The organism is Acinetobacter halobius (genome assembly GCF_044130335.1).
Taxonomy (GTDB): Bacteria; Pseudomonadota; Gammaproteobacteria; order Pseudomonadales; family Moraxellaceae; genus Acinetobacter.
This window is the reverse complement of sequence record NZ_JBIQOD010000002.1, coordinates 56,972-114,396: the sequence shown is the minus strand read 5'-3', so window position 1 is coordinate 114,396 and position 57,425 is coordinate 56,972. Positions and strand designations below refer to the sequence as shown.

At 40.4% G+C, this 57,425-nt stretch carries 59 protein-coding genes (2 of these 59 running past the window's edge); 32 read left to right on the top strand and 27 right to left on the bottom strand.

The features are described from left to right. Positions 1–1,055: the 3' portion of a UDP-galactopyranose mutase gene (gene glf, locus ACE01U_RS02855; protein WP_395578657.1), read on the top strand. 37 nt of this gene lie to the left of the window's left edge; the window shows 1,055 of its 1,092 coding nt (coding positions 38–1,092); its start codon lies off the left edge, out of view; its stop codon occupies positions 1,053–1,055. Between the two features lie 33 nt (positions 1,056–1,088). Further along, complete coding sequence (locus ACE01U_RS02850) at positions 1,089–2,165, top strand: glycosyltransferase family 4 protein (protein WP_395578656.1); 1,077 nt, start codon at positions 1,089–1,091, stop codon at positions 2,163–2,165. On the opposite strand, the gene ACE01U_RS02845 is transcribed toward ACE01U_RS02850, so the two are convergent. The 7 genes from ACE01U_RS02845 to gmk all read right to left on the bottom strand — a co-directional run bounded on the left by ACE01U_RS02845 (position 2,162) and on the right by gmk (position 8,427). Further along, on the bottom strand, positions 2,162–3,379 hold the full coding sequence (locus ACE01U_RS02845; protein WP_395578655.1) for a glycosyltransferase: 1,218 nt from the start codon (positions 3,377–3,379) through the stop codon (positions 2,162–2,164). The two genes, ACE01U_RS02850 and ACE01U_RS02845, sit on opposite strands and share 4 nt — an antisense overlap. A gap of 215 nt (positions 3,380–3,594) precedes the next feature. Beyond that, complete coding sequence (gene bfr / locus ACE01U_RS02840) at positions 3,595–4,059, bottom strand: heteropolymeric bacterioferritin subunit Bfr (RefSeq protein WP_110974031.1); 465 nt, start codon at positions 4,057–4,059, stop codon at positions 3,595–3,597. A 260-nt stretch (positions 4,060–4,319) separates the two neighbouring features. Then, positions 4,320–4,514 carry a bacterioferritin-associated ferredoxin gene (locus ACE01U_RS02835; RefSeq protein WP_010327639.1) on the bottom strand — a complete coding sequence of 65 codons (195 nt, stop codon included), beginning with the start codon at positions 4,512–4,514 and terminating at the stop codon, positions 4,320–4,322. 153 nt (positions 4,515–4,667) lie between these two features. Beyond that, positions 4,668–5,051, bottom strand: coding sequence for a RidA family protein (locus ACE01U_RS02830; RefSeq protein WP_004691470.1), 384 nt, complete (start codon positions 5,049–5,051; stop codon positions 4,668–4,670). Positions 5,052–5,121: 70 nt separating this feature from the next. Next, positions 5,122–7,221, bottom strand: a complete 2,100-nt coding sequence (locus ACE01U_RS02825) for a RelA/SpoT family protein (RefSeq protein ID WP_086209030.1) — start codon at positions 7,219–7,221, stop codon at positions 5,122–5,124. Between the two features lie 223 nt (positions 7,222–7,444). Beyond that, a complete protein-coding gene (rpoZ, locus tag ACE01U_RS02820) occupies positions 7,445–7,726 on the bottom strand; it encodes a DNA-directed RNA polymerase subunit omega (RefSeq protein ID WP_086209029.1) in 282 nt (93 codons plus the stop codon). A 77-nt stretch (positions 7,727–7,803) separates the two neighbouring features. Beyond that, on the bottom strand, positions 7,804–8,427 hold the full coding sequence (gene gmk, locus ACE01U_RS02815) for a guanylate kinase (protein WP_395578654.1): 624 nt from the start codon (positions 8,425–8,427) through the stop codon (positions 7,804–7,806). A gap of 134 nt (positions 8,428–8,561) precedes the next feature. Here gmk and ispH point away from each other — a divergent pair, with 134 nt between their 5' ends. From ispH to rplS, 12 genes are all read left to right on the top strand, one after another. Then, positions 8,562–9,512 carry a 4-hydroxy-3-methylbut-2-enyl diphosphate reductase gene (ispH, locus tag ACE01U_RS02810; RefSeq protein WP_395578653.1) on the top strand — a complete coding sequence of 317 codons (951 nt, stop codon included), beginning with the start codon at positions 8,562–8,564 and terminating at the stop codon, positions 9,510–9,512. Positions 9,513–9,677: 165 nt separating this feature from the next. Continuing rightward, entirely contained in the window at positions 9,678–10,157 is a 480-nt protein-coding gene (locus tag ACE01U_RS02805) for a pilus assembly FimT family protein (RefSeq protein ID WP_395578652.1), read from the top strand. Continuing rightward, positions 10,144–10,680 carry a type IV pilus modification protein PilV gene (pilV, locus tag ACE01U_RS02800; RefSeq protein ID WP_395578651.1) on the top strand — a complete coding sequence of 179 codons (537 nt, stop codon included), beginning with the start codon at positions 10,144–10,146 and terminating at the stop codon, positions 10,678–10,680. Before ACE01U_RS02805 ends, pilV begins: the two co-directional genes overlap by 14 nt. Next, positions 10,680–11,549 carry a prepilin-type N-terminal cleavage/methylation domain-containing protein gene (locus ACE01U_RS02795; RefSeq protein WP_395578650.1) on the top strand — a complete coding sequence of 290 codons (870 nt, stop codon included), beginning with the start codon at positions 10,680–10,682 and terminating at the stop codon, positions 11,547–11,549. Before pilV ends, ACE01U_RS02795 begins: the two co-directional genes overlap by 1 nt. After that, a complete protein-coding gene (locus tag ACE01U_RS02790) occupies positions 11,549–12,253 on the top strand; it encodes a PilX N-terminal domain-containing pilus assembly protein (RefSeq protein ID WP_395578649.1) in 705 nt (234 codons plus the stop codon). The genes ACE01U_RS02795 and ACE01U_RS02790 overlap by 1 nt, the downstream gene beginning before the upstream one ends. Before the next feature lie 18 nt (positions 12,254–12,271). Next, complete coding sequence (locus tag ACE01U_RS02785; RefSeq protein WP_395578648.1) at positions 12,272–16,240, top strand: pilus assembly protein; 3,969 nt, start codon at positions 12,272–12,274, stop codon at positions 16,238–16,240. 13 nt (positions 16,241–16,253) lie between these two features. Then, the gene (locus ACE01U_RS02780) at positions 16,254–16,727 is read left to right on the top strand and encodes a type IV pilin protein (protein ID WP_395578647.1); all 474 of its coding nucleotides are present in this window, start codon (positions 16,254–16,256) and stop codon (positions 16,725–16,727) included. After that, positions 16,727–17,164 (top strand): type IV pilin protein, encoded by a 438-nt coding sequence (locus ACE01U_RS02775; protein WP_395578646.1) that lies wholly within the window; start codon positions 16,727–16,729, stop codon positions 17,162–17,164. Before ACE01U_RS02780 ends, ACE01U_RS02775 begins: the two co-directional genes overlap by 1 nt. A 145-nt stretch (positions 17,165–17,309) precedes the next feature. After that, entirely contained in the window at positions 17,310–17,567 is a 258-nt protein-coding gene (rpsP, locus tag ACE01U_RS02770; RefSeq protein WP_004718284.1) for a 30S ribosomal protein S16, read from the top strand. 25 nt (positions 17,568–17,592) lie between these two features. Continuing rightward, the gene (rimM, locus tag ACE01U_RS02765) at positions 17,593–18,141 is read left to right on the top strand and encodes a ribosome maturation factor RimM (protein WP_086209020.1); all 549 of its coding nucleotides are present in this window, start codon (positions 17,593–17,595) and stop codon (positions 18,139–18,141) included. A gap of 27 nt (positions 18,142–18,168) precedes the next feature. Next, positions 18,169–18,912, top strand: a complete 744-nt coding sequence (gene trmD, locus ACE01U_RS02760) for a tRNA (guanosine(37)-N1)-methyltransferase TrmD (RefSeq protein WP_086209019.1) — start codon at positions 18,169–18,171, stop codon at positions 18,910–18,912. Between the two features lie 136 nt (positions 18,913–19,048). Beyond that, positions 19,049–19,420: a 50S ribosomal protein L19 gene (gene rplS, locus ACE01U_RS02755; RefSeq protein ID WP_004974529.1), complete on the top strand. Its 372-nt coding sequence runs from the start codon at positions 19,049–19,051 to the stop codon at positions 19,418–19,420. A 60-nt stretch (positions 19,421–19,480) separates the two neighbouring features. On the opposite strand, the gene ACE01U_RS02750 is transcribed toward rplS, so the two are convergent. From ACE01U_RS02750 to ACE01U_RS02740, 3 genes are all read right to left on the bottom strand, one after another. Then, on the bottom strand, positions 19,481–20,452 hold the full coding sequence (locus tag ACE01U_RS02750; RefSeq protein WP_395578645.1) for an esterase/lipase family protein: 972 nt from the start codon (positions 20,450–20,452) through the stop codon (positions 19,481–19,483). Positions 20,453–20,624: 172 nt separating this feature from the next. Further along, positions 20,625–21,608 carry an esterase/lipase family protein gene (locus ACE01U_RS02745; protein ID WP_395578644.1) on the bottom strand — a complete coding sequence of 328 codons (984 nt, stop codon included), beginning with the start codon at positions 21,606–21,608 and terminating at the stop codon, positions 20,625–20,627. Between the two features lie 36 nt (positions 21,609–21,644). Further along, positions 21,645–22,679, bottom strand: coding sequence for a lipase secretion chaperone (locus tag ACE01U_RS02740; RefSeq protein ID WP_395578643.1), 1,035 nt, complete (start codon positions 22,677–22,679; stop codon positions 21,645–21,647). A gap of 155 nt (positions 22,680–22,834) precedes the next feature. Between ACE01U_RS02740 and truB the strand changes: the two genes are divergently transcribed. The 3 genes from truB (at position 22,835) to ACE01U_RS02725 (ending at position 25,162) form a co-directional block, all read left to right on the top strand. Further along, the gene (gene truB, locus ACE01U_RS02735; protein WP_395578642.1) at positions 22,835–23,740 is read left to right on the top strand and encodes a tRNA pseudouridine(55) synthase TruB; all 906 of its coding nucleotides are present in this window, start codon (positions 22,835–22,837) and stop codon (positions 23,738–23,740) included. A 33-nt stretch (positions 23,741–23,773) separates the two neighbouring features. Beyond that, positions 23,774–24,541: a sulfite exporter TauE/SafE family protein gene (locus tag ACE01U_RS02730; protein ID WP_291374203.1), complete on the top strand. Its 768-nt coding sequence runs from the start codon at positions 23,774–23,776 to the stop codon at positions 24,539–24,541. 162 nt (positions 24,542–24,703) lie between these two features. Next, positions 24,704–25,162, top strand: a complete 459-nt coding sequence (locus tag ACE01U_RS02725; protein ID WP_395578641.1) for a hemerythrin domain-containing protein — start codon at positions 24,704–24,706, stop codon at positions 25,160–25,162. Between the two features lie 40 nt (positions 25,163–25,202). On the opposite strand, the gene ACE01U_RS02720 is transcribed toward ACE01U_RS02725, so the two are convergent. The 3 genes from ACE01U_RS02720 to serA form a co-directional block, all read right to left on the bottom strand. Continuing rightward, complete coding sequence (locus tag ACE01U_RS02720; RefSeq protein ID WP_086209013.1) at positions 25,203–26,075, bottom strand: EamA family transporter; 873 nt, start codon at positions 26,073–26,075, stop codon at positions 25,203–25,205. Positions 26,076–26,254: 179 nt separating this feature from the next. Beyond that, the gene (locus ACE01U_RS02715; RefSeq protein ID WP_110974041.1) at positions 26,255–27,130 is read right to left on the bottom strand and encodes an EamA family transporter; all 876 of its coding nucleotides are present in this window, start codon (positions 27,128–27,130) and stop codon (positions 26,255–26,257) included. 138 nt (positions 27,131–27,268) lie between these two features. Beyond that, the gene (serA, locus tag ACE01U_RS02710; RefSeq protein ID WP_395553395.1) at positions 27,269–28,501 is read right to left on the bottom strand and encodes a phosphoglycerate dehydrogenase; all 1,233 of its coding nucleotides are present in this window, start codon (positions 28,499–28,501) and stop codon (positions 27,269–27,271) included. A 364-nt stretch (positions 28,502–28,865) separates the two neighbouring features. On the opposite strand from serA, the gene ACE01U_RS02705 reads away from it, so the two are divergent. From ACE01U_RS02705 to craA, 5 genes are all read left to right on the top strand, one after another. After that, positions 28,866–30,275, top strand: a complete 1,410-nt coding sequence (locus ACE01U_RS02705) for an FAD-binding oxidoreductase (protein WP_086209010.1) — start codon at positions 28,866–28,868, stop codon at positions 30,273–30,275. A 141-nt stretch (positions 30,276–30,416) separates the two neighbouring features. After that, positions 30,417–30,788, top strand: coding sequence for a hypothetical protein (locus tag ACE01U_RS02700; protein WP_078389157.1), 372 nt, complete (start codon positions 30,417–30,419; stop codon positions 30,786–30,788). 94 nt (positions 30,789–30,882) lie between these two features. After that, complete coding sequence (locus ACE01U_RS02695) at positions 30,883–32,364, top strand: AbiH family protein (protein WP_395553387.1); 1,482 nt, start codon at positions 30,883–30,885, stop codon at positions 32,362–32,364. 87 nt (positions 32,365–32,451) lie between these two features. Next, positions 32,452–33,342, top strand: coding sequence for a pirin family protein (locus ACE01U_RS02690; RefSeq protein ID WP_395553380.1), 891 nt, complete (start codon positions 32,452–32,454; stop codon positions 33,340–33,342). A gap of 249 nt (positions 33,343–33,591) precedes the next feature. Next, the gene (craA, locus tag ACE01U_RS02685; RefSeq protein WP_086209007.1) at positions 33,592–34,821 is read left to right on the top strand and encodes a chloramphenicol efflux MFS transporter CraA; all 1,230 of its coding nucleotides are present in this window, start codon (positions 33,592–33,594) and stop codon (positions 34,819–34,821) included. Positions 34,822–34,945: 124 nt separating this feature from the next. On the opposite strand, the gene ACE01U_RS02680 is transcribed toward craA, so the two are convergent. The 5 genes from ACE01U_RS02680 to ACE01U_RS02660 form a co-directional block, all read right to left on the bottom strand. Then, positions 34,946–35,245: a DUF3817 domain-containing protein gene (locus tag ACE01U_RS02680; RefSeq protein WP_004977999.1), complete on the bottom strand. Its 300-nt coding sequence runs from the start codon at positions 35,243–35,245 to the stop codon at positions 34,946–34,948. 114 nt (positions 35,246–35,359) lie between these two features. After that, positions 35,360–37,510, bottom strand: coding sequence for a YccS family putative transporter (gene yccS, locus ACE01U_RS02675; RefSeq protein ID WP_395553374.1), 2,151 nt, complete (start codon positions 37,508–37,510; stop codon positions 35,360–35,362). Positions 37,511–37,728: 218 nt separating this feature from the next. Further along, positions 37,729–38,280 (bottom strand): superoxide dismutase family protein, encoded by a 552-nt coding sequence (gene sodC / locus ACE01U_RS02670; protein ID WP_086209006.1) that lies wholly within the window; start codon positions 38,278–38,280, stop codon positions 37,729–37,731. A gap of 144 nt (positions 38,281–38,424) precedes the next feature. After that, positions 38,425–39,546, bottom strand: a complete 1,122-nt coding sequence (locus ACE01U_RS02665; RefSeq protein ID WP_395553360.1) for an AI-2E family transporter — start codon at positions 39,544–39,546, stop codon at positions 38,425–38,427. Positions 39,547–39,683: 137 nt separating this feature from the next. Beyond that, on the bottom strand, positions 39,684–40,328 hold the full coding sequence (locus tag ACE01U_RS02660; RefSeq protein ID WP_395553355.1) for a ParA family protein: 645 nt from the start codon (positions 40,326–40,328) through the stop codon (positions 39,684–39,686). Between the two features lie 123 nt (positions 40,329–40,451). Here ACE01U_RS02660 and ACE01U_RS02655 point away from each other — a divergent pair, with 123 nt between their 5' ends. Further along, the gene (locus ACE01U_RS02655; protein ID WP_110974044.1) at positions 40,452–40,925 is read left to right on the top strand and encodes a Holliday junction resolvase-like protein; all 474 of its coding nucleotides are present in this window, start codon (positions 40,452–40,454) and stop codon (positions 40,923–40,925) included. A gap of 73 nt (positions 40,926–40,998) precedes the next feature. Here the strand turns inward: ACE01U_RS02655 and ACE01U_RS02650 are convergent, their stop codons facing one another. Beyond that, the gene (locus tag ACE01U_RS02650; RefSeq protein WP_395553331.1) at positions 40,999–41,625 is read right to left on the bottom strand and encodes a class I SAM-dependent methyltransferase; all 627 of its coding nucleotides are present in this window, start codon (positions 41,623–41,625) and stop codon (positions 40,999–41,001) included. 174 nt (positions 41,626–41,799) lie between these two features. Between ACE01U_RS02650 and ACE01U_RS02645 the strand changes: the two genes are divergently transcribed. After that, positions 41,800–42,360, top strand: coding sequence for a hypothetical protein (locus ACE01U_RS02645; RefSeq protein WP_086209001.1), 561 nt, complete (start codon positions 41,800–41,802; stop codon positions 42,358–42,360). Positions 42,361–42,548: 188 nt separating this feature from the next. Here ACE01U_RS02645 and ACE01U_RS02640 read toward each other — a convergent pair whose 3' ends face one another. Then, positions 42,549–42,881, bottom strand: a complete 333-nt coding sequence (locus tag ACE01U_RS02640; protein ID WP_086209000.1) for a HopJ type III effector protein — start codon at positions 42,879–42,881, stop codon at positions 42,549–42,551. A 221-nt stretch (positions 42,882–43,102) separates the two neighbouring features. On the opposite strand from ACE01U_RS02640, the gene crcB reads away from it, so the two are divergent. Then, the gene (gene crcB / locus ACE01U_RS02635) at positions 43,103–43,480 is read left to right on the top strand and encodes a fluoride efflux transporter CrcB (protein ID WP_291374280.1); all 378 of its coding nucleotides are present in this window, start codon (positions 43,103–43,105) and stop codon (positions 43,478–43,480) included. Positions 43,481–43,597: 117 nt separating this feature from the next. Here the strand turns inward: crcB and ACE01U_RS02630 are convergent, their stop codons facing one another. Continuing rightward, on the bottom strand, positions 43,598–43,852 hold the full coding sequence (locus ACE01U_RS02630) for a type B 50S ribosomal protein L31 (RefSeq protein WP_086208998.1): 255 nt from the start codon (positions 43,850–43,852) through the stop codon (positions 43,598–43,600). 133 nt (positions 43,853–43,985) lie between these two features. Continuing rightward, positions 43,986–45,284, bottom strand: coding sequence for an ABC1 kinase family protein (locus tag ACE01U_RS02625; RefSeq protein ID WP_395553309.1), 1,299 nt, complete (start codon positions 45,282–45,284; stop codon positions 43,986–43,988). Between the two features lie 193 nt (positions 45,285–45,477). On the opposite strand from ACE01U_RS02625, the gene ACE01U_RS02620 reads away from it, so the two are divergent. After that, a complete protein-coding gene (locus tag ACE01U_RS02620; RefSeq protein ID WP_086208996.1) occupies positions 45,478–45,687 on the top strand; it encodes a DUF1737 domain-containing protein in 210 nt (69 codons plus the stop codon). A gap of 45 nt (positions 45,688–45,732) precedes the next feature. On the opposite strand, the gene ACE01U_RS02615 is transcribed toward ACE01U_RS02620, so the two are convergent. Next, positions 45,733–47,034: an MATE family efflux transporter gene (locus ACE01U_RS02615; RefSeq protein ID WP_086209188.1), complete on the bottom strand. Its 1,302-nt coding sequence runs from the start codon at positions 47,032–47,034 to the stop codon at positions 45,733–45,735. Between the two features lie 101 nt (positions 47,035–47,135). Continuing rightward, positions 47,136–47,597 carry a DMT family transporter gene (locus ACE01U_RS02610; RefSeq protein ID WP_086208995.1) on the bottom strand — a complete coding sequence of 154 codons (462 nt, stop codon included), beginning with the start codon at positions 47,595–47,597 and terminating at the stop codon, positions 47,136–47,138. A 124-nt stretch (positions 47,598–47,721) separates the two neighbouring features. On the opposite strand from ACE01U_RS02610, the gene hemW reads away from it, so the two are divergent. After that, a complete protein-coding gene (gene hemW, locus ACE01U_RS02605) occupies positions 47,722–48,876 on the top strand; it encodes a radical SAM family heme chaperone HemW (protein WP_395553293.1) in 1,155 nt (384 codons plus the stop codon). A gap of 107 nt (positions 48,877–48,983) precedes the next feature. On the opposite strand, the gene ACE01U_RS02600 is transcribed toward hemW, so the two are convergent. After that, positions 48,984–49,739 (bottom strand): SDR family oxidoreductase, encoded by a 756-nt coding sequence (locus tag ACE01U_RS02600; RefSeq protein ID WP_291374275.1) that lies wholly within the window; start codon positions 49,737–49,739, stop codon positions 48,984–48,986. Positions 49,740–49,849: 110 nt separating this feature from the next. On the opposite strand from ACE01U_RS02600, the gene ACE01U_RS02595 reads away from it, so the two are divergent. Beyond that, positions 49,850–50,740, top strand: a complete 891-nt coding sequence (locus ACE01U_RS02595; protein ID WP_086208992.1) for a LysR family transcriptional regulator — start codon at positions 49,850–49,852, stop codon at positions 50,738–50,740. 60 nt (positions 50,741–50,800) lie between these two features. Here ACE01U_RS02595 and ACE01U_RS02590 read toward each other — a convergent pair whose 3' ends face one another. Beyond that, positions 50,801–51,433 (bottom strand): LysE family translocator, encoded by a 633-nt coding sequence (locus tag ACE01U_RS02590; protein WP_395578745.1) that lies wholly within the window; start codon positions 51,431–51,433, stop codon positions 50,801–50,803. 501 nt (positions 51,434–51,934) lie between these two features. Here ACE01U_RS02590 and hchA point away from each other — a divergent pair. From hchA to ACE01U_RS02570, 4 genes are all read left to right on the top strand, one after another. Next, positions 51,935–52,804, top strand: a complete 870-nt coding sequence (hchA, locus tag ACE01U_RS02585; protein ID WP_110974050.1) for a glyoxalase III HchA — start codon at positions 51,935–51,937, stop codon at positions 52,802–52,804. A gap of 1,202 nt (positions 52,805–54,006) precedes the next feature. Then, the gene (locus tag ACE01U_RS02580; protein WP_086208990.1) at positions 54,007–54,384 is read left to right on the top strand and encodes a hypothetical protein; all 378 of its coding nucleotides are present in this window, start codon (positions 54,007–54,009) and stop codon (positions 54,382–54,384) included. Further along, positions 54,378–55,559, top strand: coding sequence for a CsgG/HfaB family protein (locus tag ACE01U_RS02575; protein ID WP_395553292.1), 1,182 nt, complete (start codon positions 54,378–54,380; stop codon positions 55,557–55,559). Before ACE01U_RS02580 ends, ACE01U_RS02575 begins: the two co-directional genes overlap by 7 nt. A gap of 85 nt (positions 55,560–55,644) precedes the next feature. Then, on the top strand, positions 55,645–56,247 hold the full coding sequence (locus ACE01U_RS02570) for a hypothetical protein (RefSeq protein WP_395553291.1): 603 nt from the start codon (positions 55,645–55,647) through the stop codon (positions 56,245–56,247). 122 nt (positions 56,248–56,369) lie between these two features. On the opposite strand, the gene ACE01U_RS02565 is transcribed toward ACE01U_RS02570, so the two are convergent. Then, positions 56,370–57,425, bottom strand: partial view of an acyl-CoA dehydrogenase C-terminal domain-containing protein gene (locus tag ACE01U_RS02565; protein ID WP_086208987.1) — the 3' portion only. The gene runs 768 nt beyond the window's last position; the window shows 1,056 of its 1,824 coding nt (coding positions 769–1,824); the start codon falls outside the window, past its right edge — the gene reads right to left on this strand; the stop codon is at positions 56,370–56,372.

Below are 57,425 nucleotides of genomic sequence, written 5' to 3'. Positions count from 1 at the left end.
CAGTTTCTGCGCGAGAGTTAGCAGAAGCAGGGCATCAAGTATTCGTTGTTGACCGCCGAAACCATATCGGTGGCAATGCTTATGATGTTAAAGATGTGCATGATATTTTGATTCATCAATACGGGCCACATATTTTTCATACGAACAGTGAACGTATTTTTAACTACCTATCGCAATTTACAGAGTGGCGCCACTACGAACATCGTGTTCGTGGTGTGGTTGAGGGCAAAGAATATCCGTTTCCAATCAATCGAGATACTTTAAATCAGCTTTATAGTCTGGATTTAACCGAGCAACAAGCTACTGAATATTTTGAAAAAGTACGTGAACCGTGTGATTCGATAAAGACCAGTGAAGATGTTGTACTTAACTCGGTTGGGCGTGATTTATATGAAAAATTTTTTCTGAACTATACAAAAAAACAATGGGGATTAGATCCGTCCCAGTTAAAGGCAGGTGTGGCAGCACGTATACCAACACGAACCAATACAGATGACCGTTACTTTACTGACACATATCAGGCCATGCCACTGCATGGCTATACGGCTATGTTTGAAAATATGCTGAAACATCCAAACATTACAGTCCAATTAAGCACAGATTATAAAGACTTACTGGCACAAAATATTAAGTATGATCATCTGGTCTATACAGGGCCAATAGATGCATTTTATGATTATCAATTTGGACATTTGCCATATCGTTCACTGCGCTTTGAACATGAGCATTTAAGCATTGAACACTATCAAAGTGTTGGAACGGTCAACTATCCAAATGACTATGACTTTACTCGAATTACAGAATTTAAGTATCTAACTGGGCAAAAGGCAGAGTCAACATCTATCGTTCGGGAATATCCTACGGATAAGGGTGATCCATACTATCCAATTCCACGTGATGAGAATGAAGAGCTATTTAAAAAATATCAGTTCCTTGCAAATGCGGAAGAGAAAATAACATTTGTAGGACGTTTGGCTGAGTATCGTTATTATAATATGGATCAAGTTGTAGGTGCTGCGTTAAATGCGGTAGGCAAAATTTTGGAGAAAAAGTAATTGAAAATCGCATTCTTATGTAAACGACAATATATGTCTAAAGATGTCATTTTGGATAAATATGCTCGTTTATATGAGATTCCGAATCAACTTGCATTATTGGGTCATCAGGTAGAATGTTTTTGTCTGAGTTACCAATCACATAACGAAGGTATTTGGGATGAATCGGATGAGCAAAAGAAGCTGATCTGGCATTCAAAAAGTTATAAAAAGCTGACAAAGATGGGTTTATTAACGTATCCATTTTTATTGTTAAAAATGTTAAGTCAATATCGACCAGATGTGATTATTTCAGCTTCTGATATTCCACATATTGTTCTGGGGGCTTGGTGTGCTAAAAAATTAAAAGTTCCTTTTGTGGCAGACCTCTATGATAATTTTGAGGGGTTTGGACAGGCTCGAATCCCTGGTTTTAAGTATCTTTTACGTGAAGCTGTGCGACAAGCAAGCTTGGTGACTACAACTAGTCAACCTTTAGCTGAGTTAGTGTCAAATGATTATGATGCTAAAGGATTAGTTGTTTCGATGCCAAGTACGGTCGATACTCAGATATTTTGTCGAAAAAATAAGAGTGAAGCTCAAAAGCAGCTGGGATTAAATCTTGGTAAGCGATATATTGGCACGGCAGGTGGATTATATAAAGACAAAGGTGTTGAAGTTCTTTATCAAGCTTGGAAAAGTATAGAAGAAGAGATGCCAGATGTTCATTTGGTATTGGCAGGTCCTTTTCAACAAGATTGCCCCCCTCCTAGAGGAGATCGGGTTCACTATTTGGGAGCTTTACCACATCACGAAATTGCTATAGTTTTTCAGGCGTTAGATGTTGGTGTAATTTCTATATTGGATACTCCATTTGGACGTTATTGTTTTCCACAAAAAGCATATGAGATGTTGGCTTGTGGTTTGCCTGTAGTTGTATCAAATATTGGTGAGATGAATAATTTATTTGCTGATCTACCTCATGCATTATTTGAAGCTGGCAATACACAGGATCTTGTTTTCAAATTAAAACAACAGATCAATGTTCCTGATAAAGTAGATTTCACTATTGATGATTGGAAGACAATCATCAACCGATTAGAACCTTTGATAACATCTCTAAAATCTTAATTTTTAGTGAGATAATGGTTAATACTTGTATCTAGGAGTTTAGCATAAGATTGTGCAATGCTATTCCAGTCTATTAATTCGATGGCATTTTGCCGAATACGCATAGCTCGTTCATGTGCCAGAATTGGATTATTCAGTGCATTTGAAATAGCTGTTATTAATTCAGCGATATTATGTGGATTAACTGCAATTTGTGTAATATCTTCACCTAATAAATCCTCAATGCCCACGACATGCCCAACTACTGCAGGACAGCCACAACCAATTGCCTCCATCAATGCAACAGGTAATCCTTCTTGGTCTCCATTATCGGCTCGTACAAATGGCGCAACAAACAGAGTGGCTTGATGGTACATTTGAGGGAGTTTATCTTGTGTCAAGGCGCCTATAAAACTAACATTTTCCTCAAGTTTAAGTTGTTTTACTTGCTTTTTTAAATTGTTCTCTTCTGGTCCAAACCCTACAATTTTAAGCTGTAATTCTGGGCGTTCTTTTACCAAAACTGATAAAGCATCTAATAAGTAATTTAACCCTTTTTTTGGAACGAGTCTGCCAACAAAAAGTAATTCATTTTTTTGACGATTTCTTAATGGATTTGGTGTAAATCTATTTTGTAAGTCTACCCCCATGGGAATAACTGTAAGTGCTTGGGGTTTTATCTGCAATTGATTTAAATATTCATGCATTGCTTGGCTAACTACAGTCATTGCCTCAGAATTTTCTGCGACTTTCTTTTTAATTTTGGTTAAAATATTGCCTTGTAAACCAAATAAATCGCCTCCATGAGATGTAACTATAAATGGTATATTAAAGTGTTTAGCGAGCGAATATGCAATCCAACCTTGCGGTAAAAGCCAATGGGCGTGAATAATATCAACTTTTTGTTTGAGTAGAATATTTTTCACGGCAATATATTGACCAATAAGAAAACCTGGAACAAGAAGCCATTTCCACCAAAAGGTTTTTAAATTATTAACAATTCCGCCATTATTAACTAAAGATTGTAGTTTTTTGGGTGCGTATTGATAGCGGATTACATTAACCTCATCAAGTAGCCCATTGGGCTCCGCATCTACAGAATCTGGTACAAGTGCAATAACGTTAAATTGTAAAGTTAACCTTTTACATAATTCATGTATAAAGCCTGGTTCAGGATCTCCCGACCAGCGTGGATAAGTTGATGCTAAAACTAGGATTGTTTTTCTTTGATTCATGAAAAGGGTCTAAGTGCTCAAATTAAAAAATATTTTCTGACTAGGGTCATCTCATCTTAGTGTTTAACATAAAAAACATTTTTGCAATGATGAATTATGCTGGTAATGGCTCTGCACATTGGGAGTGTACATCTACGGAAATTAGGCAATTATATTTACCTACAGCGTGTAAAGGTATTTAATTTAGAGCCCGTTATTACGGGCTCTAAAATAACTTACATCTGGCTCTGAATATAATTCTCAATACCCACAGTTTCAACCAAATCAAGCTGTGTGGTTGTCCAGTCTAACCACTCTTCTTCTTTCTCTAAAATTTCTTGCACGAGATCACGAGTGACATAATCTAGCTGCTCTTCAGCGAGCTTTACAGCGGCTTGAATAGCTTCAATGTTCTCATTGACCTTACGTACATCACAGTTTAGTACTTCAACCGTGTGTTGCCCGATATAAAGTTTGCCTAAGTGTTGTAGGTTTGGTAAGCCTTCTAAAAAAAGAATACGCTCAATGATTTTATCGGCATGTTTCATTTGACGAATGGATTCTTTATATTCGGCAGAGCCAAGTTGCTCAATACCCCAGTCATTAAACATACGCGAGTGAAGAAAATACTGGTTAATTGCAGTTAAATGATGATAAAGCACCTGATTTAACTGATTAATTACATCACGATTGCCTTTCATGAGGAAGCTCCATTCAAACTGCTGCTAAAAAATAATATCAATAACTTATGAGAAATATCTTAAACAACAATGCGATCTTTGGCGAGTAATTTATAGAACAGCAAATGAAAATCGCAATCAAAAGCATGCGGAATGAGAGTTGAATTTTTGGGTTATTTTAAGAAAAGAAAACCCGCCTAGAGTCATAAGCGGGGGAGGAGTTACTCATAAAGAGTAATTTTATAATTATGATTATTCTAAAATATGAAACAAATACTTATTTATGCCGCAATCGCCAAACGTGAGGCAATCGCAGATACTTCAGCGCTAATGATCGAACGTGCTTCTGGTGCACAGCGCCCACAGCATGTGCCGAGGTCTAGCATCTCGCGGACTTCACGATAGCTTCCCGCACCATTTTCAACGGCATCTTTAATATCTTGATCTGTAATACCACGGCATAAGCACACGTACATTTCAGCAAGCCACATGAAATAAATAAGATAAGTGATATTATTGATAATTGTTATCGTTTGTCAATAAAAATCATTTGGAATTCCATTCGTTTTTATTGAGATTTTGGATAAAAAAAAGCCACTTGATCGGTGGCTTTTTTTTGAAATCATAACTTATTGATTAATAATTACAATGCCATCCATTTCAACCAGCGCATTTTTAGGTAAGCTCGCCACGCCGAGTGCAGCACGTGCAGGATAGGGCTGTGCAAAATATTCGCCCATAATTTGGTTAACGAGTTGGAAGTTAGAGAGATCGGTTAAAAAAATATTTAATTTAGCGATATCAGCCAGAGTTCCACCTGCTGCTTCACATACGGCTTTTAGGTTGTCAAAAACACGACGAATTTGCGCTTCAATGCCTTCAACCAATTCCATACTATACGGATCTAAACCAATCTGACCAGAAAGATAAAGTGTATTGCCGACTAGAATCGCTTGTGAGTAAGTGCCGATTGCAGCAGGGGCATTTTCAGTATGAATTACTTGGCGGGACATCGTGTTCTCCTATTATCATTCACCATCAATCATAGCTTAGATTGGCATTAAAATGTGCAGATTTAAATAATTAACTCGCAACTGAAGTTTCAGAAAGACTGACAGGTTGAGCCAGTCGACTGATACGTGGGAAGCCAAAATGCATACGTAAATCGCGGATAATTTTGGCAATTTGCTTGCGGTTATGCACGACCACATTGACATAGGTTTTATCATCTTGGTTGCGAACCATCTCTACCCCGATTTTTTCTTTACGACATTGGTAGATTAGGTCGGAAATTTGCTCATCATCCATTGCCATATTAATGAGTAAATATGCAGTGAAACTAATTTCTTCTTCGTTTTCATTCGTCCATTGTAATGGCATGATGTTTTCAGGGTGCAGATGTTGTTCATGTAAGAGGTTGTGGCAACGTGCTCGATGGACAATCAGACCACGACGGGATAAGTGTCCTTGAATTGGGTCACCGAGTACAGGGTTACAGCAATGTGCATATTTAACATCGACTCCCTCAGTACCTTGGATCAGTCGATCAGACTCTTGTTGCCCTTGATCATGTGCAAATAAATGATTCGCAACCAGTTGTGGTAATAAATCACCTACGGCAATTTGCTCAAACAGTTGGTCTTTAGTTTCGATATGACGCCATTGTAGAAGCTCTAACCAGTCGGCTTCAGTTAAGTCTTTGATGGAGACATTAAATAGCTTTAAGGCACGATTTAAAGCTTGTTGACCCACTAAGCGTTGTTCTTCGATATCTTGATCGCGCAAAATATTTTGCAAAGCACGGCGGGCTTTTTGTGTGTTGACGAAGCTGAGCCAATCCGGATTGGGGGTGGCTAAGACATCGGTGATCACTTCAATCACCTGCCCACTGTGCAATGGTGTAGAAAGGGGTTTGGTTTCCCCATTAATTTTTGCACCTACTGCATGGTTACCTAAAAATAAGCTGGCAGAGTAGGCAAAATCGACTACTGTTGCTCCTTGCGGTAATTCATGTAAATGACCTTGTGGAGTGTAGACCCATATTTTCTCTTGATGTAGATAGTCGAGTAATTCACTAAAGGTGGTCTTGGCACAGGCACCATCAATTAAGACATTTAAGTTCTGCATTGAGGCTTGAATTGCAGAGCGGCAAGCTTGTGGTGCACTGTCACCAAGCACCACGCCAAAACGCGCAGCTTTACGCATCAGTTCTGTTTGAATGGTTACTGATAGTGTCGTATTTTCACCTTTCAAACGTAGTAGTAACGATTGGTTACCACCAGGGAGCGGTTTGCGAATATGGTCTGCAAAATGCAAAACTTGAAAACTCTCACGCAACACCTCGGCTAAGCGGTCGCAGTCTGCAATGCTATTTAAAATGATTTCAAAGGCATGGCTGTGGGTGAGTTCATGTAGATCAATGTCATTTTTGACAAAGTGGCGCAGTAGTTCAATATTGTTATTTTTCTTTTTAATGCGACCTGAAATTTGATGGGTTTTCAGTAATTCGGTTAGATTATGTTCCCATTTACTTTGATATTCACAGCGTTTGGGTTTGGTTTGTAATAAAGCCTCTTGGACATTGTTATACATATCGAGATCGAGGTTTTGATAACACAAATGTTCAAGGTTATCGCCCATCTCATTCATACCAACAATACGTGCCATTGGAACAAAAATATCAAAGGTTTCTTGGGCAATACGTGCGCGTTTGTCGGGGCGCAGTGCATCCAAGGTGGTCATGTTATGATAGCGGTCAGCCAGTTTAATAATAATGACACGAGGATCTTGTAGTGTTGCTTGCAGAATTTTACGGAATGAAGCCGCTTTATTATATTCTTTATCGCTCGACTGGCTGAGCTTAGTGACACCATCGACAAGCTCTGAGACAGTTTTGCCGAATTTCTCAGCAATATCTTCTTTGCTAAAGTCAGTGTCTTCAATGACATCATGCAAAAGTGCGGCCATGAGTGTTTCTGCGTCTAGACGCATATGCGCTAAAATACAACTTACGGCTATCGGATGTAAAATATACGGTTCGCCACTTTTACGGGTAATACCATCATGGGCAATATCCGCATAATCACAGGCCGCAAGCACACGCTCGACATCGCTTTCAGTTAAGTAAGCATCGATAATAGTTTTGAGCTGTTGTTTAGCTTGGCTGACCATTGGGCCTGGCATAAAACACCTTTAAGACGTAGCAATTACAAGAAAATTTTACTGATCATCTAATGAAAAACATATTGCATGAGTTGTCAATTTTTTCATTGGAATAAAAGCAAAAAAGATACACCTAAACCACGATGAATCTTATCTTCTAGTTATAACGTGTATTGCAGAAATATAAAAGTTATCCAATAAAAAAGCCTAGTTAAAAACTAGGCTTTTAAACGATAAATTTTTCTTATTGGAAAGAAAAACCATCTAAATTCAAATTGTTTGCAGAAAGGGCAAGATCAAGACTCGAAGTTTGGTAGTCTTGCTCACGTTGTTTCAAAATATCTTTAGAAACATGACCTACTGCGATTTCACGTAATGCAACAACAGTCGGTTTGTCATTGTCCCACTCAACAGTAGGTTCAATGCCTTGACGTGCCAATTGACGCGCGCGTTTGCTTGCCACTAGTACAAGCTCAAAGCGGTTGTCTACATGGTCTAAACAATCTTCAACGGTTACGCGTGCCATAAGAGTTCTCGTTATGAATGGGAAAATAAAACAGACTGTGCAGTATAAGGCGCTTTGTCTGTAGACTCAAGTTTTAATCACTTCTCTACAGGGGTGATCAGTTCAGAAATCATTTTTTGATGGCGATTGGCTTGCTGAGAAAGAACAAGACGATTGGCAATAATCACAGACTCAAGATCGTGAAGGGCTTTATTAAAGTCATCATTAATAATCACATAGTCAAAGTTGACATATTGTTGCATATCTTCAACCGCACAGCCTAAACGACGCTCAATCACTTCAACCGAGTCTGTGCCACGGTTCGATAGGCGTTGACGTAAGTCAAATTGGCTTGGTGGTAAAATGAAAATTTGTTTAGAGTCAGGAAAAAGTTTACGAACTTGCTGTGCACCTTGCCAGTCAATTTCCAGTAGGACGTCATGACCTTTGGCCAATTGTTCTTTCACAGTGGCTTGTGCTGTGCCGTAGTAATTACCAAAGACTTCAGCGTATTCAATAAATCCACCTTGTTCAACCAATGCTAAAAAGTTGTCTTTTTCGGTAAAGTGGTAGTGAACACCATCAAGTTCGCCGGGACGTTGCCCACGTGTAGTATGAGAAACAGAAACGTGAAGATTCGTTACACGGTCAAGGAGGGCTTTTACGAGGGATGTTTTGCCTGTTCCTGAAGCTGCAGAAACGACAAACAAGAGACCCGACATGATATTTTTCCTGATATGATAAAATATCTTCTCTATTTTAGAGCAGACAAGGTTTAAACGAAATAGCTAGGCGTCACTTTGTTTGCATTTATTTTATTAGTTTCCGCTGATTGAAAAGTGGTATCGAGGAACATATGGAAATTGTATTGGCCAATCCACGTGGTTTTTGTGCAGGTGTTGACCGTGCGATTGCCATCGTCAATCGTGCGCTTGAGTGCTTTAATCCGCCCATTTATGTCCGCCATGAAGTGGTTCACAACAAATTCGTTGTGGATGATTTACGTCAACGTGGTGCAATTTTTGTCGATGAATTGGATGAAGTACCTGATGACAATATTGTAATTTTTAGTGCACATGGGGTCTCTAAAGCGGTACAGATCGAAGCCGAACGTCGTGGTTTAAAGGTTTTTGATGCAACCTGTCCATTGGTGACCAAGGTTCATATTGAAGTTACTAAATATGCCCGTGAGGGAGTGGAGGCTATTTTAATTGGTCATGAAGGTCACCCCGAAGTTGAGGGAACCATGGGTCAATACGACCTAAAAAATGGTGGTGCAATTTATTTGGTGGAAGATGAAGAGGATGTCGCTGAGCTTGAAGTTAAACACCCTGAGCATGTGGCTTTTGTGACACAAACCACGCTGTCGATTGATGATACTGCTAAAGTGATTGATGCTTTGCGTAAAAAATTTCCTGAGATTCAAGGACCACGTAAAGATGATATTTGTTATGCGACTCAAAATCGCCAAGATGCGGTGCGTGATTTAGCGACCCAATGTGATGTGGTGCTCGTGGTTGGCTCACCAAATTCGTCAAACTCGAACCGCCTGCGTGAGCTTGCAGAGCGTATGGGTAAATCGGCTTATTTGGTTGATAATGCAGACGAACTCCAACAAGCATGGTTTGAAAATATTGCTAAAGTTGGGGTTACAGCGGGCGCATCCGCACCTGAGATTTTAATTAAACAAGTCATCCAACGGTTACAGGATTGGGGTGCAACCCCACCGCAAGAGTTGGCTGGACGTGAAGAAAATATTACTTTTAGTTTGCCAAAAGAGTTACGTATTGCGGTAACTCAAGCTTAAAAGGTGTATTAGTTAACATTCTAATTTTATTGATAAATTGACAGATGATTGTAAATTGGCAATCATCTGTTTTTTTATGCCTTTTATCCTGTATTGTGTTGGTTGTGTAAAGAATTAGAATATGATTTTAAATAGGGTAAAGTTTTGTTGCCTTGGGGAGGGAGTATGCAAAAGAGATATAAAGGGTTCACCTTAATTGAATTGATGGTGACAATTGCGATTATGGTAATTATTGCTACGATGGCAGCTCCTTCTTTTAATAACATAATTTTAAAGCAAAATTTAAATAAGAGTACACGAGACTTGGTCATCGTTTTGCAGAAAGCGCGTTCTAAAGCAGCGTTGGAAAGAAGAGTAGTAACTGTTGCACTGAATTCTTCTTCAAGTGATACAGAAAGTACATTAAATTGGATGGCTTCTGGAAAATCTACTTTAGTTTCTAATACAACATCTATTGTATTTCGTACGGATGGTTTGGTTCGAGATCCGACGACTCCAGCAAATCCATTGAGTTCTGCCATAACATTAGTTTTGTGTGATCAAGCTCAAATGCAAGCCCAATATTCAAAACAAATTGTCATTTCTCGTATGGGGGTTGTTCAGCAAGGTGGGCTTGTAAATGGAGGGTGTAATGCAGGAAGTTAAGTATCAGAAAGGTGTTGGTTTGCTCGATATTTTAGTGGCTTTGCTTCTGTTGGCAATTGCTGTGTTGGGCTTTGTTGCATTGCAGTTGAGGGCTGTTGAAGCTACAGCAGAAGGTGCAAATCGAATACAGGCCATGAATATTGCACGAGATTTAGCTGAAAAAATGCGTATCAATAGTTCAGCAGCAGCAATTTTGGCCTATCAAACAAACTTGGCAAGTGCAACAAGTCAAGCATCTACACCTGCAACAAATTGTTATACTGCATTTTGTGCTCCTACCGCGAAAGCTGCTTTCGATGTTCATGAAGCATATGAGCAAGCGAATAGCATAGGAATGGTTTTAAATATGCTGACTTGTCCAGGTACTGCAAATAGTCGGCAGTGTGTTTATGTGGCATGGGGGAAAACAGATCCTACTAATAGCACTGCTACAACATCAGGTCATATAGCCTGTACCAATAGTACAACATCTAGTTTTTCTTACAATGATGGCTCAACCTGTGTCGTGATGGAGGCATACTAATGCGATATTCACAACAAGGTTTTACGCTTATTGAATTAATGGTTTCTTTAGTACTAGGGATGATTATTGTTGCAGCAGCGACTCTGCTTTTTATTTCAGGTCAAAAGAGTTTTGCTTTGCAACAAGGTGCTGCTGATATTCAAGATAATGCTAATTTTGCCCTTAATTATATGACTAAAGATATTCGTATGGCGAATCTAAACGGTTCTACGGCAAGTATGACATCAAGTTTAGCAAATGGCGGAATTGTATTTAGTACTGCAAATTTGGCAGGAATAGCTGATACTGCTGTTAGTCAAAGCGCACTTAGTGATACTTCAAATGTCGCTGTAGGTAGTGACCAACTTACAATTCAGTATTTACCTCAGCAAACGGGTGGGTTTGATTGTGAGGGAACACAAATTACGAGTACTTCAGTTTATGTGGTTCAGCGTTATTTTGTACGCCAAGATACGAATGTAAATACAAATGAAACAGCAGCTACAGCTTTGGCTTTAGTTTGTGCTGCTGGTCGTTCAAATAATATGACTGCTTTTAATGATAAAACGGGTCAAATTATTATGAAGAGAGTGGATTATTTTCATATCCTACTCTCTGTGCAAAACAGTGCTGGCAATATTCGAGATATGACGATTGCACAATATGTAGCATCTGCTCCAGATGCTCGTATCTTGGGGGTGAAATTAGGTCTTTTAACTCGATCAAATCAATCTGTTGGCAATGATCCAAATATAAATTTATCTAAAACATTTAAGGTTTTAAATCAGTCCGTCACCTTAAATAGCACGATTCAAGCTGCGCAAATAAAAAATTTACGTCAAGTAATCACTCAAACTGTAGCTGTACGTAATGCTTTGGGGGCGAGATAATGACAAAACATATAAAATCCCAGCAAGGCAATACGATCATTGTTGTGTTGATTCTACTTTTATTGGTGACAATTATTGGCACGTTGGCAATTCGGCAAAGCTTGGTGTCGCTAAATATCGCAACCAATGGACAAGTGCAACAATTATTATTTGAGAATTCAGACACGGCATTATTTAGGGTTGAGGATCCAACCCAAGTTGAAACTCAACTGGCTGCAAACGGAATGTTTGCGTATTTTGACTCTGATGACAATAAAAATGACGAGTTAGTGTTTTGTTATAAAGGTGAAAATACGAAATTCTTTAATTTACATCAAGCCAGTGTAATTTCACCTGATGGAACCTTAACAAAGAATGGTTCAACTGGGTATTGTAAGTCAACCTGGTTTGCTACAGGTCGTTCAGCGATTTTATCGCAGGTTTATTTAAGTTTAATCACAACCACATCTCAGCCTTTGGCTAATTTAACGATAGGGACGAGTGCGGGATCAAGTAATAATGTACCAAATACAACTAAGCGTATTGCAGTTACAGTAATTTCTGTATTACCAAGTTTTTCAGCTGCTTCTTCTACGAATATAGAGAATTGCTTTAAAAAGAATAAAGATGATATTGGGGCATGCTTTAGTGCACTTAATATTCCTTACAATATACAACGTGCAGATTATACAGTTGGCACTTCGCAAACCTTAAAAACATCGTGATAGATTGAGGATTTAACAATGAATAAAATTTATCAGAAAAAATTACTATCTTTTACGGTGTCCGCGTTAATGGTTGGCGTGGTTTGTCAAAGTTTGCATGTAAACGCTAGTGATATTGATATTTATAAAACAGGCTTTAGTCCTAAACCTGTTGTTATGTTTGCTCTAGATAATTCAGGTTCTATGTCTGTAACGAATACACGTAGTGCTTTTGATTTGAAAGACTCGATGCAGGCAGTGTTGCTAGGAGAAGGAACTATTCAGCCTGTGAGAAACATTCGAGCGGGTTTATCAACCTTTGAAAGTCCAGCTTGGTATCCGATTAAAAACGGCACAGATACGCTTTATTATACTGCTGTACATCCGGATGCGCCAAATCCCCCGCGTCGTCGAGCTGGTTATATTGCCTCCCCGGCACAACTATTAGATAGTCAAATCGTATATCCATCTAGTCGTAAAGACTTATTCCCAACCAATGGAGATGTAATTACTTTAAATGGAAACTTAAACACATCGACTCAACCAACTGTGACAAGTGGTTCAACTAAAATAGATGCAACCAAAAAAGCGTATATTCGTTTCCAAGTGGACATTCCAAGAGGTGCAACGATTAATGCGGCATACTTAGAGCTACGTTCAAAGGTGAATAATGGAAGTAAAAAATTAAAAATAAGAGTTGCTCGGCACGCAGATCTGTATGCTGCAAATCCAACAATTACGAAATTACAGTCTTTTACTGGTGCAGCTACAACTAGAACTCTCCAGGCTGGTGTAAATAATAGTTATCTTACCAACATATTTTCAGGAGCAACGACGCAACGTGCAGTAGATGCTTATCAGAATTATTATACTGGAGATAATATTGATCAGGGTTCTCCATATAATAATACCACTATGTACGTGTATGCAATGAATGTACAAAGTGAGATGCAGTCCTTAATTCAAAATAATTCTTCTTGGTGTGGTATGGGGGATGTTGTTTTTGAAGTGGCGAGAGATAGCGCGGATTATACTTTCTATGATATTAAAGAAGACCGTGTAAACCCACATTTATATATTGATTGGACACTCGATAATAATACATCACGTACAAGTAACTGTATGTTTGCAGATACTAAACGTTCTTCTAGTCAGTTGGTCACTAATTTGGGTAATGTTGGTGTTGCGGGGGGGATGACTGCTAGACAATCTATGAATTTACAGGTTCAGCGTATTATTACCGATACAGCGACTCCATCGGCGCAATTGTATGCTGAAACTGTAGCGTATATGTTGGGCAATAGCACAAAGCCCTTAACCAATACAAACCCAGCAAATACTTCTATTGACGTCGCTTTGAGTGGTTTAACTACAGGAAGTGGCGATACGGTTAAATATGTTAGTCCGATAGACAATGTAAGAAATTATGTTGCTAGCCCGACGAACACAACTTATGCAAATGAATTTACCAAAGAGCAACAATGTGGCCAGCATGGAATTTATTTTCTAACCGATGGTGATGCAAATGCCCCGACATCAAATGATAACCTTTTTGCATCGGCAATGGGATGGTCTTCGATTTCTTGTAATAGTTTTGACAGTTGCGCGCAAGCTATGGCGAGGGGGTTATTGAAAACAACTGGTTATACCCAAAGTAACCGACAAATTAAAATTAAAACTTCGACTGTGGGTTTTAACTATACGGGTAGTTCGTTATCAAATTGGGCGACCGCAGGTGGCGGGCAATATACTGCAGTTAGCGCAAATGACTCTGGTGGTGCAAAAACAGGTATTGTTAGTAGTATCAATACATTTTTAAACGATATATTTAATACGAGTATTCCTGAAACGGTAGCAGGGTCCCCAACCTTGCCACAGGATGCTCTAAATCCTTTACGTGTATTGCCCTATGGTTATTATGCTTCTTTTACGCCAAAACCTCAGGATAGTACCCAACTTTGGGTTGGTAATTTAAATAAATATCACCTAATAGGTGGTGAATTATATAATTCGGCTAAAACGATAAAACTGTTTAATACAGATGGCACTTTAAATTCAAGTGCAACTGGTATTTGGACAGGGGGGGTTAAAGGGCAGTTATCTCTAGGTATCGTTACTGGCCCAACTCTAAATCGAACTATTTACACTAATCGGCAAATCGCAAGTGGTACGGCATCAGAAAGTCGTAGTTTAAACAAAATTACGTTTACTAGTGATTATCTCACTACGGATCCCCAACGTAATTATTGGTTAAATCTATTGGGTTATAATGTTTCACTATCCGATACTACGACATTAAATGATTATATTGGTAAAACGGCAGATTTACGTCAACTTGGTTCGGCTATGCATTCTACGCCTATACTGTTGACACAAAGTGGCACAATCACCAATAGCTTGGATACCAGTACACGTCAAGATTATTTAATGTTTGGAACGACTCAAGGTTTACTTCATGTGGTCGATAAAGATGGTGCAGAGGTTTTCGCTTTTGCTCCTCATGAAATGATGCAACGTCAGCCTACAGCATTCTTAGATGAAAGCTTAACTACAAGTAGTAGTGGTAATTTGTTTTATGGGATTGATGCTCCATGGGTTGCAAATACGCAATACGTTGCTAATAGTGATGGTTCTTTAACTGTTGGAACTTCCGATCGCAGTACTACAGGTAATGTGATTAAAGGAAGACAATGGGTGTATGGTGGTTTGAGAATGGGAGGCTCTAGCTACTATTCTTTAGATTTAACTACAATTACAACCCCTAGTCTCAAGTTTCACATTAATCCCAAAGATACCAATTCAGAGATTATTAATGCGAGTACTACAACATCGGTTGCTGCATTGAATCACATGGGACAAAGTTGGTCTAAACCAACTATTGCGCGTGTCAAATTTGGTGGAGTATCAAAATTAGTCATGATTGTCGGGGGGGGGTATGATTCGGGGTATGAATCTCCTAGTTACGATCAGACTAATCAAAAAGGTGCTGGGGTATATATGTTTGATGCTGATAATGGTGATTTACTATGGTGGGCAAGTGCGAATCCAGCAAGCGCAACTGATTTGCAGGGGGCCCAAGCTGTTACATTAAATACGAACCTGAAATATAGTGTGGTAAGCCAGATTAATGCCATAGATCGGGATGGTGATGGATATGTCGATAACTTGTATTTTGGAGATTTAGGCGGGCAGGCTTTCCGGATTGACTTGAACAATCAGACGTCAACTGCCACACAAAAAATTGATGCTAGAGTTGTACGTTTAACGAATCAGCATGCTTCAAACGGAGCGAGTCCACGTTTTTATGAGATGCCAAGTGTTTCAGCACAAACAAATACCAGTTTAGGACTGTTTTTGACTGTGGCCTTAAGTTCGGGTAATCGTAGCTCGCCTCTTTCGGGTGCGGTAGGGAGCAATAATGCGACAGCATCTACAAGTGCAGATGATGGAATGTTTGTGATTTATGATAAGGATGTGGGTGATGTTAATTTATATAGCACAAGCTATACACTAAAGAGCGAAGATGTAAGTTTAGTTTCATTGAATACAAATTATACTAATGGTGTGGCATTAACCAATGGAGGCTGGGTATATCGTTATGGCAATGGGGCTGGTGTTGGTATATGGAAAGGGCTAAATAGTGTCTATTCTGTAGATAGTATTTTGTACACTAATGTATATTATCGAGATAGTAGCACGGGAGCTACGACTTGTAATGGTGGGGTTGCTGGACAGACCTATTTATATCGTTTTTGTTTACCAACAGGGAATTGTAGTCGATTTACTTCATCCGTTAATACCAATGGCACTCCAGATAGAGCTTTACTTGGTGCAGGTATTATAGGTGCTGGTTTAGGTGCCGCGAATACAGCAGGATCTGAAGTGAAAAGTACGATTACTACAGATACAGATTGTACTCAGGCTACGAATAAAACAAAAATTGAGTGCCAAAGCTTTTCAAATGGGGGCACAATTAGAACATTACGTTGGTATGAGTCTAATTACTAATGGGGATTGAAGTATGCAATCTGCTTTTTTAGGGAAGGAAAGTCGTGGCTTTACTTTGATTGAGTTGATGATTGTTGTTGTGATTGTGGCGATTTTTGCTGCAATTGCAATTCCAGCATATCAAGAGTATGCAAGACGCGCACATGCATCTGAGACACAGCAGGAAATGCAGCGCCTTGCTGTTTTACTGGATCGTTATAAAGCTCGTAACTTTAGTTATAAGGGCTTTTCAACAACAACGGCAACAGCTGCAACAAGTTCTGCTTATCCATATACGATTACAATAGTTGACCCTGATGCAAGTAATGCTACATTAACGAATAGTAGTGCAATCGGTCGTAATTGGGTTATGAAAGCCACCACGGCAGATGAACAAAACTATAATTTTTTATTAACAAATAAAAATATTCGATGTAAGAATAAGACTCAGTCAAATGTTTCTTATTCAGATTGTGGCGCTATAGCAGCAGGATCAGAGAGTTGGTAATGATAAAAATAAATCAAGGTCTTACTTTAATCGAACTCATGATTGTGGTTGCTGTTATAGGGATATTAGCTGCGATTGCTTACCCTTCTTATACGCAATATAAAATTAGAGTTAACCGATCAGATGTTCAAAGTGAGTTGATGCGGATAGCGGGTAGTCTACAAAGTTATAAATTAGCAAATGGTAGTTTTACAAGTGCTACTTTAACTGGAGTCGGTGGTGCAGGAAATTATCCAAGTACTGGAACCGCATATTATACGTTGGCTTTAGACGTTGATGCTGATAATCAAGGGTATACTCTAACGGCAACCCCTATTAGTTCAAGTATGCAAAATGCTAATGGCGTCGTTTGCTTAAACCAAGAAACTCAGAAATACTGGGAGAAAGGTGCGACGGCTTGTGTATTATCCTCAACGTCAAGTTGGGACGGCAGATAAAATCCAAATTCAAAATTGTGGATAAACAAATTTTGATCTTTCTTTCGCTCTAAAGATAACGTAAAATACTGCCCTCTATGAAAGGGGTTTGAAATGTATCGGTGGTCGATACAGGGATAATCCGTAAAAACTATAAGGTTGTATCATGGTAGTTATTCGCCTAGCACGCGGTGGTGCTAAAAAACGTCCGTTCTATCAAGTTATTGTAACTGATAGCCGTAATGCACGCGACGGTCGTTTCATCGAACGTATTGGTTTCTTCAACCCAACAGCTCAAGGTAAAGCAGAAAAACTTCGTTTAGATGCTGACCGTTTTGCGCATTGGGTTGCTCAAGGTGCTCAACCATCTGAACGTGTTGCTTCTTTAGCTGCTCAAGCTAAGAAAGCTGCAGCTACTGCATAATTTTTGATTAAGTAGTAGGTAGCCCATGACACCAACACAGAATGTTCCTGAAGATCGTATTCAGATTGGACAGTTGCGTTCAGCATATGGATTAAATGGGTGGCTCTGGATCTATTCCAATACAGAACCTATGAGCAACATTTTTGACTATCTTCCTTGGTATATTGAGACCAAAGAAGGTTGGCAAACAGTTGATGTAAAACGTTGGAAACCACATGGCAAAGGCTTGGTTGTTGCGTTGAAAGGTGTGATTGATCGCACTGCAGCAGATAACCTAGTTGGTGCAAATGTATGGATTTCAAAAGCGCAATTACCTCAAGCGGGTGTGGATGAGTTTTACTGGTCTGATTTGAAAGGCCTAACAGTGTTAGGTTTGGATGATGAGGAACAAGAAGTAAATCTCGGTAAAATCCATGAGCTGTTTGAGACTGGAGCGAATGATGTCATGGTGGTTCACGCAACACCAGACAGCATTGATCGCGAAGAGCGCATGATCCCATGGCATAAAGATGTGGTACAACGCGTTGATCTCGAAGCTGGTCGTATCTACGTTAATTGGGGCGTGGATTACTAACTATTTTTGGAAATACGGGGGTCTGCGATGTTTTTTGCAGTCATTACGCTTTTTCCTGAAATGTTTGAAGCGATTACAGCCTACGGTATTAGCGGGCGTGCAGCAAAAAGTGATTTAGTACAAGTGACTTGTATTAATCCTCGTGATTATGCTGAGGGCAACTACAAACGAGTGGATGAACGTCCCTTTGGTGGTGGTCCAGGTATGGTGATGATGGCTGAGCCTTTGGCGAAAGCGATTCAACATGCCAAAGAGCTTGCAGTGCAAGCAGGTGCAGTTCATGTTCCTGTGGTGTATATGTCACCGCAAGGAAACACCTTAAATGAGCATGCGGTACAACAGTTCGTCGACTATGATGGATTGATTGTGTTGTGTGGTCGTTACGAAGGGGTTGATGAGCGTCTGATCCAAAAATATGTAGATCAGGAATGGTCCATAGGGGATTACGTTTTGTCAGGTGGAGAGCTTCCTGCGATGGTTTTATTGGACAGTATTATTCGGAGACTTCCGGGTGCAATGTCTGATGAACAGTCTCATGTGCAAGACTCATTTGTGGATGGTCTTTTGGATTGCCCACAATATACCAAGCCAGACCATTTTGAAGGTTTGGATGTCCCTGAAGTCTTAAAGTCGGGACATCATGCCAATATTGAGAAATGGCGGTTTTTGCAGCGTTATCAACGAACCAAAGCACGCCGACCTGAGTTGGTGGAGAATGTTGAGTTGAGCAAGCAGCAAAAGAAATGGCTAAAAGATTTGGATACTCAATAAAAGTATCCTTTTAATAGGCTCTTTATGCATTGAAGTGGTCAGGCATAAAGAGAAAGCTAATCGGGTCTATGCGTTTTAGCCTCTATACCCAGTGGATCTCAGACCTCTTCTGACCCACACATATTGGAGATACCCCATGAGCGGTAAGCATCCTTTAGTACAAGCTGTAGAAAATGCACAGCTTAAACAAGACATCCCAGCTTTTGCACCAGGCGATACAGTAATCGTTCAGGTTAAAGTAAAAGAGGGTGACCGTGAGCGTCTTCAGGCATTTGAAGGTGTTGTAATTGCGAAGAAAAATCGTGGTTTGAACTCTGCGTTCACAGTACGTAAAATTTCAAGCGGTGTTGGTGTTGAGCGTGTATTCCAAACTCACTCTCCAATCGTTGCTAAAATCGAAGTGAAACGTCGTGGTGACGTTCGCCGTGCTAAACTTTACTACCTACGTGAGTTGTCTGGTAAAGCTGCACGTATTCGTGAAAAGTTACCAGCACGTAAACAAGGTTAATTTTAACTTTGCTTATTTGCTAAAAAATGCGCCATTAGGCGCATTTTTTATGTTTAAGTTTTACAGCCCTTGAAGTTTTAAGCGATTAGCATGTTGACGATAGACATCAACAGGGTCTGGAGCAAAAATAGAACGTAAACCAAAGAACTGGTTAATGACATCTAAATGGTTCCAGTTATAGTTATCGCGAACTGTTTTGCCATACTTTGCACTACAGCGTGAGACCAAGCCATCGTTATCATTTGGTGCTTGCATGAGTAAACCTGTTGCACCTAATAATGAGTCTGGATCAAGAATGTTGGTTAATGTTGAGTTCCCGGAGAAAGAATAGAAGTAAATTCCTTTCTCCATGGCCGTACCTTCGCCACAGCTTGTTTTTGGCATACCTAAAGCATATTTTTGTGAAAATGCTTTTGATCCTGCTTGACTTAAACTTTTTCCTGCACCAAGTGCGTCATGTGGTAGAGAGTTAGGGTCTTGCTGCTGTGCCCATACAATCGCCTTAGATCCAAAATTAATCAGCGCCACCAATGGCTGTTCCAATGGGGTTCCTTGTGCAGAAATAATCAGATCTGCAACAGGAGAGCCTTTTAAAGGGCTGGAAATAGCCGTTGCTGAAGCAATTTTATTGGAAGCAACATTGGAGACATAGGCAATGCTATGCCCACCATGGCTATGACCAAGCAAATTAACTTTAGCGGCGCCTGTAATGGCTAAAACTTCATCAACTTGTTGTAGTAGTTGCTCGCCACGAACCTCAGACGTGTTAAATGGAGAAACCCGTGTTGCCCATACATTTGCACCGTTACGGGCTAGGTCAGGCAAGATTTGATACCAATAATCCACACCCAGCTCATCCGTACCTGCACGAATCCAACCTCCCATGCCATGTGCAAAGACTAAAGGATATTTGGTCTTTGCGTAGCTAGAGGCAACATAGTTTGATTTAATTTGCGAAGCAGCCGCCTGAGTTTGTGTTGCGGTCAGTGCGCAGGTCGATAGCAGTCCAGCTATCAATAGTCCATATTTCATTGATCATCCTCATTTTTTATTTTTTTGGCGACAATTTAAGTTGTCAAGATGAGTATAAAATGTGCGCTGTCACAGCGGGAAGAAATCCGATTAAATTAAGTACAATTTGTAACTGGATAATTCATAAAGCGCTTCTCTTCAAAACGCATGGGGTTTGAAGAGAAGCATATAATTAAAGCCCTTGAAGTTTTAAACGATTGGCATGTTGACGGTAAACATCGACAGGGTCGGAGCTAAATAGACCGCGTAAACCCATCACTTGGTTGACTTCATCTAAATGATTCCAATCATAATCATCACGAATGACTTTACCAAAGTGTGTATTACAACGGGATACCAGCCCATCATTGTCTAAATTACCATATGCTAAAGGTCCTAATAGTGAGATTGCACTATCTGCGACATCTAAAATATTGGTGACTTGTGAAGTACCAGTCCAAGAGTAGTAATACACGCCATTACTTGAAGTTGCACCACTCTTATTACAGTCTGAGGCAAGCGCTGTGGTTGGGTATGTTTGATTAAAAGTACTAGACCCTTGTTCACTAATAGATGTCAGTGATGCGGTTAAGTTGCTTTTTAATGATGGATTGTTTTGACCATAGGCAATTAATGGACCAATAATATAATCCGCAGCAAGACTGAGCAGTTGTGTTCCACCTTCATTGGCGAGAAGTTTATCCGCTACTTTCGAACCACGGAAAGTTGCTCCAACACCTGTAAGAGATGCTACATATTGCGGTTTGACTGCCTCAATATAGCGGATGGTAGGCCCACCATGACTATGCCCAATCAAATTAACCTTGTCTTTTCCAGTAATAGCAATCACTTCTTCAACTTGTTGTAGCAGTTGTTCACCACGTACTTCAGTCGATTCAAGCGGTGAAATTTGTGCAGCAAAAGTCGTTGCGCCATTTCGAGCTAAATCGGGTAAAATTTGATACCAATAATCAAGCCCAAATTCTGCAACGCCCACACGACTAAAACCAAACATCCCGTGAGTAAAGAGGAGGGGATATTTTGTTTGTGCATAGGTACTTTTTACGGTTGCCGTTACCGTTTGTAGACCTGCGTTTGCTGTTGTTGAGCCGAGTCCAATACCTGCAACCAAGCTGAGTAGTGTCATTGTTTGTTTCATTATTTTCGTTTTAAACATTTTTTTTCATCCTGAAAAAAGTCGTGCCGTACAGATTTATTCTGCGTAAGGGAGTTTTCCCCCTGAATCATGAGTGGTTTCAAATGCTCCTAGTCGAAGTTGTTCTTGGGAATTGCTAAATTGTTGATCTCGAAGTTGTTGGATGGCTTGCTGTTGAGCACTTTGGCTCATGTTACTTTTTAAAATACCATCACGTTTTTCTAAGTAACTATTGACCCGAGATTTCCAGTTACCGCGATCTTGGTCAAGTTGCTCGAGCCGTCCTGTAGCTTCTACACCGACCAGATTGATGCGCATTTGACGTAGCTCTTCTACAGACCCGCCACGGGCTTTAATCTCTGAAGTGAGTTTGCGCAAATCTTCGAGTTTAGAAAGTTGTTCTAAATTCTCTTTCCAATCTTCTGGCAGCTGAGCAAATAATTCCTTCAGTTTTTGTGCTTTTTGTACTTCGTTTAATGATTTATCTGCCATGATGCTCATGCGATTTAAGGTATACTCATGGTAGATATTTTCAGCACCAAATAAGCCTTCAATTTCATAGTCTGAAAAAAACTGGCTACGCAAGTTTTTCATGAGACCAAAAATCTTACGGTAATATTCAGGGTCTTCTTTACTTAGACTTGGTTCTTTTAAGCTACCCAGTTGCACACGGTAGTTTAGATAGCGGTTCCAGAGGTCTAAGATCTGTTTTAAAGCAGGTTCCTTATAGCCTTGCTCTATATAGGCTTTAAAATCTTGTTTAATTTGGTCAATATTTTTTTCACCGTACTGGGTAATAAAATATTCAAAGCAATTTCGTGTTTGCTCATTCACAATCAAATGATTACTTGGATCGAGTGCAAGTTGGCAATTCACTTCAGTGTCTTGCTGGCTATTGCTTACAAAAGGGAGTGCTGTGGAGGATTGTAATCCTGATTTGGTCAATGCTGCACTCATATCATGTCCTGATGAGCGCATGGTGCTTTGCTCGTTGCTTGAGCCATCTGTAGCATTTGGCGCAAGCCAAATTAAAAAGCCAAGCACGACAATAACGATGACTGCGAAGAGCAACCATAATTTCTTTTTTTGCATATCCTATGCCTAAACGTCCATATTGTATTTTTTATGATGTTCATATGACTGAACATGTTTTATTTTGCAATGAGAATGCAAATAAACAACAGAAAAGTTGTAAAAACTGATGAACGGTTGATAGTATGACGACAGCTTTAAGACATGTGTATGTTATGAAATCATCTACTTCAAAAATCCAGCGCCGTGCAGTCAATGGGGTATTTTTATTGAATAAACCTCTGGGGCTGAGTTCAAATGCGGCACTGCAAAAAGTACGTTGGTTGTACCGTGCGCAAAAGGCAGGGCATACAGGAGCACTTGATCCATTAGCGTCGGGACTGTTGCCGATTTGTTTGGGTGAGGCAACCAAGTTTTCGCACTTTTTGTTGGACTCTGTGAAGCGCTATCAAACTACAATCCAACTAGGTCACAGTACCACCACAGGTGATGTGGAGGGCGAACGGCTGTTAGAGCAGGTTGTACCTGAGTTAAGCGAAGAGCTGATTGAAGCCATTTTGGCTCAATTTGTGGGCGATATTCAGCAAGTACCACCGATGTATTCCGCTTTGAAGAAAGATGGGCGTCCTTTATATGAGTTAGCTCGTAAAGGAATTGAGATTGAGCGTGAGTCACGCCCGATTACGATTTATGCGATTGAGTTGCTTTCATTCACAGCAGAAAGCTTAACCCTTGATATTACTTGTTCCAAAGGCACATATATTCGTGTTTTAGGCGAAGATATTGCGAAAGCATTGGGTACTTATGGTCATTTGACTTATTTACACCGCATTAAAACGGGTCATTTTGATCTGATTCCAAGCTATAGCATCGAGTATTTAGAAAGTTTGTCTGAACAAGAGCGTGAAGCACTGTTGTTACCTGTGTATGCTCCTGTAGATCATTTTCCGAAAGTACAAGTTCCAGAAGGGCGCAGTGAATACTTCAGTCGCGGTATGGAAAGTAATATTGAGCATACAGCAGAAGCACAGGTCTTGGTTTTCGATGGAGAAAAATGCTTAGGTTTGGCTGAAATTACCGAGAAGAAAAGATTGGTTCCTAAACGTGTTTTAAATCTATAATCAAAATATATCACTTGGTAAAAAGGAAAGGGTGTGGATATTGACATTATTATCAGTCTGATCTTTTTTGCCTTTTGTGCAGGGGCAATTGATGCTGCTGTTGGTGGTGGCGGGCTGATCCAAATTCCAGCCCTGATGAATGCTTTTCCTTCTATGGCGCCTGCAACTTTATTTGGCACTAACAAATTGGCGGCAGTCGTGGGAACAGCGACTTCCGCAGTCTCTTTTGCACGTAAAGTCCGCTTTGAATGGAAACTTTTAGCAGTAGTCGCAGTTTGCGCAGCGATCAGCTCATTTGGTGGTGCTGCCAGTGTTGCGATGATTCCGAAAGAAATTTTACAGCCTTTTGTCTTGGTCATGCTGATTGTGATGGCGGTATATACCCTCATGAAAAAGCAATTTGGACAAGTCCATATGGCACAACAGGTTACACCGAAAATTTTGCTTTTAGCAGGTGTTGGTAGCCTAGCCATCGGTTTTTATGATGGCCTGTTTGGCCCTGGTACGGGTAGCTTCTTTATTTTCTATTTTATCCGATATTTACGGGTCGACTTTTTACATGCAGCAGCACTGGCTAAAATTGGTAACGTAATGACCAATTTAGCTGCTTTGAGCTTCTTTATTCCCTCGGGTCATGTGCTCTTTGTTATTGGTGGTTTCATGGCGGTGGCGAATATGATCGGATCAATTTGTGGTGTAAAAATGGCGCTGAAATATGGTAGTGGCTTTATCCGTATTTTATTTCTCATCTTAGTTACGATTCTGATTTTAAGGCTCAGCTATCAAATGTTCTTTATGTAAAGACACAGCAGATTCATTCAAACTTTTATTACAAAAAGCGTGCAGACCATGACCTGACTTTTCATCTTTTTTGTTTAAGATCAATAGAGCGTGCTTAACGCTGTGTAGAGATTCTTTGCAAAAAAAAGAGATGTTTTAGCTTGAATTGGACTGGAGCATAGAATGAATATATTTGAAGCTTTAAGAGAAAGTCATGTCATACAACGTAATTTGGCAGAACAATTGTTAAGCACCTCGGGCGATGCGCCAGAGCGCCGTGAGCTATTTGGGCGCCTTAAAAATGAATTATTTGCTCATGCTGTTGCAGAAGATCGTTATTTTTATATTCCTTTAATGATGACCGATTCAGGCCTCAACATTACCCGTCATGCTTTGGCAGAGCACCATAAAATGGATGAGCTATTGGAACAATTGACCGAGACAGCGTTCTCAAATCCAAGTTGGTTGGCAATTGCAAAAAAACTATCGGAAACTGTACATCATCACTTACAAGAAGAGGAACATGGTTTCTTTCAGCAAGCCGGAAAAATTTTAGCTGACACGCAGAAGATAACACTTGCGGAGCAATATCAGCGTGAATATAGAAAATATAAAAAAATCGACAAAGACAGCTTGGCCTAAGGCTGTTTTCAAATAAAGCACGATTGTGATCTTTGCTGATTTAGACGCTTTCATCTGTGTCAGATTTAGCTCTAAATGTCACGCCGACAGAGGCCACCATAATGCAAAGCAACGCTAAGGTTTGCCACAGGCTAATTTGTTCTTTGAGTAACAACCAACCAGCCAAAGCGGCTAAGGCCGGGGATAAACTGGAAAGAGTACCGTAGCTGAGTTTACTCAAGCGTTTTAAGGCCATGAGGTCTAGGGCGTAGGGAATTGCGGTTGCCAATAGGGCAATCAATAAGGCTTTGGGCCAATATTCGGTTTGCATCAAGGCTGTTGGATTATGTGAGGCACTGATGGGTAACAGCAATAAAGCTGACATCACAATTGCAATACTGAGAGCATGCATGCCGATATTTTGACGGACGACTTTTTGCCCAAAATAGATATACAGTGCCCAGCAGGCTCCTGCCGACACTGCAAATACTGCACCTAAGAAAGAAAAATTACTGGCGTTGGCCTGATGCCACGGCACCATGAGTGCAATGCCTAAAATGGCCAATCCGACCCAAATATAATCACGTTGTTGCTTGATCGACAGTAGTGCCAAAGTCAGAGGACCTAAGAACTCTAAACCAACGGCAATACCTTGAGGAAGTCTACCTAGCGAAGCGTAAAATAAAATATTCATGAGGCATAAAGCTGCTGTATAGCTGAGTAAATCTTTCCATTTTAAATGCGGTAGGCGTTTGATAATGCTCCATGAGCGGAACATCAGCACAATTAAAATTGCGGCAAAGCACAGTCTAAGGGTCACCACGGTGAGGGGATCCAGCACTGCAATCAACTGCTTGGCAAAAGAAGCACTGATTTGATAGGACAGCATGGACAAGACCATGAACATCACTGCCATCAGTTGAGAATTAGGCATCATGCATGCATCAGGTCATGGTGACCTGTTATTTTAAGAAGGTGGATTAGTACAGCGATTTCGCTCTGCATGGGGATGCGAAATCAGCTGAATTTTTTTAAATGCAACAACATGAATTTAAAAATAATGTCTACGCAGGCATGATGCTAATTTTTAAATTCAAATATCACTAAAGACCTTCACTGTGTGATTTGACGTGCTTTTTGCGCGGTATATGTACAACCAATGGATGCCATGATAATGACACTCAAGGCAAGCCACTGAGACCACAGCAGTTTCTCACCTAAAAATACAAAACCAGATAGTGCTGCAATCGCAGGCTCTAGGCTCATGAGCGTGCCGAAGCTTAAAGCGGTTAAATTGCGCAGTGCAATCATTTCCAGACTAAACGGTAAGGCGCTGGCTAAAACAGCTAAGGCAATAAAATAAATTAGATTTGAGGGTTCAAAGACATTTGTAGGTAAACCACTGAACAGAGCGAGCGGCATTAATATCAGCATACCGACAAACATGCCTAAGCATACGGTATGGTTGCCTGAAATACCCGATGGGCGCTGTCCCGCCACGATATACAGTGCCCAACATGCACCTGCACCTAGTGCAAATACAATCCCAAGAAGGTCTAAAGGTTGAGCTGCTTGGTCGAAAGGAAACAGTAAAACCAAGCCTAAAATAGCTAGCCCGACCCAAACAAAGTCAAAGCGTTGTTTGGCATAAAACAGCGCGACACTGAGTGGGCCAATAAACTCAAACGACACTGCAATGCCGAGCGGCAGGCGAGCAATAGATAAATAAAACAATAGGTTCATGCCTGCCAAAGCAAAACCATAGCTGATGATGGCCTTGTATTTAACTTGCTTAAAGTCAATCTGCCAAATTTTAAACAGTACGGCCAAGATGATTGATCCCAACAGCAAGCGCATAGCTGAAACGGTTAAAATGGGAAATTGATCGAACAAGACTTTGGCCAGTGAACCACTACTTTGCAAGCTGAGCATTGCAATTAGCAATAAAAAGGTCGCTTGGAGGTGGGGAGTGCTTTTTAGATTTGGCATTATTAGAATACTAGATAGGGAAGTGAATACTTGGAAAAAGTAGCGGAGTATGTGCTCAGATTACACATAAAATTTTAACAAGTATTCAAAAATAAAAAAACCACAGCTTGGCAGCTGTGGTTTTTAAATATAGTTGAATTAGAACAATACGCGAACGCGGATTGTGCCTTCAACGTCTTGTAGAGTATCTAACGCTTCTTGAGATGCAGTTGCGTCTACATCCATCACCAAGTAACCGACATCACCTTTGGTCATGAGAGATTGACCTGAGATGTTGATGCCGTGCTCAGCAAACAAGTTGTTGATTTTTGACAACACGCCTGGCACGTTTTTGTGGATGTGAAGTAAACGGTGTTTACCTTCAGTCAATGGTAAAGCGATTTCTGGGAAGTTTACTGCAGATAAAGTCATGCCTTTATCTGAATAAGAAACAAATTTCTCAGCCACTTCTAAACCAATGTTCGCTTGCGCTTCCATGGTTGAACCACCCACGTGAGGGGTTAAGATCACGTTTGGAATGTTACGTAGTGGAGAAACGAACTCTTCACCATTGGCTTTTGGTTCTTTCGGGAATACGTCAACCGCAGCACCAGCAACATAACCTGATTTCAAGGCATCTGCTAAATCTTCGATAAGTACGCATGTACCACGTGCAGCATTGATGAAGATTGAACCTTCTTTCATTTGTGCAAATTGGTCTTTACCGAAGAAGTTGCGTGTAGACGGAACGTCTGGTACGTGCAAAGAAACCACGTCAGCATTTGCAAGAAGTTCACCCATAGAACCGACTTGACGTGCATTACCCAAAGGCAACTTGGTCACTGTGTCGAAATAGATCACTTTCATACCCATGCTTTCAGCAAGCACAGAAAGTTGTGAACCGATTGAACCGTAACCGACGATCCCTAAAGTTTTACCACGCGTTTCAAACGAACCAACAGCTGATTTGTTCCAACCACCTGCATGTGTATCTGTTGATTTTTCAGGTACACGACGAAGAAGAAGAATTGCTTCAGCAAGTACAAGTTCAGCCACTGAACGTGTATTTGAGTAAGGTGCGTTAAATACTGGAATACCACGAACCATCGCAGCATTTAAGTTCACTTGGTTGGTACCAATACAGAAACAACCGACCGCGATTAATTTATTCGCAGCTTCAAACACTTCTTCAGTGAGTTGTGTACGGGAACGAATACCAATGAAATGTGCATCTTTAACCGCTTCTTTCAACGCTTCACCCTCAAGCGCAGTTTTACGATAGTCGATGTTGGTGTATCCGGCAGCATTTAGTGTGTCGATTGCGTTTTGGTGAACGCCTTCTAACAACAAGAAACGAATTTTATCTTTAGGAAGTGAAAGATGTTGGCTCATTACGGCTCCGCTACAAAGGCCAAATTTAGTGGCGATATAATAGCACGTACCGCGCTCGATATACATTTCCTTTATACAGACTCTATTGGGTATTTTTAGTCGCTATAGTGCGTAAAAAAGGCTTTTTGGTCTAATTAAATTAATCATTTCAAAGGTATCCTGAATAAAACAGCTTTTTCTGCGGGAAACAGAAAAAATGCCTTATAATATGACTCCGTGAAAATAACTCAGTTGCGCACTGCTACTGAAATCCTCACGAACTGCCTAAGCTTTAGGGTATGCAAAGACTGAAATCAAACACTTTCCCTGCATAGAACCCTAGCGCCACAAACAACTTGTTTACTTCTTGCAAGGTCTGAAAACGATGAATGCTCCAGTCGCTTTAACCCCAGAGTTATTGACCCAATTGACAGCAATTGTAGGTGAAAACCGCATTAAAACCGATGCGGATAGCCTTGAAAATTGGGGACGCGATCATACCAAACATTTTGATCCAAACCCGTCAGTCATCGTTTTTCCATCGAGCACAGAACAAGTGCAAGCGGTTGTAAAACTTGCAAATGAGTTTAATGTTGCAATTACACCATCGGGTGGTCGTACTGGCTTATCTGCCGGTGCAGTCGCTGCCAATGGTGAAATTGTGGTGAGCATGGACAAGATGAACCAAATCTTGGAATTCTTTCCAGCAGACCGTATGGTTCGTGTCCAAGCAGGTGTGGTGACTGAACAGCTACAAAACTATGCGGAAGAGCAAGGCATGTACTACCCAGTAGATTTTGCTTCTGCGGGTTCGAGTCAAATTGGTGGAAACATTGGCACCAATGCTGGCGGTATCAAAGTCATTAAATACGGCATGACGCGTAACTGGGTACTCGGTTTAACTGTAGTCACAGGTAAGGGTGATGTGCTGCGTCTAAACAAAGGCATGATCAAAAACGCAACGGGTTATGCACTACAACATTTGTTCATTGGTGGTGAAGGGACACTGGGCTTAGTGACTGAAGCAGAAATCAAACTGGAACGCCAACCGCAAGACCTTCAAGTAATGGTATTGGGTGTACCTGATTTTGATGCTGTAATGCCTGTATTGCATGCTTTCCAAGCCAAAATTGACCTGACTGCATTTGAGTTCTTTGGTGAACTGGCAATGCAAAAAGTGTTGGCAAATGGTCATGTGCAACGTCCATTCGAAACCGAATGTCCATTCTATGTATTGTTAGAATTTGAAGCGCCATTTGAGCCAATTATGGACAAGGCGATGGAAATTTTTGAGCACTGTATGGAACAAGGTTGGGTACTAGATGGCGTGTTGAGCCAAAGCCTCGATCAAGTGGAAAGCTTATGGCGTTTACGTGAAGACATTTCTGAGTCAATTGCACCATTTACACCGTACAAAAACGATATTTCAGTTCTGATTACGCATGTACCTGCATTTATTAAAGAAATTGATGCGATTGTGGCAAGCAACTACCCAGACTTTGAAATCTGTTGGTTTGGCCATATTGGTGACGGGAACTTACACTTAAATATTTTAAAACCTGCGGACTTAAGCAAGGATGAGTTCTTTGCCAAATGTCAGGTGGTGAATAAATATGTCTTTGAAACCGTGAAAAAATACGACGGTTCAATTTCTGCTGAGCACGGTGTCGGTATGACCAAAAAGCCATACCTTGACTACACCCGTTCGGCGGAAGAGATTGAATATATGAAAGCCTTGAAGCAAGTTTTCGATCCAAACGGGATTATGAATCCAGGTAAATTATTCGACCTTTAAGTTCGAATTGGGTTTTAAAAGCGCATCCATGGTGATGCGCTTTTTTTATGGTTGATGGGACTGAATTACATTTACTAAATAGTGTAATGGTCACAAAAAAGGCATGATGGACTGATAAATAATGAATTTTGGGTGGGATTTATGTTGCGTCTTATTTTAGCTTCAGCCGTATGTGTGGGATTATTGTCAGGCTGTGCGACGACGAAAGAGTTAGTCAATAAAGTGGGCTCGTCAGATACGCCATTGGCTCAGGTACTCAAAGAGCGTCCAGATTTGCGTAATGAGTTGGCTACGGTTGAAATCCGTCAATACTTTAATACAGTGGAGTCCCCGACTGCGGCAGAAGTCAAAGTGACTGAAACAGGTTTGTTAGATGATTCAGTAAAGTCGGTGCGTACCGTGTATAACTTTAAGTTGGTCGATGGCGACTGGGAAAAAACTGCGACGAAAACCTCTTACCAATGTGCGCGTGGTAAAAATACCAAGAACTTCCAAACAGCGAAGTGTGCATAATAAATCTTTGATTTATGGTTGAAATGTAGGCAATTTTGCCTCATAAAAAGCGTATCGGTTGATGCGCTTTTTTGTTTTTTGGGGTTTTATAAAAATGAATATTTTGATTGTTGGGAACGGTTTTGATCTGTCGCATTATTTGCCGACGAAGTACGATCATTTTATGGATGTAATGGGGGCAATTGAGGCAAAAGATACAGGTGGTCTGCCCAAAAACTTAGCAGAAAAGAGTATTGATGAATGGCTTAATTTGTTAGAAAAAACTTTTCAGAAGCGTGAGGGTATAGCATCGCCACCATACGATATGGCATTTGATGAATTGTTTTCTAAAACACGCGATCCAAAGTTTATAGAAAAGACAAAAGAGTTTTATTTAACTGAAAGTGTTGAAATTTGTGCAAAAGATGTTTTAGAACTTCAATACCGTTTGGAGTTAAATTGTTGGTATCAATATTTTAAAAATCATGTTGAGGAAATAAAAACTTGGATTGATTTTGAGCAAAAGATTGAGGATGTCCTTAAGGTATTTGGAAGGAAAGTTGTTGAAATAGAAACTTTAGATTCAAAAGAGACAATAATTAATTATTTTAATGGAACCAACGATTCGATGGCTTGTATCAGCACAATTGAACTAAAGGCTCTTAATTTTTTTGAATTAACAGTTAAAGAAAATATGTGCAGAGTTTTATCAAGAACACGAGATGGTAAACCATTTCAAACTAGTACTGGGTCCTTTATAAGTCTTAATAAGAGGTTTTGTATTGGAGATGATTTACAAAATGGTTTTAATCCTAGTAAATTTCTAGATTTTTTAAATAAACAATTAGAAGACTTTATAAAGATATTTAATTTTTATTTGGAGTTGGTTGTTAAGAAACTTGAACATAGGACTACGTTTGAGATTTTAGTAAAATCTAATTCCTTTTTTGAGAAAAATGAAAATGATTGGATTAAGCCAGATTTAATTTATTCATTTAATTATACTAATACCTACCAAAGGATTTATGGCTCTATAGGAGTAGAATATTTACATGGTTTTCATGGTGAAAATCAAAATATCGTTTTAGGGGTGGCTGATTTAAAAAGTGATTCTTTAAAAATGATAAAAGCGTATGGATTTACTAAATACCACCAAAAGCTTTTTAAAGATACGGATTATTTATTCTTAGATGTTTTTAAGGAGAAAGTTAAGATTCATAAAAGAAAGATTGAATATTTTGAGAAAGATTTTGGAGACAACGACCCAACAGCAAAGAAGTTTGAACGACAAAAAATAATGGAAGTTGAAGGTAAACTTAATTTGAATATCAGTATTTGGGGACATTCCCTAGATGTTTCTGATCAAGATTACATTCTCGATTTATTTAGTTTAAATGACGATATAGATCGAAATGTTCGTGTTACAGTCTATTACTTTGATAAAACTGCAAAATTTTCATTACTCAATAATTTGTTGGCTATCTTGAGTAAAGACAAAGTTGAGCAATGGATGAAAAATAAATGGCTTTGCTTTAAGCCTAATCCAGCAATTAAATTTCTCGCTCAAAAGAGCTCAAATGTAGATCAAGCATCCTAATTTTACAACACTGCAACTCATCTAGCCTATCGAACGGGGCTGTTTGCTAGGCTATGATCAAATTATTCAAATGATAAGCAGAATAAAATGAAAACTCTTGCCTTTATTCACTCAGAAAGTACACGTACGGCTGTAGGCGACTTTGCCCCAGTCATCTCCGTATTTTCACACTATGAACTAGGGAACTCGGTTTCACCTTTTCTATTGCTCGATCATATCGGCCCGAGTTATTTACAGCCGACCCACTTAAAAAAAGGCGTGAGTGAACATCCGCATCGTGGCTTTGAAACCGTGACCATCGTTTATCAAGGTGAGCTTACCCATCAGGACTCTACAGGCGGTGGCGGTGTGATTGGCGCAGGGGATGTACAGTGGATGACGGCAGGGGCTGGGGTACTGCACGAAGAAGTATTTAGTGAGGCATTTTCCAAAACAGGTGGGGCATTTGAAATGATCCAACTGTGGGTCAATTTGCCTGCCAAAGACAAAATGAATCCTGCACGTTATCAGCACTTGAGTCGTACCATGATTCCAGAACTGGAACTCGCGCAAGCTCAAGGAAAGGTCAGGGTGATTGCAGAGACGTATGAAAACCAGACAGGGCCTGCTCAAACACATAGCCCTATGACCGTGTTGGATGTGCAACTCACAGCAGGGATGAAAACGGTTTTACCCGCATTGGAAGGCGAAACGACACTACTGTATATCCGTAGTGGTCGCATTCAGCTTTATAGTGGCGAAATTGTTGAAGCACAGCAGATGGCAGTCATGTCCAATCATGGCGAGCACTTTGAAATAAAAGCGGTACAAGACAGTGCTTTTTTATTACTCAGTGGGAAGCCTTTAAATGAACCGATTTATGGACGAGGTTATTTTGTCATGAACACCTTCACTGAAGTTTTACAGGCATATGAGGACTTAAAACAAGGGCATTTTATTGCACCTCGCATGAAATCCAATGTGACAGATGAAACTTAAAAAAGTAACAATACAAACAGATGCAACACTGCTAAAATAGTTTAACTGAGCTTTGTCGGTGTCACCGCTCAGTCTATTTTAATAACACCTTTTCTAAAAACGCTTTGTGAATACAGCGTAAAACCAGTGTGCATTTCTCGCACCCATTACATTTTTTATTCAATTTTACAGTGCTTGCCATTGGGCTTAGTCGTCTCTCCCTCCAACGGACTTCGCTCAGGCTTGTACGCATTTTATATGTAGATAACAATGCAAAACGTACAAACTTTAAAGTTAAGCCGTGCCACATTGATGTTTCCTTTGGCATTGGTTTTATTCGAATTTTCGGTCTATATCGGTAATGATTTAGTCCAACCTGCCATGCTCGCCATTACCCAAGATTTTGGGGTCAGCAGTGCATGGGCACCATCGTCCATGTCTTTTTATTTATTGGGCGGTGCCTGTGTCGCGTGGCTGCTTGGGCCGCTTTCAGACCGTTTAGGCCGTAAAAAAGTGCTGCTCTCGGGTGTGGCATTTTTTGTGCTGACCTGCCTTGCAATTTTACTCACTCAAAATATTGAGTCTTTTTTGGCACTCCGCTTTTTACAAGGTGTGGGGCTGTCGATGATTTCTGCGGTGGGTTATGCCGCAGTACAGGAAAGTTTTGAAGAGCGTGATGCTATTAAGGTCATGGCTCTTATGGCGAATATTTCTTTGCTAGCACCGTTACTTGGTCCTGTGGTCGGGGCATTTATGATTGACCATGTGTCATGGCATTGGGGTTTTATTGGCATCGCCTTTTTGGCTTTTTTAAGTTGGTTTGGTTTAAAAGCCAAAATGCCTGCGACACAGCACAGTATTCCTAAAAAGCCACTACGTTATATATGGGATGATTATAAAACGGTCTATAAAAATAAGACTTTTTTGGCGCTCACCTTTGGTTTGCCTATGGTGGCCATGCCATTGATGTTGTGGATTGCACTGTCACCCGTAATCTTGGTCGAGGAACTTGGCTTGAGCAGTATGCAATATGGCTTGGCGCAGTTCCCTGTCTTGGGTGGTCTCATTCTAGGTAATATTGTGCTGATTAAAGTCATCGACAAAATGGCACTGGGTAAAACCGTGTTACTCGGTTTGCCCTTGATGTTCATCGGTACGCTGTTGGTGGTGCTCGGCACGATTTTCCAAAGCTATTTCTTACCGTTACTGATTGTGGGGATGACTTTGGTGAGCTTTGGCGAAGGTATTAGTTTTTCAGTGTTATACCGCTTTGCGTTGATGTCATCTGAAGTGTCCAAAGGGACAGTTGCCGCAGCCGTTTCGGTCCTGATGATGTTTACGTTTTTCTTCGTGATTGAACTGGTGCGTATGGCGTATGTGGAATTTGGTCTTTGGGCTTATAGTTTGGTCTGCCTCAGTTTAATTACCCTGTGGTTTAGTTTTCCACGTGCGACCGTGAAGAAGGTGATACAAAGCCGTCTTGAGAGCGGTGTCTACTAAGATTTTATTCGCTGAATTTAGCGAAGTTCTCATCAAAAAAGCGCCCATTCAGATGAATAGGCGCTTTTTTATTATGGCTTTAAATAATCCTTTTAAAGCCAGTATTTAAAAATGGTATTAAAACTCAGGCTTCCGCTTGCTCAGGTTCTAGTTTTTTAATTTTGGCATCAAATACAAAAGGCCCAAAGGGTAGAATGGATGCGATCAAACCGAGTATAAACATCTTCAAAGACCACTTTTGCTTTTCACATACTACAAACAGCACAATGAGAAACAGGATAAATAATACGCCATGCCCCATACCGACATATTTGACTAGGATCGGGTTATCAAAGATGTATTTCATTGGCATCGCAACGAATAACAACAGTAAAAAAGAAATCCCTTCTAAAAATCCTACAACACGTAATGTCTGAATGTTCATGGTCAAAAAATCTATGAGAATGAAGCTTGAGTGTACGCAAGAACCAGATAAAAATGAACCACAATACACCCGTACGTCATGAACCGTTTAAAGATCGTCGTTGTGCAGTCCATTTTATTTAATATCTCGGGAGAGTAGTTCAGTTTTTAACTTCAGCAATTCGGGCAAGGTTTCCAGTAATAGACTGATTTGTTTGAGGACCAAGTGCAAGTGCTGACTCATTGTTTCTTGTGTATTTAAGCGTTTAATCTCTGCCAGTTTCTGTTGAATCTCTCGCTCGGGTAAGGTCTTATGCTGCAGTAGTACGTCATTCAGCGTGCTTTTACACCAGAGCATGAGTTCCAGTACTTGGTTGTCTTGTACCAGTTCACGATGGCTGCCCAAAGCAGAAATATAGCTGAGTTGACTGTGGCTATATACCAAGTAGCGAAAAGCATGGTGTATCAGTTCTGGATTTGGATTCGGTTCAGTACTGAGACTAGAAATCATGCTTGCAAGTTCAGTTTGGGCATTGTGTGCAGCACGCCGTGCTCCGCGATAAGCCATGCTATTGTTTTTGCCCTGCTGGTACTGTTCACAAATGGCATCAAAATAGTTGAGGGTGCTATCAGAAGCTTTTTTTATGGTGTTGGAAATATTACGAAAGTCCCAATCAGGCCAGATGAAACTGACCGCGAACCACGCAATGGCGCAACCCATTAGAGTATCCATGATCCTCGGTAAAATAATGGCATAGCCTGCACCTTTTAAATTAAAAATCAGCAGTACCATGAGTGTTGCCATTAGAGTTGCCATGGCATATTTTTTAGAGCTGAGATAGAAAAAGCACACCCCAAAAATGATGGTCAGCAGTAATTGCCCTTCAATACTCGGTACGAAATACAGCAGAGGAATACCTAACATCACCCCTAAAATGGTGCCCAAGGTTCGCATTTTTAAGCGACTTTTGGTGGCGAAATAACGCATTTGGCAGACAAATAAGCCCGTCAATAAAATCCAGTAGCCGTGTTGGGCAAAAGGCAGAAGAGAAATGCCATAACCCACAGCAAAGACAAAGGCGATACGTACCGCATGTCGAAACAGTGCCGACTGCGGGGTGAGATGTTGGCTGAGTTTGAGCCACAGATCGTGCCAACCATGAATATCATCATCGTATAAGTTGAGGTTGTCGATGTGTTCTTGATAGCGTTGCTCTTGGCGTAATTGCAGTTCATTTAAGTGTTGAAAGCGTTCATGCACATTGTCTAAGTTATTTAAAATCAGTTGTAGATTTTTGACTTCAATATTATGTGGATTGTCTCGAATCCAGTCTTGCATGGAACTGTGTAAATTCAGCAATGCTTGATTCGTATTGGGATCTGACACATAGATTTGATTGCTGAGAATACAGCGTGCCAATGCCTGACAGGCAAGGGCCTGCAGCCGAATATTTTTTTGAATACGGAAAATAAGATCTGTACGGCTGAAGTTCTGATGTAGCTGTTCATAGTGTAAATAATTAGAGCTGGCTTGCTCATGAATGTCTTGAGCCAGAAAGTATAAATTCAGCCAATAAATCGTCTTTTGGTTGGCGCGTGAGGCCTTTAGTCGAGTGAGCAGCGAACTTTTGGTGCTATTAAAGCTTTGAATAATTGTGCTGTTTTGTAAGGATAAGTCGTAGAGTAATGCTTCAACATTGTTTTGATTATCAGGGTCAAACAAACGTGCTTTGGCATTGAGTAAATCTGCAATTTGCTTAAAACAGCGTGCTAGATTGTCCTGAACGGCCAAAGTTGGTTTTAGCAGATAAAACACAATGGCGGTACAGCCATACCACAATGCGCCCAAGACAAAACAACTAGGTTGAAAGTACCAAACCGAATATTCTCCTAAGCCAAACATGCTGTATAAGGAGAGTAAAATGGTGCCAAAGCTCATCGCTGCATAGCGTTGTCCAAGTGCCCCCAGTAAGATAAAACAAGCACTAGAAAGCGATAAGTAAATGATGAATATGAATTTATAGGGATGCAGGAAATCTAAAATACTGCTGACACTAAAGAACAGCACGCAGACATAGACTAGGTTTCTGAGACGAATACTAAGTCGGTCATCGAAGTCAGTTAAGGCAGTTGCAATCGCACCTAAAGTCGTCGGTACGATCAGTTGTTCCAGTCCTAAAAAGTAGAGCCCTAAGGTTGTACCACTCAGCACGATAAAAATTTGCAGGCAATACATAAAAATTGCATTGGACTGAAAAGATTGAAACCACTGGCGAAAATTATTCACGATGTAATTGTCTAGGCTTGATTTTATTTTGCTTTTAGCCTGAACGTTTTTTAGCATACTGTCAATTTAATGCGATTGAACATCACATGAAAAAGAGAGTAAAAAGCGATAAAAACACAGCAGAAAATTCATCTGCTGTGCTATGTGTATAAGTCAGAACTTATCCACAGAAACGAAGATGAAGCACTTTTTGTTTACATGCTAAGGATGCGATAGATTTATTGAATTACACCACAGGCGATACGATCGCCACCACCGCCGAGTGGTTTAGGACTATCTGAGTAGTTGTCGCCACCTGCATGCACCATCACCGCTAAACCTTGTATGTTTGCTAAACTCAAACGAGGTGCAAGTAAATTGACTTTCGCATTACCTGCTGAGTCGACATTCAAGATGGGTAAATCACCCAGATGACCGTTGAGCGGTGTACCGTGGTTGGGTGCTTTTTCGGGGTTAAAATGTCCGCCAGCAGCTAAAGCTGCAACTGGTTTCCCTTCTTTTTCAGCCACATCACATGAGCCTTTTTCATGGATGTGAAAACCATGTGGGCCCGGCGGAAGCTGGCTTAAATTGGTTTGAATAACTAGGCCAGCAGGGCTGTCAGTAAAACGAATGGTACCAATTTTTTGTCCCACACCTGCAGTTGAAACCGCATGAACATCGACATTTTTGACCATCGTGTTACTTTCAGTTGGAGTCGTGCTACATGCCACAGTCCCTAAACCAATCAACGCCATGAGCGCACTTAGTTTTAAAGTAGAAGACAACATATTAGATCCTTTTTCCTTAAAATTCAGAACCATTCAAACAAAGGCAAGGCTTGGGTTCAATGTTCTCCGTACAGTGTTTTTGTATCTGACATAAAAAAACGCATGCTCTCGGTGAAAGTATGCGTTTAAGTTATTTCACTAAAGTTATTTTTTTGGCGTGTCCAGTGGCTCTTCAGGTGGATCATAAGCCAATGTCGCTTTCGGCATCATCATGGGTTCATTGACCTGCTCATGCAACCATTCACGCCAAATAGCTAACAGCACGGCTAGGATCACAGGGCCAATAAATAAACCGATCATACCAAAGCTGGCTAAACCACCTAGCACACCAAACATGATGAGCAAGAATGGAATTTGAGTTGCACCTGAGATCACCAATGGGCGAATCACATTGTCCGCTGTACTCACGACACAAACACCCCAAGCCATCACACCTATAGCCTCAATGGTTTGACCTTGTGAGAACAACCACAGTGATACGGCACTATAAGCGACAGGAGGGCCAAATGGAATCAACGCAAATAAGAAGGTAACAATGGTGAGTACCATTGGATTTGGAACACCTGCAACAAAGTAACTAATGCCTGCCAAGAGTGCTTGAGCAACAGCTGTAAGCCCTACACCATACAGCACGGCGCGTGTTGTTTCAGAAATGGTATCTAAATAGTGGTGAATACGTGGTCCAATCACCATTTCAAGTGCCTTGCTAACCTGACTTAAAATGGTTTGTCCATCACGGTAGAAAAAGAATAAAGACATGACTGCAAAGCAGAGTTTGAAAATATTTTTACTGATTTCACTGAGAACTAAACGACCATAGCTTAAGTGGCTTTGGAACCAACCTGAAACATTTTGTACGATGCTATTGGGGTCAGTATTGATTTCTTTTAAGGTCCGTGTGACTTCCTTACCGATAAAAGGTAAGTCACGGATAAATTGAGGCACATCTAAGTGACCAGAAAAGACCTGTTTTTGTAATTCGTAAAATAAGCTCCGACCTTCGTGTTGCAGCATAAAGATTGCAAAGGTCAATGGAATTCCGACCACCAATATAACCATGCTGATCATAATGGTTGCACTTAAAGTCGGACGCGGTCCACAGAGCTTCTGCACGGAGTGATATAAAGGCCATGTGATATAGGCAATAATCGCAGCCCAAAGCACAGGTACAATAAAGTATTTCAGGACTTGAAAGCTCAAATAGAACAGAATAAAAATCAGTCCAAATAACAATACTTTTTGTAAGGCTGGTGCGTATCGTTGCACGGTATTCACTGCTATATCTCTAAGGTCAAAGTCATATTAACTGAAAAAAATGTGAACGAGAATGTACCCTTGGTAAGTTCTCGTGAATTACTGAACATAAAAGCAGAGTTCATTGGCTTATCTTTATCTTCAATGCCTTAGAACCATGCACTTGGATCATCGACAATTGCATTGAGCAAAGGTTGCCATTGGCTTTGGATGGTTAAATAATTTTTTTGTGTTTTATCAAATATGCTTAAGCCTTGCATTGCCAATTGACCATACGCGGTACGCTCAGAAATCCATGCGATCGGTTGCTGTTCAATCTTTTCAAAAAAGTCTTGAATGTCTTTGGCACTGGCGCTGTTGGCTCTGACCCGATTGGCTAAAAGGAGAATTTGAACTTTACCTTTACGGATACGTTTAATCTCTTGCAAGTGTTTTAAAAAACGTCGTGTACTGTCAATATCAAAAAATGAAGGTTGCAGTGGGGTCACAATAGCATGTGCTTCACTCACCAGTTGTTCCGCATGTTCACCAGACAGTGCGCCTGGTGCATCAATAATTAAATATTCAATATTTTTAGGGACTTCACCAATTGATTTTTCATGACGCCAATCCAAACTTTCAATATGTGCTACGTGGTCAGGGCGTTGTTTTAACCACTGACGGGCAGACTTTTGATTATCAGCATCGGCCAATGCGACCTTATAACCTTTCTGTGCAAGTGCTGACGCTAAATTAATTGCGGTTATCGTTTTGCCACAGCCACCTTTTTGGTTTGCAATTAATATCGTTTTCATGACCTTAAATGATTTTATTCTGCTCATCCCTAGCATATCATTCTTTTGTGTGCTGGATATGACACATGACCAAAGTTATAAGCTTAAATCTTGCTAGCAGTAGCACAAAATTAGGAAAAAACCATGTCCATATGGATGGCAATGTTGATCGGTGCAGTAATTGGTGTGGTCTTGACCACCCTTATTTTAAGTCACAGCCGAAATGGACGCATCAAAGCAGAATATGAGCGCTACATTGCCGAATTAGAATTAGAGCATCAGCAGGCTTTGGCTCAAGCACAAAAGCGCAGTGTCAATACCAGTCGTGCAGTGTTGAAAGGCAAAATGGCAGAGCAACTGGCACCGATTATGCCGCAGTTTGAATACTTACCCAGTGATGCTAAATTTTTGGGAGATCCTGTCGACTATGTGGTGTTTGATGGTTATACCGACCTGCGTGATGGTGAGGGGAAAGCGGAAGATATTGAAATTGTGCTTATTGATATTAAAAGCGGTGGGGCGAGGCTGACCAAAGGACAAGTGGCCATTGCGCAAGCGATTCAAGCAGGGCGAGTTCGTTTTGAAACGGTCCGCATCGACTTTGATACGACGGAATAAGCCAAGTAGCAACAAACATGTCCATTCAATTGAACAACTTCAAATACAGCATGATATGAATATTGCGATTATCTTAATTGGTTTTTTGCGCACGAGCAAAGTACATCAGTTGTCCGAGTTTCGGGATTCCCTCAGCATAAAAGTAGTGTTGTTCTATCACATTAAATCCTGCTGCTTTTAAGGACTGTTCAATATTTCGATTGAGATGGCAGCCATCCGCTAAACGCTTTTGCACAGGCGTGAGTAAGTGTTGTAGGCGCTGAATATACAGATTATTGGTGTTTAACACATGCTCCACTACATGTAAGGTACCGCCGGGTTTGAGCACGCGTAATATTTCTAGCAAAGCCTGTTCTAGCTCTGCAATACTACACAGCGTCCACGTACTGACTACATGTTCAAGGCTGTGGTCAGCAAAAGGTAGCTTTTCTGCCCGTGCTTGTAAGTGATGTACTTCAAACGGGGCCGCCTGTACCCGCTCTACAGCCAAATGATAAATTTCAGGGCTGGGTTCAAGGGCATAGAGCGTATCGACATTTTGATAAAAAGGCAGATTCAGCCCTGTACCAAAACCAATTTCCAATACCTCTCCTTGAATCGGTAAAAGTAGTTCACGGCGCTTGTCCATTAAACTGGGCACTTGCATGACCTGATTTAATACATGTGGAAAAATGTGTTGTTGATAATATTTATAAAGCATGAGCGAATGAATCTTTTTTTATTGTTGATTAGCCTAACTGAAAAATGCTCTAGCTAAAAGTAGACTGCATAATTCGTTCACAATGTTACTAAGTTCATAAGCTTTTTTTCAGGAAACTGGACTAAGATGAAAATTGATTCATATTTTCCTAGGTTGATGGGAATGAGGTTTGCAATGAAATCTAAATTTATCTTACTCAGTTTACTCTCAAGTTTACTGTTGCCGATTAGTGCCAGTGCCACTGTAGATTACAACATTGCTAAAGGTCTTGCACCAGCCTCAAAGGATCAATCTATTTCTGTGTTGAAACCGTTTAAAGGGGATTTTCGAATTTTGGGTTCAAAGACCTATTCGGAAGATGAGCAAGCCAAATTTTCACCGATAGACTATGCAGTGAGTTGGGGGTTATTTGCTGAGCCTGAAATTGCACGACATATTACTGTGAACCAATACGACCGTTATCTCAATTGGAAAATTGATCGCCTGCCTGTACCTGCTGAGCAAGCGATGCAGATGGTTTCGAATATGCACATCATTCCAGCTAACCCTGAAATTGCGAAACAAATTAAACATGTAAAACGTGGTGACTTGGTTCGTTTAAAAGGTGATTTGGTTGAAATCAAAGATAAAGATCTAGTCTGGACGTCTTCTTTAACCCCAACCGATACTGGCGATGGCGCTTGTGAAGTCTTTCGTGTCAGCTCAATCCAATGGATTGAACGGGTGAAGGGATAAGCGATAAATCAGGTTAAACGAGTTCTTTAGACTATGCTGTTCGACAATATTGTAGGACAGAACAAAGCATATCGTCTTGCTCCACGTGAAACCTATTTAATATATGCTGTAAATGCTTATAGATACTTAATTTTAAACTATTTTATTGATAAACCACGTTCAAATTGTTTGAACGTGGTTTTTTATCTTTATTTTGCGGTTAATGCCGTACCATCAAACGCAATACCATCCCATCCATTCAACATGAACTGACGAATATTTTGATGATCTGTTGCATCAGGTGTCGCTAAAACAGAGGCATAGTGTTCTGCAAATAAACTTAAGGTTTGTGCTTGATCGAGACCTTGAAGCTGTGCAAACGAAAACACTTTGGCACTGCCTTGGTTTTCAGTTGCAGCATTGTGTTGTAAACCATTTTTAAACGCAGTTGGCGTATGTGTATAAGCAGCTTCAATAAAAGCCAGTACATCTGAAAATTTTGCTTCGCCCGTTGCAAGCTGAGCCAATAAGACCTGTGCCATGTGTATATGTCCGATTAAATTTATGCTCACATCATACCCAAAAAGTGTAGGTTTGTGAGTTTTGCATTTGAGAAAACTTTTGAGCTTATTTTAAGAATCGGCTCAAGCTTGAAAAGCCTTGATGTCGGTAGATTGATTCGGGTTTAATAGGTCTAATATTGATGAACTGTGGATAACTTTGGACTTATCCATACAGCTTTTGCGAAAAATAGGGCACTTAAATGAATTGGATCTTGGTGGCTTTGGGCGGTGGAATAGGGGCCTGTTTACGCTATGGTGCAGGCTTATTGCTCTTCAAACCGAATATGAGCTTTCCATGGCCGACGTGGTGGATCAATATTATCGGTTGTTTTACTGCGGGACTATTTTTTGCGCTCAGTCAAAAATATCCAGTACTTCAACAAGAAGCACGTTTATTTTTAATGGTGGGTATATTGGGCGGTTTTACCACTTTCTCAAGTTTTGGTCTCGAAACGTTTCAATTACTGAGACAGGGGCAAATGCTACTCGCTTTGAGTTATGCGTTATCAAGTTTAGTGGTGGGCGTGATTGTACTGGGAATAGGATTCTATTTACTCGACAGCCTTTTTAAGCCTTAAATATTTTAGAGCGTCATTGTCGCAATTGAAGACATAAAAAAAGAAGCCTAAGCTGGAGGAGGTCTTAGGCTTCTTGATATCTTTACTATAACGCGTATAGCTTAAAGAAAAATGAAATTATTGTGAGCGTTTGAAACGCGCGAAACGTTTGTTGAAACTTGCAACACGACCTTCATTACTGGTTTGACGTTGCTCACCCGTATAAAACGGATGTGACGCACTTGAAATATCCAAACTGACATAAGGATACGTTTTACCTTCATGCTCACGGGTCTGGTTACTTTGTAATGTACTACCGATAATGAAAAATGCATCGGCATTGGTGTCGTGAAATAGCACTTCGCGATACTCTGGATGAATATTGGCACGCATACGGCATCTCCTTAAATCTATTATTTTTGAAATGTTATAATATAACAATATTAAAGTCAAAATAAACCCAGTGACTTTATGTAACTGGGTTTATTGGAGTTGAATTGGTTTTGTTCTCAGCTATCGTCATTATTTAAGCTGTGGGCGGTACCAACTCTTCAAACAGATCGTTGAGGTTGTCGTGGACTTTGAGATGAATCAGGTTCCAGTAATGTCCAGACACCGTACGATTGACCATCAGCGTATCGGGGGAAGGTTTAAACACGTCCCAATATTTCAGCGATGGTTTGACCAGTTCAATGCCATCATGATGCGCGGAGTTCTCAGCAAAGTCATACATAGTCGTAAGGGGGCGCATCAGCACCTCTAACCATGCTTCATACAGTTCGGCAGGAAATTTTCCTTGTTCAGACATGGAGTGCAAAGCAGTCAGTTGTTGCTCCATGGCCAAGATATTACTGTCACGCGCTGCTTGAATCAGCTGCTTAAAATGCATCACGATTTCAGTCGATAGGGTTTTGACACCGCCGTAGTCATACACGATCACGCTACCATCTTCACGAAAGGCAAAGTTGCCCGGATGGGGGTCACAGTGAAAGCGCTTTAAAAAGAAAATCTCACGACCAATGGCACGGAATAAACGACGTCCCAGTTCATTACGCGTGTCTTGTGACCACGTACTGGCAGTTTCAATGCTTTCACCTTGTTCCAAGCTTAAGGTCAAAATATGCCGACTTGAATAGTCTTTATAGACTTGAGGAATAATAATCTTAGGGTCTAGGGCCTGATGAAAGGTTCGTGCGACCTCTAAGTTTTGCGCTTCTATTTGATAATTCAGCTCGTTATCCAAACTGTCCTGAATTTCTTTAAAGAGTTGATCTTGTAACTTACGGTCAATTTTGAGCACACCCATTAAGCGGAGTGCTAAACGGACTTGTTTTAAGTCGCTTTCACAGGCTTCTTCTACACCCGGATATTGAACTTTAACTACGACTTGCTCGCCACTCGGTAAAGTGGCTTTATGCACTTGGCCAATGGAGGCTGCGGCAAAGGGTTGTTCTTCAAAGGCTGTAAAAATTTGATTAAGCGGTTTACCCAGTTCTTTTTCTACCTGCGCTTTGATTTCGCTAAATGGCATCGCTGGCGCTTGGCGTTGTAATTTACTAATCGCGCGTGCCACTTCAGGTGGGAAAATGTCTTTGTACTGAGATGCAATTTGCCCAACTTTCATTACAGCACCTTTCATTTCACCTAAGGTATCTGCAATTTGAAGTCCAATGTCCTGAAAAAGCTGACTGCGCGCCGCATTTTTTTTATCTTCATCGGCATTGAAGTTTCTAATTGAATTGGTCACAGTCTTGGTTGCGATACTTGCCGTCATACTGGCAAGTTTCATAAAGCGACGACCGGGCGTACGAGTCGTATTTGCCATGCGATATTCCTCGGGGCATTTTTGTTACATCTCAGATTTGATCATAGGCGACAAATGCAAGACTGCCTACTTTAAATTGTTAAGCTGATGTTTCTATTTAAATAATAGTGGTCAATTGAGTGAATTGCACGCTGGATGTCGCTGCATTTAAAAATCGCGTTACACTGTGCGAAAAATGTTGAGTATGAAATAAATGAAAGTTTATCGTTATTTTACAGGCAAGGATGATGTGCAGTTTTGTGCACGTGTTACCAAAGCACTGAATGAAGGCTATAGCTTGTATGGTTCACCGACCATGACCTTTAATGGCAATGAAGTGATCGTAGGGCAGGTGGTGGTCAAAGAAGTTGAGGATGAAAGCGAAGTACCACAGGGTCTGAAAGATGCTTTGGCACAACTGTAAGAGAGAAATAGGAGAGTATTTAACCCTCCTATTCACCGCAAAGTTTTAGTGATAGTCCTGACTGAGACGTTTATTGTTGTTATAAAGTCGAAGCAAGAGTAGGGCACATGCTACGCTTAAACCAACAATCAACCCAATCCACACGCCTGCTGCACCTATGTTGGTATAACGTGCCAAATAAATGCTGACTGGAAAAGCCACAATCCAATAGGCAATCATGGTGATCCACATTGGACCTTTGGTGTCTTGCATACCACGCAAACAACCTGCAGCGCTAATTTGCCAAGCATCCATCAGTTGGTAGGCGAGTGCAAACAGTAGTAAATACATCGCAACTTCTGATACTTCATGGTCAGAGGTATAAATTGCCACAATTTCAGGACGGAACAGCGCAATCAGTAACATGGTCATCAGTGCCAAAACCGTACCCGTAGCGAGCCCGAGTTTTTGCACCTTTCGCATTGCGATCCAGTTTTTCTCGCCATAGTAAGTCCCAACACGAATGGTGAGGGCGATGGCAAGGGACATCGGAATCATAAATAACTGAGAGGTGACCGACATTGCAATCTGATGTGCTGCCACAATGGTTTCCCCCAGTGGACTGAGAATAATTGCAGCGGTACTAAAAATACTGACTTCGAAGAAAATAGCTAAACCAATGGGTAGACCAAGTTTTAAAATACGCTCGATCCAATAGCGATCCATCTTCTCCCAAGTACCAAATACTTGAGTTTTTTGATACGCCGAGGCTTTAAAAATATACGTGGCCAAAGTGACAAACATGATCCACTGTAAAATTGCAGTGGCAAATCCACAGCCTGCCGAACCCAGCGCTGGAATCGGGCCGAAACCATACATAAAGACAAAGTTTAGGGGAACCAAAAGGACCAAGGCGGCTAAGCTAATCACGGTAACAGGACGTGGGTGGCCGAGCGCTTCTGAATATCCACGCAGTGCTGCATACATCGTTACCGCAGGCATACCAAAGCCAATGGCATGTAAAAATAGGCTGGCTTTAGGCAGTAAGTTTGCAGGTACACCCATGAGGGGCAATAACAGCGGCATGGCTTGTAAAATTAAACCCGCAATGCTGCCCAAAATAAAGGCGACCCAAAGGGATTGACGAGCAATGGTGGCGATTTTTTCAGGGGTACGTGCACCATTCGCTTCGGCCACCAATGGTGTGGTGGCAATCATGATGCCGCTAAACAGCAACATCACAGGGATCCATAAACCGACCCCGACAGCAATTGAGGCTAAATCGGTCGGAGATAAATGTCCCGCCATAATGGTATCAATTAACCCGAGACCCGCTTGAGAAAACTGCGTGATCAGGATGGGGAGCATTAACACCAATAACTTTTTTAATTCGAAACGATGGGAGGTGATTTTATTTGTAGTCGACACAAAAATTACTCATATTCATCATGTGCTTGGTCTAAATAAATTCAGCGTTGTAAAGTGAGAAGCACACCAATAAAAATTACGACGCCACCAAGTAAACGCTGCCAATTGACAGGTGTTTTTTCGGTACCCAATAGACCATAGTGGTCAAAAATCATCGAAGTCAGGATTTGTCCAAAAATAACCAAGCCTGAAAACGTGAGAAAGCCTAATTGAGGCGCAGTATAGATGCTTATACTGATGGCATAAACCCCTAGGCATCCGCCGAGCCATAAGTACCACGGAATATTGGAAAAAGCATGTAACTGTGGTTTGTCGACAGGCTGAAACAAAACTAAAAGCGCTAACACACAGGTTCCAACGAAAAAGGATAACAGCGCAGCTTGCAGGGGTGAGTATAGATATTCTCGGAGTTGTGTATTCAGTGCAGTTTGAAAGGTCATAGCAATACCAATACCGAAAGCAAGCGGTAACATAAACAGCAGTTGGCTCGATATTTTCATCATTTTAAACCATTCATTCTTCTTGTCTTTTTATCAGTCTAATCCAAATAGCCACAGATTTCATAAGTGTCTTGATGCAGTCATGTTAAAATGTGCAAGATTATCGCTGTGCTTTAGAGTCTCGTCCTTGACCGATTTACATCCTGCAAATATTCCGTTGTCTTTATATATCCACATGCCGTGGTGTGTGCGTAAGTGTCCTTATTGCGACTTTAACTCGCACGCAGTGCCAGATGGCAAACTGTCCTTAGATTTAGAGCAAGAATATTTACATGCTTTGGTTGAGGACTTTAAAACTCAGCTTGAGTTTGCTCAAGGGCGTCACATTCATAGTGTGTTCATTGGCGGCGGAACACCGTCCCTCATTTCAGCGCAAGGATATCAATGGTTATTTGCTCAGCTCAAAGCATTACTGCCGTTTGAGACGAACTGTGAAATTACGTTAGAAGCCAATCCGGGTACAGTGGAACATGACCCTTTTGCCGATTATTTGGCAGCAGGCATTAATCGGCTTTCGATTGGGGTGCAAAGTTTTAACACGGAACATTTAAAAAAACTGGGGCGTATTCATAGCAATAGTGATGCGATTTCAGCCATTGGTTTAGCACGTGATGCAGGTTTTAAACGCATTAATGTCGACCTGATGCATGGCTTACCTGAGCAGACTTTGGAACAAGCCTTATTGGATTTAAAACTCGCTGTGGAAAATGGTGCCACGCATATTTCATGGTATCAACTGACCATTGAGCCGAATACGGTGTTTTTTAGAACCCAGCCGATTTTACCAGTGGATGATGTGCTCGAAGAGATTCAGGCGCAGGGTGAAGCTTATTTAAAAGCGCAGGGATTTATCAACTATGAAGTTTCGGCATGGCGTAAAGAATTACCTTCCGCACATAATTTGAATTACTGGCAGTTTGGCGACTATTTGGCGATTGGTGCTGGTGCACATGCCAAAGTGACCCAGCCAGATGGAGTCTATCGTTTCCAGAAAACTCGTTTACCGAAAGATTATTTGGCTAAAGTCCCTGCGGAGCATGTGCAGTTTAAGCGGATTGAAGCCGACGAACTTCCATTTGAGTTTATGATGAATGCTTTGCGTTTAAATGATGGGGTTGCAGTTGAATATTATGCAAAGCGGACAGGTTTGAATTTGGATAGTTTGGCTGAAACTTTGGACTCACTACGCAGTCGAAAATTAATGGTGGATGATGCGACGCGTTTAGCGTGCACCGGGCAGGGGCATGTATTTTTAAATTCAGTGCTGGAATCATTTCTCTGAGTTTTAGAACCATGATTGCGTGGGCAATCATGGTTCTAAATTTAAATGAAAGGGGATATGGGCTGTGCATGATGGAATCAAAACAGCTGTTCATTTTTCTTACACGATTAACGTGTTGTATACCCGCCATTGGCAAAAATAGTTTGTCCTGTAATCCACCAGCCATCTGTAACCAAGAAGCGTACCAATGGCTCTATATCTTCAATTTTGGTGAGTCCGCCCAGTGCTGAGGCAGATTGATGATATGCAACTGCTTCGGGGGCTTCCTGAGCATAGAAAAAAGGCGTATCCATTGGACCTGGTGCAACAGCAGTAACAGAAATACCACGACTTCCAAATTCCTTAGATGCTGCACGTGTATAGTGTTCTACAGGTGCTTTTAGTCCTTCATACGTTGAATAAAGACCCGTATATGCTGCGAGTAAACTCGTTACGATATTGCATATTTTCCCACCTTCATTCAGATGACGTCCTGCTGATTGAATAAAGAAATATGCAATTTTATTGTTGATGTCATTCATGTCATCAAACTCTTGTTCAGTCGTATCTAGATAGGGTTTTTTAAGGACGCGACCAACGGTATTAATTGCGATATCAATTCCACCAAACTCAGTTTTAGCTTGAACGAATAGTGCTTCAATGTTTTGAATATTTGTTAAATCAGCTTGTACCAAGATGGCTTTGACACCAAATGCTTGCACTAGATTGAATGTGTCTTCGGCATCTGCTTGTGTTGCTGTACTATTATAATGAATGACTAAATTTGCGCCGTGTTCTGCAAACTTACGTGAAATCAATCCACCTAAATTCTTAGCACCGCCAGTAATTAATACAGTTTTTCCTTTCAGGTCGTGTTGTGACATGGGCCTAGCCTCGGTTTGTATGTAGTTGTTTGAAGTGATCTTAAAAGAATTTATTTGTATGAAATAGTTGTTAAAATTGCACTGATTGTCTGAAAAAGTTGCACAATAAAATGGATAAGATTGATCGACTAAGAATTTTTTGTTTAGTGGCAGAGAAGAAGTCTTTTGCGCAGGCTGCTGTACAATTGGGTTTGCCTCGATCGAATGTAACTTATGCGATTCAATCTCTTGAAAAAGAATATGAAGTGCTATTGTTTTATAGAACCACTCGCAAAGTCTCTTTGACCAATGAAGGCATTCTGTTTTATGACGAAGCAGTCCGTCTGGTTGCACAGTTAAAAGAGCTTAATCGCTTTAAAACCCATGTAAGAAGCCAAGAGGGAACAATTAGTATTGGCATGTCGAAACGATTAGCAACACAAATCCTGATTCCTCATTTGGCAGAGTTCTATGCGCAGTTCCCAAAAGTAAAAGTGTTGGTGAACGGCAGTGATGATTTTTCTAATTTGATTGAGCAACAATTAGATTGTGTGGTGCGTGTGGGAGAGGTGCAGGATAAATATTTGCTCATGAAACCAATTTGCCAAACAAAAATTTGGACATTAGCTTCACCTGAGTATTTAGCACAGTTTGGAGAACCTAAAACCTTGGCTGAGTTGAATCAACATTTTGCCGTTGATTATCATGTTGGGAAATATTATCGGGAATGGAGTGAGTTAGTCTTTCGTGATCATCGAATGAAGATGCCTTATCGTTTACTCATTGACAATACTGAAGCATATATTCAAGCCAGCCTTGCAGGTATGGGAATAATCCAAATACCTGAATTTGATGCTGTGCAATATGTAGAACAAAGTCAGTTAAAGCGTTTATTTCTAGATATTCCAAGTCTTGAATTGCCCATCAATATTTTGTTGACTGACAGGCAGTATCGGCCAAAGTATTTTCAGGACTTTGTGGATTGGTTAGATGCTTTACTCAAAAAGAAACTTCTTATCTAGCGTTTCTTTCGCATCATAAAGCTTCATTACAATACAGGCCAAATCTCTGAATCGACATGCTTATTTTCGCTCATCCAGCAAAAGACGAATGGCTAGAACGGATAAAACCGTCCCCATCATCCACTTTTGAATTTGTGCCCAAATCGGCTTGCGGTTCATCAAGGCTGCTAATGAGCCCGCAGAGTAGACAATTAATACATTCACAAAAAAGCTGACCACAATTTGAATTAGGCCTAAAGTCATCGACTGTACAAAAACACTGCCGTGATTGGGCTGAATAAACTGAGGAAGTAAGGACAGATACATAATCGCAATTTTAGGATTTAACAGATTGGTGAGAAATCCCATCATAAAAAGTTTCATCGGACGATCAGGTTTTAAATCCACCGTTTGAAAGGCAGAAACCCCATTGGGTTTCACGGCATTCCAAGCCAACCAAAGTAAGTACAATGCACCTAATATTTTGATGGTGTCATAGGCAAAAGGCACGGCAAATAAGAAGGCGGTAATGCCAAGTGAGGCACAAGCCATATAGAAAATAAAGCCTAAAATGATACCGGCCAATGAAATTAAGCCTGCCGATTTTCCTTGAGAAATGGAGCGAGAAATCAAGTAAATCATATTTGGACCGGGCGTGAGCACCATGAGCAGCGCGACACCTGCAAAAGCAATCATCTGAGATAGGTCAATCATCATCTATACTCGCTAAAATCCGAGTTTTGAAGATATCAAACAATCATGAGTTTAGTGAACGTTATTTTTCACATATTCACATGAGTTGTTTCTTTGAGTTCCTTTCATCAAAAATGATCACTGCTTCTATGTGGAAATGTGTTCATTATTTTGTACGAATTGGCTTACATCTATTCCCGCTTTTTGCGCCTATACGTCTGCATGTGATTTTTCTACTATAGAACCATAGAGAGCAGGATGCTCCAATAGAATAACAATAAAGATCAGCACAGGGACGAAGGTAAGACAGGAGTCATGCCTCAGCAATTAATACGAAAAACCCCGACAGGATGTCGGGGTTTTTTATTGCTTTAATTTTATATACTTGCCATGAAAATGAATATTTACATGTTAAAAACAGAGACCTGTGTAAACTTTGCTATGCTGAATAAATGACCTGAAACACAGGGTTTGAGACTGAGAAAAATCGAAAATGAAAAAGTAATAACAAGGAGAAATAGAATGGCCCAGACACATCAAGATCGTAATCCAACCCCTGATTTAGCTGAAGACAATGCTTTTTTCCCTTCACCTTATTCACTTTCCCAGTATACCGCCAGTAAAACAGACTTTGATGGCACAGATTATCCCAATCCTTATATCGGGCATAAAAAAATCCTGATGGTTGCCAGTGATGAGCGTTATTTACTGATGAAGAACGGTAAGTTCTTCTCTACAGGGAATCATCCTGTGGAAACATTGCTACCGATGTATCATTTAGACCGTGCTGGTTTTGAAATTGATATCGCCACTTTATCGGGTAATCCTGTCAAATTGGAAATGTGGGCAATGCCACACGAAGACCCCGTTGTTCCAGCAACTTTTAAGAAGTATCTTGCTCAGTTTAAGAAACCTTTAAAACTAGCAGAGGTATTGAAAAGCAGTTTAGGTGACGACTCGCCTTATTTGGCTGTTCTTATTCCTGGTGGGCATGGGGCTTTAATTGGGCTACCTGAAAGTGAAGACCTAAAAACTTTACTGAAGTGGGCGGTAGCCAAAGATAAATTCGTTATTTCTTTGTGTCATGGACCAGCAGGCTTATTGGCTGCTGCGGTTAAGGAAGCGCCAGAAAACTACCTTTTCAAGGGCTATAAAATGTGTGTCTTCCCAGATGCCCTTGATCAGGGAGCCAATTTAGAGATTGGTTATATGCCAGGAGAGTTACCTTGGTTATTGGCAGAACGACTTGAGCAACTGGGTGTAGATGTCGTCAATAAAGAGATGTCAGGACAGTGTATTCAAGATCGTAAATTAATTACGGGAGACAGTCCTTTGGCTTCTAATACTTTGGGGAAAATGGCTGCTCAGGCACTTTTAGCTGAAGTTCAGTAGATCAATAATATTCAATTAAAAAGACTGCAGTTGCAGTCTTTTTTGTACAGATCGGTTGATTCACGACCCTGTTACAAATGATCTCATCTTTTATGATCAATTTAGCCTGAGTGCATGATTTTGTCGGCCTTGCAAAGAAGAAATAGTCTGTCACTTTAACCTTCTCTCTAAAAAATATCTCATTTTACGCCATTCGATAACAGCTTTAAGACCTACCTACGGAGCGTACCTAGAGACAGGCCATCATCACATCGTCTGAGTACATCAAACCATGTACTTTCACACTTTTTATCTAGTGTGGAAACTATAATAAAGGCAAAGCATTCTATTTTATATAAAGCGTAATAATATTTAAATTTAGCCTGAAATATTTTTATAAATGAGTCTAATTTATTTTTTTAAATTTAATTTTTTTATTCTGTATTTTATTTTTAATGGCTTTATTTTTTTAATATTTATTTTTTAAGTTTATGAAGTAAAAGAAAATGCAAATAAATGGTTATATGATGTTTTTATTTTATTTTATTTTATTTTGTGACTGTGTTTTAATATAAGATTTTTTAATTTAAATATTTATTTTTTATTTGTTCTTGTGTTTTATATTTATTATTTTAAATAATGCTGTAGGTTGGGTGGCAATAATCAAGACGATAAGAATTTTATTTTCTTTACTGAAGTAAAGGAAATGGATCATGAATTCAAGCAATGATGCGTCTTCATAGCAAGATCAAATGAGTGCAAGTGGAAAAGCGCAGTACATGGCTCTTGGCTATACAGCAGTTGAGTCTTAGCTTTTTAGCGCAAAATGTGAGCTGAGTAGGATACTAGAGATGCGAGAAATTCTGCTGAGTATTTTATTTAATGACTGAATTTAAACCGTTTAATTGGATAAAAATATAGAATTATAAATAATGTTTACATAATATGTTTTCTTCTTTTATTTATGTTTTTGATTTTTTATTAATATGTTTTTAATTTATTTTGAAATTTTTATTTACATTTTAAATAGCATACCAAGTTTCAGTCAATAAAAATTAAAACAATAGGATGGGTTGGTTTTTTGGGGCTGTCTGTTATTTCATTATTCTGTTTGGGTTATTTTAATTTTATATGTGGTTTAATGGGTTCTAATTTGTATTGAGTTTAATTTTATGAAGCAGAGAGTGTGAAAATAATATGGGTTAATAGGGAAGGTTAAGTTCATGAAAATAGTAGTAATTAATATAGGATTATGTTTTTTATTTTGCTTGAATAATGCCTATGCAACGTCCGATGAATGGAGTACGCGTTGGAAAGCTTCTACAGTACGTTCTACAGAGAATTTAGTCCAAGCGAATTTAATTGAGCTCATGGACTCAGATTATTATGAAGGTCTTGGAAAAACCACAATTTATAGCACATCGACCAGCTCAATTGGGACCGTAAATTCATCTACCAGTAATGTTAATGTGAATGGTTCTGAGAACAGCGTTGATATTTCTAGTGATGCTGTGAATGAAGCAGCAGTGAATTCAACCACAAATCAAAATAATCCAGCATGCCCTAATTTGAGCACCCAACAGGGGGTCTCATTATGCTGAGTTTTCAAATCAATAGAAGATTAATATCTTCAGCGAGCGTGTTGGTCGCCTTAAGTCAAGTGCTAACAGGTTGTACGGGACTCGCAGCATCTAATAAACAGCCTGTCACTTTAGTACAAGGTCCTCCAATTACAGATATCTTTACCCCTTTTGATATGGCTTTGTCTTGTTTAAAAGGACAATTACGCACCGATGTTAATTTTTCTGTAGGGGCCATTTTAGACCAGACAGGGAAAGACGTGGTCACCAATGGCGGAAGTGGAAAAATGGTGACCCAAGGCGCAGGGGATATGGTGCAATCAGCCCTGTTCCAAGCTGGAGTCAGCCTGTTAAACCGACGTGATCCGCGGATTATTGAAAGTGAAGCAAAGTGGGGGATTCGAGATCCTCGAAATATTCACGCTTCAGATTATTACGTCACAGGGAGTATCAATAGTTTGGATTTTATTCCTGGCGGGGGTTTTGACATGCAAGTCGGTGGTGTTGGGCCTAGCTATAGCCAAACCCGAATAATGGTTGGTCTGGACTTGTCTCTTACCGATACCCGTAGCAGTCGAGTGGTCGCAAACGTCTCTCTGCAAAAGCAAATCGTTTCACAGGATTATGGTCTGAATGCAGGTCGATTTGCTGGACACACTTTACTGAATATTCAAATCGGCAAAGGTGAGCGTGAGGCAACAAATTTTGCATTACGCCAAATGCTGAATTTGGCAACCTTTGAGCTGTTAAGCCAGGTCATTCCCCCGAGTACATTTGAGAGTTGCAGAGCGGCGATTCCCCCTGAATTTGGCAGTCTCAATTTAACGCGCAGTTCGGTTGCACTGCATAAATATAAAGAAAGTCAGCAAAACAGCACGATTGAAAACCCCAATAAGCGCCTATTGGATGCCCAACCATACAAGGGGGCAGCGCCCAATGAAAAAAATAAATTAACGGATACACCCAGTAAAGATACACGTCCTCCGAAACAAAGAGAGTCTGAGTTGATTCAGGATCCTGATGCAGAACCAGAAATGAGCAAGCAGGATTTAATTAAATATATCAGCAAGAAAAAAGCTATGCCGTCTAAGTCTGTAGAGAAAGACGATGTGAAAACAGAGGAACCTGCACAACTGCTTTGGGATATCAATCCAGCAGTCACTGAAAATTATTGGTCAACAACGAATCGAGATTAACTGAATTGAAAAGATAGGCTCGCTCCTATTATATAAAAAAGAAGTACTTAGCGAGGAGTACTTTAGAGTGTATAAGGAAATAACGATGAATAAGACTATCAAAACAATTGCCTTATCTGTATCTGTAGCTTTCTTATCAAGTGCTGCATTGGCTGGAGGAGGACACCATGTACAGGTGGATACTGGTTTGCAAGACACCCTAGCACTTTTAGCTCAAAATGCTGAAAATGGAAGTGCGTTAAATTTAGCTATTAATACCAATAGCATAGACGCAACGGTGAATACGGCGGGTGGAATCAATGACGTGGGCACAATTGAAACCTCAGCAATTGGTGCTGTAAATACGGGTGAGATCACCCTTGAACAAGGTAGTGTGTATCAAGTGAGTTCTGGTGCATTTAGTGGTGATCTGGAGGCCTCCATGAGTGCTTGGAAAAACATGGATGGTCATCATTATCAACACTTAGACTCAGGTGTTGAAGCTTCTGTGGCAGCAGGTGTGGATACTGAATATTATCAAGAGCTGAATAGCACATTGAGCAATTACGCTGCTGCAAATTTAGCCTTTAATTCAGGTTCTGTTGATGCTTCAGTCAATACCAAAGGCTTCAAAAACACTGTTGAAAGTATCAAAACCTCAGCGATTGGTGCTGCAAATACTGGCAGTATTACGGTCACTGTAAAGTAAGCTCATTCCACGACTTAAATAAAAAATCCAACTATCATCAGATAGTTGGATTTTTTTAATTTTGATGAAGGTCATCCGATGTTATGCAATGCATTTACAAGATGACATCTTCAATTTTAAGCTTAGTAATCAAAGCTAAAGTGTTCAGTTGCCAAGGAAGTCATGGTTTTTGAAGGATTGACCATTGCTTCAGCATGACCTTGGGTACGTGGAAGCATACGCTCAAAGTAGAAGTCAGCCACTTTGATTTTAGCTTTATAAAATTCAGCTGTTTCTTGGCCTTCACCTGATGCCAATTTCGCAGAAGCTACAGCTGCTTGTTGTGCCCAGAAGTAAGCCATCATCACATAGCCAGAGAACATCAAGAAGTCTACAGATGCAGAAGACACGATGTCACGGTCTTTACGTGCTGCCAGCATAATACGAACAGTTAAGGCATTCCATTGTGCGCAAAGCTTAGTTAAGTCCCAAGCAAAACGGCGCATGTATTTGTTGCGAGCATGTTGACCACAGAATTTCAGGATTTCAGCGGTGTAGTCACGAATGACTTTACCTTTAGAGGTCAGCAGTACTTTACGACCGATTAAGTCAAGTGCTTGAACACCTGTTGTACCTTCATACAGTGTCGCAATACGTGCATCACGTGCAATTTGCTCCATACCCCATTCTTTAATGTAGCCATGACCACCATAAACTTGCATACCGTGGTTTGCAGCTTCCAAGCCTAATTCAGTTAAGAAGCCTTTTAAAATTGGAGTATAGAAACCTAAGTGATCATCATGTGCTTCAAATGCTGCAGTGTCACCACGCTCTAAGGCATCGGCCATTTTGTCTGCAATTTGCGCTGCATAATAAATCATTGAACGACCACCTTCAGCAATCGCTTTTTGAGTCAACAACATACGACGAACATCGGCATGGTGAATGATGGCATCAGCGACTTTTTCAGGGTCTTTTTTGCCAGAAAGTGCACGCATTGACATACGTTCTTTGGCATATGGAAGTGCACCTTGGAAAGAAAGCTCAGCATGTGCAATGCCTTGAATTGCTGTACCGATACGTGCGGTGTTCATGAAAGTGAACATGGCATGTAAACCTTTGTTTGGTTCACCAATCAAGTAACCGACAGCATTGTCAAAGTTGAGAACGGCTGTTGCAGAAGCACGAATACCCATTTT

Coding starts and splice junctions, on each gene's coding strand:
- ACE01U_RS02850 (WP_395578656.1), top strand. CDS start 1,089: ATGTCTAAAGATGTCATTTTGGATAAATATGCTCGTTTATATGAGATT.
- ACE01U_RS02845 (WP_395578655.1), bottom strand. CDS start 3,379: ATGAATCAAAGAAAAACAATCCTAGTTTTAGCATCAACTTATCCACGC.
- bfr (WP_110974031.1), bottom strand. CDS start 4,059: ATGAAAGGCAATCGTGATGTAATTAATCAGTTAAATCAGGTGCTTTAT.
- ACE01U_RS02835 (WP_010327639.1), bottom strand. CDS start 4,514: ATGTACGTGTGCTTATGCCGTGGTATTACAGATCAAGATATTAAAGAT.
- ACE01U_RS02830 (WP_004691470.1), bottom strand. CDS start 5,051: ATGTCCCGCCAAGTAATTCATACTGAAAATGCCCCTGCTGCAATCGGC.
- ACE01U_RS02825 (WP_086209030.1), bottom strand. CDS start 7,221: ATGCCAGGCCCAATGGTCAGCCAAGCTAAACAACAGCTCAAAACTATT.
- rpoZ (WP_086209029.1), bottom strand. CDS start 7,726: ATGGCACGCGTAACCGTTGAAGATTGTTTAGACCATGTAGACAACCGC.
- gmk (WP_395578654.1), bottom strand. CDS start 8,427: ATGTCGGGTCTCTTGTTTGTCGTTTCTGCAGCTTCAGGAACAGGCAAA.
- ispH (WP_395578653.1), top strand. CDS start 8,562: ATGGAAATTGTATTGGCCAATCCACGTGGTTTTTGTGCAGGTGTTGAC.
- ACE01U_RS02805 (WP_395578652.1), top strand. CDS start 9,678: ATGCAAAAGAGATATAAAGGGTTCACCTTAATTGAATTGATGGTGACA.
- pilV (WP_395578651.1), top strand. CDS start 10,144: ATGCAGGAAGTTAAGTATCAGAAAGGTGTTGGTTTGCTCGATATTTTA.
- ACE01U_RS02795 (WP_395578650.1), top strand. CDS start 10,680: ATGCGATATTCACAACAAGGTTTTACGCTTATTGAATTAATGGTTTCT.
- ACE01U_RS02790 (WP_395578649.1), top strand. CDS start 11,549: ATGACAAAACATATAAAATCCCAGCAAGGCAATACGATCATTGTTGTG.
- ACE01U_RS02785 (WP_395578648.1), top strand. CDS start 12,272: ATGAATAAAATTTATCAGAAAAAATTACTATCTTTTACGGTGTCCGCG.
- ACE01U_RS02780 (WP_395578647.1), top strand. CDS start 16,254: ATGCAATCTGCTTTTTTAGGGAAGGAAAGTCGTGGCTTTACTTTGATT.
- ACE01U_RS02775 (WP_395578646.1), top strand. CDS start 16,727: ATGATAAAAATAAATCAAGGTCTTACTTTAATCGAACTCATGATTGTG.
- rpsP (WP_004718284.1), top strand. CDS start 17,310: ATGGTAGTTATTCGCCTAGCACGCGGTGGTGCTAAAAAACGTCCGTTC.
- rimM (WP_086209020.1), top strand. CDS start 17,593: ATGACACCAACACAGAATGTTCCTGAAGATCGTATTCAGATTGGACAG.
- trmD (WP_086209019.1), top strand. CDS start 18,169: ATGTTTTTTGCAGTCATTACGCTTTTTCCTGAAATGTTTGAAGCGATT.
- rplS (WP_004974529.1), top strand. CDS start 19,049: ATGAGCGGTAAGCATCCTTTAGTACAAGCTGTAGAAAATGCACAGCTT.
- ACE01U_RS02750 (WP_395578645.1), bottom strand. CDS start 20,452: ATGAAATATGGACTATTGATAGCTGGACTGCTATCGACCTGCGCACTG.
- ACE01U_RS02745 (WP_395578644.1), bottom strand. CDS start 21,608: ATGTTTAAAACGAAAATAATGAAACAAACAATGACACTACTCAGCTTG.
- ACE01U_RS02740 (WP_395578643.1), bottom strand. CDS start 22,679: ATGCAAAAAAAGAAATTATGGTTGCTCTTCGCAGTCATCGTTATTGTC.
- truB (WP_395578642.1), top strand. CDS start 22,835: ATGAAATCATCTACTTCAAAAATCCAGCGCCGTGCAGTCAATGGGGTA.
- ACE01U_RS02725 (WP_395578641.1), top strand. CDS start 24,704: ATGAATATATTTGAAGCTTTAAGAGAAAGTCATGTCATACAACGTAAT.
- ACE01U_RS02720 (WP_086209013.1), bottom strand. CDS start 26,075: ATGCCTAATTCTCAACTGATGGCAGTGATGTTCATGGTCTTGTCCATG.
- ACE01U_RS02715 (WP_110974041.1), bottom strand. CDS start 27,130: ATGCCAAATCTAAAAAGCACTCCCCACCTCCAAGCGACCTTTTTATTG.
- serA (WP_395553395.1), bottom strand. CDS start 28,501: ATGAGCCAACATCTTTCACTTCCTAAAGATAAAATTCGTTTCTTGTTG.
- ACE01U_RS02705 (WP_086209010.1), top strand. CDS start 28,866: ATGAATGCTCCAGTCGCTTTAACCCCAGAGTTATTGACCCAATTGACA.
- ACE01U_RS02700 (WP_078389157.1), top strand. CDS start 30,417: ATGTTGCGTCTTATTTTAGCTTCAGCCGTATGTGTGGGATTATTGTCA.
- ACE01U_RS02695 (WP_395553387.1), top strand. CDS start 30,883: ATGAATATTTTGATTGTTGGGAACGGTTTTGATCTGTCGCATTATTTG.
- ACE01U_RS02690 (WP_395553380.1), top strand. CDS start 32,452: ATGAAAACTCTTGCCTTTATTCACTCAGAAAGTACACGTACGGCTGTA.
- craA (WP_086209007.1), top strand. CDS start 33,592: ATGCAAAACGTACAAACTTTAAAGTTAAGCCGTGCCACATTGATGTTT.
- ACE01U_RS02680 (WP_004977999.1), bottom strand. CDS start 35,245: ATGAACATTCAGACATTACGTGTTGTAGGATTTTTAGAAGGGATTTCT.
- sodC (WP_086209006.1), bottom strand. CDS start 38,280: ATGTTGTCTTCTACTTTAAAACTAAGTGCGCTCATGGCGTTGATTGGT.
- ACE01U_RS02660 (WP_395553355.1), bottom strand. CDS start 40,328: ATGAAAACGATATTAATTGCAAACCAAAAAGGTGGCTGTGGCAAAACG.
- ACE01U_RS02655 (WP_110974044.1), top strand. CDS start 40,452: ATGTCCATATGGATGGCAATGTTGATCGGTGCAGTAATTGGTGTGGTC.
- ACE01U_RS02650 (WP_395553331.1), bottom strand. CDS start 41,625: ATGCTTTATAAATATTATCAACAACACATTTTTCCACATGTATTAAAT.
- ACE01U_RS02645 (WP_086209001.1), top strand. CDS start 41,800: ATGAAATCTAAATTTATCTTACTCAGTTTACTCTCAAGTTTACTGTTG.
- ACE01U_RS02640 (WP_086209000.1), bottom strand. CDS start 42,881: ATGGCACAGGTCTTATTGGCTCAGCTTGCAACGGGCGAAGCAAAATTT.
- crcB (WP_291374280.1), top strand. CDS start 43,103: ATGAATTGGATCTTGGTGGCTTTGGGCGGTGGAATAGGGGCCTGTTTA.
- ACE01U_RS02630 (WP_086208998.1), bottom strand. CDS start 43,852: ATGCGTGCCAATATTCATCCAGAGTATCGCGAAGTGCTATTTCACGAC.
- ACE01U_RS02625 (WP_395553309.1), bottom strand. CDS start 45,284: ATGGCAAATACGACTCGTACGCCCGGTCGTCGCTTTATGAAACTTGCC.
- ACE01U_RS02620 (WP_086208996.1), top strand. CDS start 45,478: ATGAAAGTTTATCGTTATTTTACAGGCAAGGATGATGTGCAGTTTTGT.
- ACE01U_RS02615 (WP_086209188.1), bottom strand. CDS start 47,034: ATGCTCCCCATCCTGATCACGCAGTTTTCTCAAGCGGGTCTCGGGTTA.
- ACE01U_RS02610 (WP_086208995.1), bottom strand. CDS start 47,597: ATGATGAAAATATCGAGCCAACTGCTGTTTATGTTACCGCTTGCTTTC.
- ACE01U_RS02600 (WP_291374275.1), bottom strand. CDS start 49,739: ATGTCACAACACGACCTGAAAGGAAAAACTGTATTAATTACTGGCGGT.
- ACE01U_RS02595 (WP_086208992.1), top strand. CDS start 49,850: ATGGATAAGATTGATCGACTAAGAATTTTTTGTTTAGTGGCAGAGAAG.
- ACE01U_RS02590 (WP_395578745.1), bottom strand. CDS start 51,433: ATGATTGACCTATCTCAGATGATTGCTTTTGCAGGTGTCGCGCTGCTC.
- hchA (WP_110974050.1), top strand. CDS start 51,935: ATGGCCCAGACACATCAAGATCGTAATCCAACCCCTGATTTAGCTGAA.
- ACE01U_RS02580 (WP_086208990.1), top strand. CDS start 54,007: ATGAAAATAGTAGTAATTAATATAGGATTATGTTTTTTATTTTGCTTG.
- ACE01U_RS02575 (WP_395553292.1), top strand. CDS start 54,378: ATGCTGAGTTTTCAAATCAATAGAAGATTAATATCTTCAGCGAGCGTG.
- ACE01U_RS02570 (WP_395553291.1), top strand. CDS start 55,645: ATGAATAAGACTATCAAAACAATTGCCTTATCTGTATCTGTAGCTTTC.